General features: G+C 69.1%; 49 protein-coding genes and 1 tRNA gene (2 of these 50 only partly in view). 33 read left to right on the top strand and 17 right to left on the bottom strand.

The window, feature by feature from the left end; translation table 11 throughout:
* The 3 genes from ACV7NL_RS08665 to ACV7NL_RS08655 all read left to right on the top strand — a co-directional run.
* Positions 1 to 394 carry the 3' portion of a TadE/TadG family type IV pilus assembly protein gene (locus ACV7NL_RS08665; RefSeq protein ID WP_463355420.1) on the top strand. It extends 197 nt beyond the left edge of the window, so only the last 394 of its 591 coding nucleotides appear in the window; its start codon lies beyond the left edge, outside the window; it ends in the stop codon at positions 392 to 394.
* A gap of 77 nt (positions 395 to 471) precedes the next feature.
* A complete protein-coding gene (locus ACV7NL_RS08660; protein ID WP_247635582.1) occupies positions 472 to 981 on the top strand; it encodes a TadE/TadG family type IV pilus assembly protein in 510 nt (169 codons plus the stop codon).
* A gap of 218 nt (positions 982 to 1199) precedes the next feature.
* Positions 1200 to 2084: a transporter gene (locus ACV7NL_RS08655; protein ID WP_244478295.1), complete on the top strand. Its 885-nt coding sequence runs from the start codon at positions 1200 to 1202 to the stop codon at positions 2082 to 2084.
* Between the two features lie 131 nt (positions 2085 to 2215).
* Here ACV7NL_RS08655 and ACV7NL_RS08650 read toward each other — a convergent pair whose 3' ends face one another.
* A complete protein-coding gene (locus ACV7NL_RS08650; RefSeq protein ID WP_463355419.1) occupies positions 2216 to 3388 on the bottom strand; it encodes a M20 aminoacylase family protein in 1173 nt (390 codons plus the stop codon).
* 93 nt (positions 3389 to 3481) lie between these two features.
* Positions 3482 to 3964 carry a Cu(I)-responsive transcriptional regulator gene (cueR, locus tag ACV7NL_RS08645; RefSeq protein ID WP_056179685.1) on the bottom strand — a complete coding sequence of 161 codons (483 nt, stop codon included), beginning with the start codon at positions 3962 to 3964 and terminating at the stop codon, positions 3482 to 3484.
* Positions 3965 to 4168: 204 nt separating this feature from the next.
* On the opposite strand from cueR, the gene ACV7NL_RS08640 reads away from it, so the two are divergent.
* The 6 genes from ACV7NL_RS08640 to ACV7NL_RS08615 all read left to right on the top strand — a co-directional run bounded on the left by ACV7NL_RS08640 (position 4169) and on the right by ACV7NL_RS08615 (position 9060).
* Complete coding sequence (locus ACV7NL_RS08640) at positions 4169 to 4447, top strand: hypothetical protein (RefSeq protein ID WP_056179682.1); 279 nt, start codon at positions 4169 to 4171, stop codon at positions 4445 to 4447.
* An 87-nt stretch (positions 4448 to 4534) separates the two neighbouring features.
* Positions 4535 to 5350 (top strand): transglutaminase-like domain-containing protein, encoded by an 816-nt coding sequence (locus ACV7NL_RS08635; protein WP_056179679.1) that lies wholly within the window; start codon positions 4535 to 4537, stop codon positions 5348 to 5350.
* Positions 5351 to 5423: 73 nt separating this feature from the next.
* A complete protein-coding gene (locus tag ACV7NL_RS08630) occupies positions 5424 to 5774 on the top strand; it encodes a hypothetical protein (protein ID WP_056179676.1) in 351 nt (116 codons plus the stop codon).
* 453 nt (positions 5775 to 6227) lie between these two features.
* A complete protein-coding gene (locus ACV7NL_RS08625) occupies positions 6228 to 6497 on the top strand; it encodes a DUF6041 domain-containing protein (protein ID WP_463355418.1) in 270 nt (89 codons plus the stop codon).
* A complete protein-coding gene (locus tag ACV7NL_RS08620; protein WP_463355417.1) occupies positions 6494 to 7225 on the top strand; it encodes a DUF1295 domain-containing protein in 732 nt (243 codons plus the stop codon). The genes ACV7NL_RS08625 and ACV7NL_RS08620 overlap by 4 nt, the downstream gene beginning before the upstream one ends.
* An 815-nt stretch (positions 7226 to 8040) precedes the next feature.
* Positions 8041 to 9060: a helix-turn-helix domain-containing protein gene (locus ACV7NL_RS08615; RefSeq protein ID WP_463355416.1), complete on the top strand. Its 1020-nt coding sequence runs from the start codon at positions 8041 to 8043 to the stop codon at positions 9058 to 9060.
* A gap of 224 nt (positions 9061 to 9284) precedes the next feature.
* Here ACV7NL_RS08615 and ACV7NL_RS08610 read toward each other — a convergent pair whose 3' ends face one another.
* From ACV7NL_RS08610 to ACV7NL_RS08600, 3 genes are all read right to left on the bottom strand, one after another.
* Positions 9285 to 10796, bottom strand: coding sequence for a serine hydrolase (locus ACV7NL_RS08610; RefSeq protein WP_463357087.1), 1512 nt, complete (start codon positions 10794 to 10796; stop codon positions 9285 to 9287).
* Between the two features lie 227 nt (positions 10797 to 11023).
* Entirely contained in the window at positions 11024 to 13531 is a 2508-nt protein-coding gene (locus ACV7NL_RS08605) for a PBP1A family penicillin-binding protein (RefSeq protein WP_463355415.1), read from the bottom strand.
* A 98-nt stretch (positions 13532 to 13629) separates the two neighbouring features.
* Complete coding sequence (locus tag ACV7NL_RS08600; RefSeq protein ID WP_463355414.1) at positions 13630 to 14196, bottom strand: HdeD family acid-resistance protein; 567 nt, start codon at positions 14194 to 14196, stop codon at positions 13630 to 13632.
* 285 nt (positions 14197 to 14481) lie between these two features.
* Here ACV7NL_RS08600 and ACV7NL_RS08595 point away from each other — a divergent pair, with 285 nt between their 5' ends.
* Both ACV7NL_RS08595 and ACV7NL_RS08590 read left to right on the top strand, forming a co-directional pair.
* Complete coding sequence (locus ACV7NL_RS08595) at positions 14482 to 15684, top strand: HlyD family secretion protein (protein WP_463355413.1); 1203 nt, start codon at positions 14482 to 14484, stop codon at positions 15682 to 15684.
* The gene (locus tag ACV7NL_RS08590) at positions 15681 to 17279 is read left to right on the top strand and encodes a DHA2 family efflux MFS transporter permease subunit (RefSeq protein WP_056179664.1); all 1599 of its coding nucleotides are present in this window, start codon (positions 15681 to 15683) and stop codon (positions 17277 to 17279) included. The genes ACV7NL_RS08595 and ACV7NL_RS08590 overlap by 4 nt, the downstream gene beginning before the upstream one ends.
* A 357-nt stretch (positions 17280 to 17636) precedes the next feature.
* On the opposite strand, the gene ACV7NL_RS08585 is transcribed toward ACV7NL_RS08590, so the two are convergent.
* Positions 17637 to 18860, bottom strand: a complete 1224-nt coding sequence (locus ACV7NL_RS08585; RefSeq protein ID WP_463355412.1) for a transglycosylase SLT domain-containing protein — start codon at positions 18858 to 18860, stop codon at positions 17637 to 17639.
* Positions 18861 to 19174: 314 nt separating this feature from the next.
* Between ACV7NL_RS08585 and ACV7NL_RS08580 the strand changes: the two genes are divergently transcribed.
* Genes ACV7NL_RS08580 through ACV7NL_RS08530 form a run of 11 tightly spaced genes read left to right on the top strand, consistent with a single transcriptional unit; the run spans position 19175 to position 31097 of the window.
* Positions 19175 to 20365, top strand: a complete 1191-nt coding sequence (locus ACV7NL_RS08580) for an inositol-3-phosphate synthase (RefSeq protein WP_056179656.1) — start codon at positions 19175 to 19177, stop codon at positions 20363 to 20365.
* Positions 20365 to 21288: an HD domain-containing protein gene (locus ACV7NL_RS08575; RefSeq protein WP_463355411.1), complete on the top strand. Its 924-nt coding sequence runs from the start codon at positions 20365 to 20367 to the stop codon at positions 21286 to 21288. The genes ACV7NL_RS08580 and ACV7NL_RS08575 overlap by 1 nt, the downstream gene beginning before the upstream one ends.
* 31 nt (positions 21289 to 21319) lie before the next feature.
* Entirely contained in the window at positions 21320 to 22504 is a 1185-nt protein-coding gene (locus ACV7NL_RS08570) for a class I SAM-dependent methyltransferase (protein WP_463355410.1), read from the top strand.
* Positions 22504 to 23505 (top strand): Gfo/Idh/MocA family protein, encoded by a 1002-nt coding sequence (locus ACV7NL_RS08565; protein WP_463357086.1) that lies wholly within the window; start codon positions 22504 to 22506, stop codon positions 23503 to 23505. The genes ACV7NL_RS08570 and ACV7NL_RS08565 overlap by 1 nt, the downstream gene beginning before the upstream one ends.
* A gap of 19 nt (positions 23506 to 23524) precedes the next feature.
* Positions 23525 to 25114 (top strand): YcaO-like family protein, encoded by a 1590-nt coding sequence (locus ACV7NL_RS08560; RefSeq protein WP_463355409.1) that lies wholly within the window; start codon positions 23525 to 23527, stop codon positions 25112 to 25114.
* The gene (locus ACV7NL_RS08555; RefSeq protein WP_056179642.1) at positions 25111 to 25956 is read left to right on the top strand and encodes a sugar phosphate isomerase/epimerase family protein; all 846 of its coding nucleotides are present in this window, start codon (positions 25111 to 25113) and stop codon (positions 25954 to 25956) included. The genes ACV7NL_RS08560 and ACV7NL_RS08555 overlap by 4 nt, the downstream gene beginning before the upstream one ends.
* Entirely contained in the window at positions 25953 to 27176 is a 1224-nt protein-coding gene (locus ACV7NL_RS08550; protein ID WP_056179638.1) for a glycosyltransferase family 4 protein, read from the top strand. The genes ACV7NL_RS08555 and ACV7NL_RS08550 overlap by 4 nt, the downstream gene beginning before the upstream one ends.
* 4 nt (positions 27177 to 27180) lie before the next feature.
* Positions 27181 to 27945 (top strand): PIG-L deacetylase family protein, encoded by a 765-nt coding sequence (locus tag ACV7NL_RS08545; protein ID WP_463355408.1) that lies wholly within the window; start codon positions 27181 to 27183, stop codon positions 27943 to 27945.
* Positions 27935 to 28642, top strand: coding sequence for a uracil-DNA glycosylase (locus ACV7NL_RS08540; RefSeq protein WP_463355407.1), 708 nt, complete (start codon positions 27935 to 27937; stop codon positions 28640 to 28642). The genes ACV7NL_RS08545 and ACV7NL_RS08540 overlap by 11 nt, the downstream gene beginning before the upstream one ends.
* A gap of 57 nt (positions 28643 to 28699) precedes the next feature.
* On the top strand, positions 28700 to 29788 hold the full coding sequence (locus ACV7NL_RS08535; RefSeq protein WP_463355406.1) for a lysylphosphatidylglycerol synthase domain-containing protein: 1089 nt from the start codon (positions 28700 to 28702) through the stop codon (positions 29786 to 29788).
* 28 nt (positions 29789 to 29816) lie between these two features.
* The gene (locus ACV7NL_RS08530; RefSeq protein WP_056484244.1) at positions 29817 to 31097 is read left to right on the top strand and encodes an ATP-binding protein; all 1281 of its coding nucleotides are present in this window, start codon (positions 29817 to 29819) and stop codon (positions 31095 to 31097) included.
* 4 nt (positions 31098 to 31101) lie between these two features.
* Here ACV7NL_RS08530 and ACV7NL_RS08525 read toward each other — a convergent pair whose 3' ends face one another.
* Positions 31102 to 32595, bottom strand: coding sequence for an AMP nucleosidase (locus ACV7NL_RS08525; protein WP_056179627.1), 1494 nt, complete (start codon positions 32593 to 32595; stop codon positions 31102 to 31104).
* Positions 32596 to 32868: 273 nt separating this feature from the next.
* On the opposite strand from ACV7NL_RS08525, the gene ACV7NL_RS08520 reads away from it, so the two are divergent.
* Positions 32869 to 35259, top strand: a complete 2391-nt coding sequence (locus ACV7NL_RS08520; RefSeq protein WP_463355405.1) for an EAL domain-containing protein — start codon at positions 32869 to 32871, stop codon at positions 35257 to 35259.
* Between the two features lie 118 nt (positions 35260 to 35377).
* Positions 35378 to 35872 (top strand): tRNA (N6-threonylcarbamoyladenosine(37)-N6)-methyltransferase TrmO, encoded by a 495-nt coding sequence (gene tsaA / locus ACV7NL_RS08515; protein ID WP_056484238.1) that lies wholly within the window; start codon positions 35378 to 35380, stop codon positions 35870 to 35872.
* A 28-nt stretch (positions 35873 to 35900) separates the two neighbouring features.
* Here tsaA and ACV7NL_RS08510 read toward each other — a convergent pair whose 3' ends face one another.
* The 3 genes from ACV7NL_RS08510 to ACV7NL_RS08500 are packed head-to-tail and all read right to left on the bottom strand — an operon-like array spanning position 35901 to position 41213.
* Positions 35901 to 39008, bottom strand: a complete 3108-nt coding sequence (locus ACV7NL_RS08510) for an efflux RND transporter permease subunit (RefSeq protein WP_463355404.1) — start codon at positions 39006 to 39008, stop codon at positions 35901 to 35903.
* Between the two features lie 58 nt (positions 39009 to 39066).
* Positions 39067 to 40143: an efflux RND transporter periplasmic adaptor subunit gene (locus ACV7NL_RS08505; protein WP_463355403.1), complete on the bottom strand. Its 1077-nt coding sequence runs from the start codon at positions 40141 to 40143 to the stop codon at positions 39067 to 39069.
* On the bottom strand, positions 40140 to 41213 hold the full coding sequence (locus tag ACV7NL_RS08500) for an efflux RND transporter periplasmic adaptor subunit (RefSeq protein WP_463355402.1): 1074 nt from the start codon (positions 41211 to 41213) through the stop codon (positions 40140 to 40142). Before ACV7NL_RS08500 ends, ACV7NL_RS08505 begins: the two co-directional genes overlap by 4 nt.
* 278 nt (positions 41214 to 41491) lie before the next feature.
* Here ACV7NL_RS08500 and ACV7NL_RS08495 point away from each other — a divergent pair, with 278 nt between their 5' ends.
* Together ACV7NL_RS08495 and ACV7NL_RS08490 are read left to right on the top strand one after the other, a co-directional pair.
* On the top strand, positions 41492 to 42067 hold the full coding sequence (locus tag ACV7NL_RS08495) for a TetR/AcrR family transcriptional regulator (RefSeq protein WP_056179604.1): 576 nt from the start codon (positions 41492 to 41494) through the stop codon (positions 42065 to 42067).
* Positions 42068 to 42607: 540 nt separating this feature from the next.
* Complete coding sequence (locus tag ACV7NL_RS08490) at positions 42608 to 45445, top strand: PAS domain-containing protein (protein WP_463357085.1); 2838 nt, start codon at positions 42608 to 42610, stop codon at positions 45443 to 45445.
* 55 nt (positions 45446 to 45500) lie between these two features.
* Here the strand turns inward: ACV7NL_RS08490 and ACV7NL_RS08485 are convergent, their stop codons facing one another.
* Positions 45501 to 46403, bottom strand: coding sequence for a histone deacetylase family protein (locus tag ACV7NL_RS08485; protein ID WP_463355401.1), 903 nt, complete (start codon positions 46401 to 46403; stop codon positions 45501 to 45503).
* 24 nt (positions 46404 to 46427) lie between these two features.
* Positions 46428 to 47372 (bottom strand): NAD(P)/FAD-dependent oxidoreductase, encoded by a 945-nt coding sequence (locus tag ACV7NL_RS08480; protein ID WP_244478293.1) that lies wholly within the window; start codon positions 47370 to 47372, stop codon positions 46428 to 46430.
* Positions 47373 to 47528: 156 nt separating this feature from the next.
* On the opposite strand from ACV7NL_RS08480, the gene ACV7NL_RS08475 reads away from it, so the two are divergent.
* The 3 genes from ACV7NL_RS08475 to ACV7NL_RS08465 all read left to right on the top strand — a co-directional run bounded on the left by ACV7NL_RS08475 (position 47529) and on the right by ACV7NL_RS08465 (position 51203).
* A complete protein-coding gene (locus tag ACV7NL_RS08475) occupies positions 47529 to 48785 on the top strand; it encodes a ceramide glucosyltransferase (RefSeq protein ID WP_463355400.1) in 1257 nt (418 codons plus the stop codon).
* A gap of 97 nt (positions 48786 to 48882) precedes the next feature.
* Complete coding sequence (gene eat / locus ACV7NL_RS08470; RefSeq protein ID WP_463355399.1) at positions 48883 to 50259, top strand: ethanolamine permease; 1377 nt, start codon at positions 48883 to 48885, stop codon at positions 50257 to 50259.
* Between the two features lie 38 nt (positions 50260 to 50297).
* A complete protein-coding gene (locus tag ACV7NL_RS08465; protein WP_463355398.1) occupies positions 50298 to 51203 on the top strand; it encodes a glutamine amidotransferase-related protein in 906 nt (301 codons plus the stop codon).
* A 27-nt stretch (positions 51204 to 51230) separates the two neighbouring features.
* Here ACV7NL_RS08465 and ACV7NL_RS08460 read toward each other — a convergent pair.
* Positions 51231 to 51315, bottom strand: a tRNA-Leu gene (locus tag ACV7NL_RS08460).
* A 507-nt stretch (positions 51316 to 51822) separates the two neighbouring features.
* On the opposite strand from ACV7NL_RS08460, the gene ACV7NL_RS08455 reads away from it, so the two are divergent.
* Positions 51823 to 52404, top strand: a complete 582-nt coding sequence (locus ACV7NL_RS08455) for a YqaA family protein (protein ID WP_463355397.1) — start codon at positions 51823 to 51825, stop codon at positions 52402 to 52404.
* A gap of 2 nt (positions 52405 to 52406) precedes the next feature.
* A complete protein-coding gene (locus tag ACV7NL_RS08450; RefSeq protein WP_463355396.1) occupies positions 52407 to 52895 on the top strand; it encodes a disulfide bond formation protein B in 489 nt (162 codons plus the stop codon).
* 12 nt (positions 52896 to 52907) lie between these two features.
* Here ACV7NL_RS08450 and ACV7NL_RS08445 read toward each other — a convergent pair whose 3' ends face one another.
* From ACV7NL_RS08445 to cpdR, 4 genes are all read right to left on the bottom strand, one after another.
* A complete protein-coding gene (locus ACV7NL_RS08445) occupies positions 52908 to 53405 on the bottom strand; it encodes a DUF1178 family protein (RefSeq protein ID WP_463355395.1) in 498 nt (165 codons plus the stop codon).
* Positions 53406 to 53442: 37 nt separating this feature from the next.
* The gene (locus ACV7NL_RS08440) at positions 53443 to 54291 is read right to left on the bottom strand and encodes a carbon-nitrogen hydrolase family protein (RefSeq protein WP_463355394.1); all 849 of its coding nucleotides are present in this window, start codon (positions 54289 to 54291) and stop codon (positions 53443 to 53445) included.
* Positions 54288 to 54545 carry a glutaredoxin 3 gene (grxC, locus tag ACV7NL_RS08435; protein ID WP_056179577.1) on the bottom strand — a complete coding sequence of 86 codons (258 nt, stop codon included), beginning with the start codon at positions 54543 to 54545 and terminating at the stop codon, positions 54288 to 54290. The genes ACV7NL_RS08440 and grxC overlap by 4 nt, the downstream gene beginning before the upstream one ends.
* Before the next feature lie 93 nt (positions 54546 to 54638).
* Complete coding sequence (cpdR, locus tag ACV7NL_RS08430; protein WP_003603128.1) at positions 54639 to 54995, bottom strand: cell cycle two-component system response regulator CpdR; 357 nt, start codon at positions 54993 to 54995, stop codon at positions 54639 to 54641.
* A 207-nt stretch (positions 54996 to 55202) separates the two neighbouring features.
* Between cpdR and ACV7NL_RS08425 the strand changes: the two genes are divergently transcribed.
* Both ACV7NL_RS08425 and scpA read left to right on the top strand, forming a co-directional pair.
* Complete coding sequence (locus ACV7NL_RS08425) at positions 55203 to 56111, top strand: N-formylglutamate amidohydrolase (protein ID WP_056179575.1); 909 nt, start codon at positions 55203 to 55205, stop codon at positions 56109 to 56111.
* Positions 56112 to 56276: 165 nt separating this feature from the next.
* Positions 56277 to 57671, top strand: the 5' portion of a protein-coding gene (scpA, locus tag ACV7NL_RS08420; RefSeq protein WP_056484203.1) for a methylmalonyl-CoA mutase. Its footprint extends 771 nt past the window's final position; 1395 of the gene's 2166 nt are visible here — the first part of the coding sequence; it begins with the start codon at positions 56277 to 56279; its stop codon lies off the right edge, out of view.

The following is a 57671-nucleotide window of genomic DNA, read 5'->3' as shown; positions in this document are numbered from 1 at the left end:
CCTCGATCGGGGCGGCCGCGCGGTCTTCACCGGCGTGTACCAGGACGCGGCCGGCACCAAGCCTCCGGTCGACCGCCTCGTGGCCGAGATGTGCCGGGGCCCGGTGCTGTTCGACTGCACCAAGCTGAAGGTCGAGATGACGACCGCGTCGACCTTCAGCGCCACTGCGGCTGCCTCGCCCTACGATTCCACGACCGGAACCGCGTCGTCGACCTTCGGCACGCGCTTCACCTGTCCGCAGGGCAGCGACATCGTGACGATCCGTGCGGCCGTGGTGATCCCGCGCTTCTTCGGCTTCACGGGAATCGTGGCGCTGCCGGTCTCGGCCACCGCCCAGATGATCACCGCGACCACGGTTTTCCGCGCCGAGCCCTATCCGGTGGGAACGTGTTGAGGCTGTGCCGGCGGGGTGGCCGGCGAATTCGCCGGCAGATTCGCCGGCTCGCGGGCGACCGGGCTGGGGTGAGCGCGGTGGAATTCGCCCTGGTCGCCCCCGTGATGATCGTGATCTTCATCGGAACGATCGAGCTGCCGCGGGCCTACGCCACTAAGCAGCGCCTGGTGCGCGCCACCCGCTCGATGGCCGACCTGATCTCGCGGGGCAGCCTGACCAGCGTCACCGACGTCTACGCGGCGGGCCGCGCGGTCATGTATCCCTCGGACGCCAGCGGGTCCGGCATCATCCTGACGGCGGCGGGCGTCTACCAGCTCGCCAACAAGTCCTACGAGGCAAGGGTGTGCTCCAGCGCCGCCGACAAGGCGACCAAGCGGGTCGCCAATGCCATCCTGGGCGAACCGCCGCCCTCCGAGGCGCGTGTCAACGCGCGCTACATGATGGCGGAGATGACCTACCGCTACGTGCCGATCTTCAACCTGTTCCCGGCCCTGAACGACCTGACCTTCTCACAGGTGACCACCTGGCCGGTCCGCTCGGTGACGGGCGCCCCGGTCGTGCTGCCGGGCGGGGCGGCTTGCCCGTAAGACACGAGGCCCCCGACAGCGTGCTGGCCTCAAGGCGTGCTGTGGCGGCAGGGTGACGGTATTTCGCAATCGGGACTCCGCCTAACCCAGGATGGTGGCGGAGCACGAAGAACCGACCAGTTTCATCCCGGCGGGCCGTCGTTTCAGTGCGGCCCGGGAGCAGAGCCATGACGTCATCTCGGACGACCGGATCGCCATCGATCCGGGACGGCTCAACCTTGGGCCTCCGCTTGGTGCCGGCGGGTCTCGCCGCTGTGAGTCTCGCACTTCTGGGTCTCGCGCTGGATTCGTCCAACCGTCAGGCGCGGGCCGCGTCGGCGGCCGAGCCGGGCCAGACCGTCGGGCAGGCCCCCGGCGCGCCACTGCCGGTCGGTCTCTACTTCATCGACACGTCGAGCTTCGGCGTACGCGACATCGCGCCCCGATCGACCGATTCAAACATCAACCTGCCATCCTTCGTCTGGGCGACGCCGGCCGACGTGGCGGGCGGACGGCTGCAGCTGATCGTACTCCAGCCGATCGCCGTCTCGAGCACCGGTGGCGCGCCCTACCAGAGCGGCTTCGGCCAGACCCTCCTGGCCGCGCAGGTGGCGTGGAAGCTCGGGAGCAACCTCAACTTCAGCTACCTGCTCGGCGCCTATCTTCCGAGCCAGACCAAGATCGTGATTCAGAACCCGGTCCTGCACCAGCGCTTCGCGATCACCTACAACGGCGACGGCTGGAACCTGACGGCGAACTTCCTCTACGGCACCTATTTCGACACCACATCGCGCACGGGGGCGTACTACCCCGACTTCCTCAACCTCGATCTCACGGCGACGAAGAAGTTCGGCAAGTGGGAAGTCGGGCCGGTGGCGTTCGGCGCCACCGACCTGCCGACGCGCAATCCCGGCTATGCCCGCCAGGGCCAGTTCGCCGTGGGCGGTCTCGTCGGCTACAATTTCGGACCGGTGAACCTGCAGGCCTACGTCACCCGCGAGGTCGTCGAGCGGAACTACCGCGGCCTGGAGACGCGCGGATGGTTGCGTGCCACCGTGCCGATCTATCAGGAGAACGCCGAGGCGGCCTCCGCAGCGCCGCCGGCGATGATCCGCAAGTTCTAGGATTGGACAGGCCTGGGGCGAGGCTTTGCGGGGGAGCGGATTGACCGCCCTCCCCCTGCGGAAGTCTGCGCCCGCGATACGCCCGGCTGGCGCCAGGATCTGTAAGGACTTTGCCCGACTGGCGCCCGAGGCTAGTCCCGGATCGGCAGCCCGGTCTCGATCACCCGCGCCCACAACGAGGCGCCATAGGGCGCGGCGGCGTCGTTGAAGTCGTAATCCGGGTGGTGCAGGCCGGCGCTGTCGCCGTTGCCGAGGAAGATGTAGGCGCCGGGGCGGTGGGCGAGCATGTAGGAGAAATCCTCCGCCGCCATCAGGGGCGCCACCGCCCGGTCGATCCCGGCCTCGCCGACCAGCCCGGCCGCCACGTCGGCGATGAAATCGGTCTCGGCCGGATGGTTCTCGGTGACGGGATAGCCGCTGTTGAAGTCGATCGTCCCTCGCGCCCCGAAGGCGGCCGGGACATGGGCGACGATCGCGCCGATGCGGTCCTGCATCAGCGCGCGGACCGGCTTCGACAGCGCCCGCATGGTGCCCCGCAGGGTCACGTCCTGCGGCAGGACGTTGAAGGCCTCCCCCGCCTCCAGGGCGCAGACCGAGACGACGGCGCTCTCCAGGGGATCGACGCTGCGCGACACCACCGATTGCAGGGCGGTGATGACGTGGCTCGCCACCAGCACGCTGTCGATCGCGTTGTGGGGCTGGGCCGCGTGGCCGCCCCGCCCCGTGATGGTGATGGTGAAGCGGTCGGTGGAAGCCATGATCGGCCCCGGCCGGATGGCGAAGGTGCCGAGAGCGAGGCCGGGGATGTTGTGCATGCCGTAGACGCTCTCGACGCCGAACCGCTCCATCAGCCCGTCGCGGACCATGGCCTCGCCGCCGCCGCCGCCCTCCTCCGCCGGCTGGAAGATCAGCACCGCGGTGCCGTCGAAGTCGCGGGTCTCGGCGAGGTATCGGGCGGCCCCGAGCAGCATCGCCGTGTGCCCGTCGTGACCGCAGGCATGCATCTTTCCCGGGACCGTCGAGCGGTAGGGCAGATCGCGCGCCTCGTGGATCGGCAGGGCGTCCATGTCGGCGCGCAGGCCGATGGCGCGGTTCGATCCGTGCGCCCGCCCCCGGATGAGGCCGACGACGCCCGTGCGGCCGATGCCGGTGACGACCGCGTCGCAGCCGAAGGCCCGCAGCTTCTCGGCCACGACGCCCGCCGTGCGGTGGACGTCGTATTGCAGCTCCGGATGGGCGTGGAGATCGTGGCGCCAGGCGGCGATCTCATCCGCGAAGGCGGCGATCCGGTCGAGGACGGGCATGGACAGCGACTTTCGCGAGGCGACGGCTCTCAGGACGGACTGCATCCGGAACGGGACGTCATCGATCCAGCAAACAAGAGGCCAGAGACGCGGTCAACGCGTCCGGTGCCCGGATGGCGCCCCTTCGGCGCGATGATCCCCCCGCGCCAGTGTCGCGCCGGGGGAGTCGTGGGGTCCGGCCGCGAGGTCGTCGAGGATCGGGCAATCCGGCCGCGCGTCGCCGCCGCAATGGGCGGCGAGATCCTCCAGGGTGCGGGCCATGCCCGCGAGGGCGTCGATCCGGCGGCGCAGGTCGGCGACATGGGCAAGGGCGAGCTGACGCACCTGCGCGCTGGCCCGGGAGCGGTCGTGCCACAGGCCGAGCAGGGCCCGGATGTCGTCGATGGCGAAGCCGAGGTCGCGGGCCCGGCGCACGAAGCGCAGGGCATGCAGATCGGCCGGCGCGTAGAGTCGGTAGCCGCTGGCCGTGCGCTCGGTCGGCGCCAGCAGCCCGATCTCCTCGTAATAGCGGATCATCTTGGCGGAGACGCCGGTGGCGCGGGCCGCCTCGCCGATGGTGATCGCCTCCGCGCTCATTCCCAAAACTCCAGTGGGGGGACGGAACGCCCGCCTGCGCCCTCATCGGCCCGAGGCGTCGAAAGAGGGGCAAGCCCCGCGATGCGAACGCGCGAGGTTTTCCGCCCGTTTCCCGATGCGCTCTGCTAGAGTAGCGTATTCGGCTCATGAGAGGGGGACCCGTACGGGACCCTCCGGTGAACTCGCCCTTCGAGAGGAACACCCATGACCCGCGACAAGCCCACGGTCGACGCGCCCGCGCTGGAATACTCGCACCTGACCGGGCGCGCGACCCAGGCGGGCATCACCGTGACGGTGAACGTCTATCGCTCCGCTCACAGCGAGGATCCCTGGACCCTGGAGGTCATCGATCCGGCCGGCTGGTCGACGGTCTGGAGCGAACCCTTCGCCTCCGACGAAGACGCCCTCGACGCCTTCATGGAGGCCGTCGAGGATGCGGGCGGCATGTGCGATTTCCTGGAGCCGCCGCCCACCCTGCACTGACGCTCCCGCGCCGACGCGCCTGTGCGCGTCGCGCCGGCCGCGCGGCAGGACGGCAACCCGGCACGCCCCCATTCCAGGAGAGACCCGATGCGCATCCTCGTCGGCTGCGAGATGACCTACCTGTTTCCCCAGCCCACCCCGGTCATCGCCACGCTCAACGTCCACGCGTCGCGGGTCTCCGACCTCGAGCGGCCGGACCATCTCGTCACCAGCCCGTCGGTGCCCCTGGAGGGATACCGCGACAGCTTCGGCAACTGGTGCCAGCGCATGACCGCTCCGGCGGGCACGTTCACGCTGAAGACCGAGACCGTCGTGCGCGACGGCGGCAAGGGCGACACGCTCAAGCCGGACGCCAAGGAGACGCCGATCGGACAGCTGCCCACGGACAGCCTCCTGTTCCTCCTCGGCAGCCGCTACTGCGAGACCGACCGCCTGTCGCAGATCGCCTGGGACCTGTTCGGCCACCTGCCGCCCGGCTGGAGCCGCGTGCAGGCCATCTGCGACTACGTGCATGACCGGATCACCTTCGGCTACGAGCACGCCCGCGCGACGCGGACCGCCTTCGAGGTGTTCGAGGAGCAGCGCGGCGTCTGCCGCGACTACGCCCACCTCGCCATCGCGTTCTGCCGCTGCCTCAACATCCCGACCCGCTACTGCAACGGCTATGTCAGCGACATCGGCCTGCCGCTGCCGCACGCGCCGGGCGACTTCGCGGCCTGGATGGAAGTGTTCCTCGACGGGGGCTGGCACACCTTCGACCCGCGCAACAACGCCTCGCGGATCGGACGCATCCTCATCGCCTATGGCCGGGATGCCGCCGACGTGCCGCTGACCCTGACCTTCGGCGCCAACACCCTGACGAAGTTCGTGGTCACGACCGAAGAGGCTCCGGCCGCGGCCTGACATCCACCGCGCGCCGCCCTTCATCCGGCGGGCGCCTCACCCTCCCTGTCCGACAGCAGAAAGACTTTTCGACGTGGCTAAACCCGACCTTCTCGCCGAGAACTTCTCCATCCCCGACCTGAAGGGCCGCCGGCCGGACCGCGTCGAGTATCTCCGCGGCATCTACCTCAACATGGTCCCCGATCAGGCCAAGAACCCGACCCTGCGGGTGCGCCTGAGCCGGCTCGGACCGGACGCCCAGCCGGCCTACCGCATCGAATGCGACGACGCCGACGGCAACACCGTGGTGCTGGGCTGGTACCAGGGCGACAAGCACAAGCCGCTGACGAAGAAGCTTCAGGAGAGCGAGGAATCGACCTGGAGCCGGGCCACCACGAGCTACATCGAGCTGCGCACCCTCCACAACCGCGAGATCGGCGTCTGAGACCCGCTCGCGGGAGCAGAGCGATCGGATAGCCGAGCGCCCGCGCGGCGCTTTTGAATCCGCCATCCCGCAAGGGGTCGGCGGATCGGGCCCGAGCCCTGTACCTGCTCTTGGGTCCGAGATCAGAGCACGGCGGGCCGCGACAGACCCGGATGAGCACGACGTCTCGCTATAGCCCTCCAAATCCTGATGAGGGCGGGCATCCTGTCCGATCCGATTACGACCGGCGATCATGCGTTCGGAACGCGGCCGCTCCACGGCCCGAACGCTGAGCGGCCGCGTCGGGGGAGGTCGATCCGCTTATCTAGCGCGCATGTTTTCACCCCGTGGTACGCGGTGATCCAGACCGGCGAGTCACTTACAGCACCGCCTTCGGAGCTTATGCGGAACGGGCCGTGGTAGGGACTTCGCAAATCCGGCAACCCGCCCGGCCGATCTTCGGCGGCCTGTACCTTGCAGCCGGATTGCGAAGTTCTGTCCCGGGATCGAGGACGTCGGCGGCGTTCTGCGCGAAGCGGACCGATTATCGGCGCGCTCTTCCTCGGCTGGAGTGGATGCCTGCCAGCCAGCCGTGACGTCAGGGCCGCCGCCTGGAGCCCGTTGCCGGTCCTCGCTATGTTCGTCACCGTCCTGACCGCAGCCCGGCCAAAGATCGTACGGATCGATGCGCCTTTCCTGGCGACCGCGCTCTTCCTCTTGCGTCCGGAAAGAAGCCGCCCGTGACACTCTCCCTGTGGCTTCAACTGGTGCTTGTCGTGGAGGGCTTCGCCGTGGTCGGTGTCCTGGTCGCACTGGCGCAAGCCGGTACGCGCTGGGTCTTCACGCTCGGTTTTCTTGTGATGCTCCCCGTCGCCATGCTGATCGCCCGGCATGGCAGCGGACCCACATGGCGCGGATATCTCGTCGTCGCTGTGGTGGCGATCTATGTCGCGCGGATGAGCTACGTGCTGATCGCGTGGTTCGGAAATACCGGCGCAGCCAAGCTGGGAACCATGCCGGTCGCGACCCGCGTCGCGCTGCCGCTCGTGCTGACGAACACCTGCGGCTGGCTCTACTGCGCGCCGTTCTTCTGGGCGGCGTCTCGCCCGGATACCTTTGCAGGATGGGACGGGCTGGCCCTGGCGCTCTACACCGCCGGCACGGTTTTGCACTTCGGCGCCGATTGGCAGAAGTGGCGGTTCCGGCAAGACCCGGCCAACCGCGGACATCTGCTGGAGCGTGGGCTGTGGGGTATGAGCCGCCACCCCAACTATCTCGGCGACATGTTGGTCTTTTTGTCCTTCGCGGCCTTGTCGGCCTCGCCCTTCGGGCTTCTCGCGCCGCTCGCCAATATCCTGCAATATGCCTTCGACGCGATACCGAAGAACGAGGCGATGAACGCCCGACGCTACGGAGAAGCCTGGCGGGACTATACCCGCCGCGTGAAGATGATCATTCCTTACGTCGTGTGAGGCCAACGGGGAGCAGAGGAACGATTGCGGACGGGGCAGCAGAGGAGATGTCGTCGACAGGTTCGGTCTGCTGGGCACTCGTCTTCCGCTCGTTTCCGGGTCTACGCCCTTGCGGCGGCCCGGCATCTCAACCTCGGACACGCGGCGACGGCGTTGGGCGTCAGCCAGTTGATCGTCAGCCAGCGGATCAACGAGATCGAGACGGTACATCTCCTTGCGATCCGACATGATCGTAGATGCCTTTGCCGCGCGCTGCTCAGAAGCGGAGGCCGAGCAGTCCGCAAACCTTGGCGGTGTGAGCCGGCGGACTCTGCCGAACGACCCGTGATTCAGACGGAGGAGCGTTAGATCAGGCCAAATCATGAAGGCTCGACACCCGGGGTAGATCAACCGTGATGGTGTTGAACCCTTCTCTCACCGTGTCGAACATCCGCTCAGTCGGCGGGCAGGTTCGCGTGGCGAATGCGGGTCGACTCACGGGCTCAGACCATGACCCATCATGTAGCCCGGGCACCATGTCGGTCGAGCCGTTGCCGCCAACACAAGTGCGTTCGTTCCGGACGGCGCCGACGACGCGGTCCGCCGGGAGGTCCAAACGGGAACGGGCAGCCTGGACTCTACCCCAAGCTGTCCTGCCGCTGGCGACCCGGTGTCGCCACGGATGCCGGCTTGCGATGTCGCGCAACGCAGCCTCTCGACTTGCGTGCGACGGCTTCGCGGTCATCGGACCGGACACAAGCATTTGTCTTGCCCGGCCAACGACATCATGCTCCCATTCTTCGCCAAACGGGTCGGATAGCGAAGGATTTGGCTCGTTGGGTGCAGACGACACCACGGCCGAGGCTGGCCTGCCGCACTTCTTCCTGACGACGTCCGGCTTGCCGCCCGGAGAGGCCTTCGAGCGATGGCGCACGCTCCTGGCGCCGATGTACGCGGTCAGTCCGACCACGCCATCCGCCCCACTGCCGTTCGGCAGCAACATCGCGTACCCGATCGACGACCTCGTCGCGCATCGCACGCTGCTCTCGACCCAGCGGCTCCAGCGTGATCGCCGACGTGTCGAGGCCGGTCCCGACCACTACATCGTCCAACTCTACCGATCCGGACGCTTCCAGGGCACGGTCGCCGGCAAACCGATCTCGGCCTCGCGTGGCACCGTCACCCTCATCGGCCGCCGTCACCTGCTCGACGGCCTGCTCGACCGGGCCGATGCGATCGGCATCGCCGTTCCCTGCACCCGCCTTCACGGGCTGCCGCTCGAAAAGCACGACCTGCTGTTCGATCCGGTCCGCAATCGGCTGCTGGCGGCGCGCATTCTCGACATCTATCGCCGATTGCCGACCACACGCGCCGCCGAAGCCCCGGCTCTGGCCGATGAGTTCGTGACCTTCCTGCACCGCCTCCTCGATCGCTCGCATGCCACGGACGTGCTGGACGGCCGCGATCTCGATGGCGGCCTGATGGCGCTGGCCAGGATGATCGTACAAGCGAACCTGTCGCGCCCCGATCTGTCGCCCGAATTCATCGCGGGGCAGATGCTGGTCTCGCGGTCCACGCTCTACCGGCTGTTCGAGCCGGAGGGAGGCGTGATGCAGTTCGTAAGAGGCGAGCGCCTGCGGGCGGTGCGCGACGCACTCGCCGATCCCATGGAACGGCGCACCATCGGCCGATTGGCGGAGGTCTACGCCTTCAGCAGCGTATCGCTGCTCAGTCGCAGCTTCCGCAACCGGTACGGCGCCCCGCCCCAGGCTTGGCGTGGCGAGCGTCAGGCCGTCCGGCGGATCAGCGGTCAGGGAACGGTGCAACACGTCTGGAAGTGGCTACGCGAAACCTGATGCCGTCATTCGAGGGTGTGCCGCACGTTCGGTGCGTTGCGACGGCGTGCGTATCCCGCACGCTGTGAGTGGCGTCCGCGGGAAAGCACCGGCAGCGCGGGATGACGTCGACGAAAAGCGTTTATCGCCCGGAAGTCGACTGTCGGACATTCGCCCGAAACAGCCATTCATCGAACAAAACCAGGCATCAAAAAACCCAAGACGAACCAAGCGCCCAGCGATCCCTAATCCGGTACGCGCGCGAGGGTGCCGAGGCCGTTGCTGTCGAGGGCGTCCACCGTCACCGCGTCGGCTTGGCCGCCGCGTCCGATCGCGAAGCGGATCGCCGAGGGGCGGTCGGGCATCTCCGCATCCGGGAAACTGGCGAAGCGGTCGCGGTCGACGTGGCGGAGCGGATAGGTCCGTCCGGGCTGAGGCCCGAGCGTCAGGGTCAGGGCGCCGTCCACGGCAGCCACGACGGCCTCGCCGGCATAGGCGTTGGCGTAGCGGCCCATATAGGCGGCGAGCGGGAGAGACCCGGTGGCATCCGCCGGCGCGGCGTTGGCGGCTTTGGCGGCGGCGAGGCTCGGCGCGAACAGGCCGCCGTAGGCGGCGCCCCATTCCTGCAGCCAGGACCGGGAGACCTGCCCGTCGAAGACGAGATCGGCGAAGCTGTCGGCGAGGCCTTCGGGCACGCCGGACGGAAACCCGTTGGTCAGCACCACGAGGCCGAGTTTCGCGCCCGGATGGATCGCCACCAGCGTCTGGGCGCCGACGCTGAACGCGCCGGCATGACCCCAGACGGTGCCGTGACGGCCATACTCGACATTCCAACCGAGCCCGTAAAACGAGGCGCCGCCGGTGACGGGATTCGGGCCGCGCGCCATCAAGGGCTTGTGCATCTCGGCCAGGGCAGCGGACGGGATGCGCTGGCGCCCCTCGAACTGTCCCGCATTGACGACGAGGCGCAGCCATCGCGCCAGGTCACGGGCGCTCGAACTGACACCGCCGGCGGGTGCCTGCGCATCCGGATCGCGGGTGAGGCGGGCCACCCAGACGTCAGCGACCCGGACGTGCAGGGCCGCCCGGTCGGGGCGCGCCAGGAAGTCCCGGTGCACCATGCTGGTCGCATTCATGCTGAGCGGATCGAAGAGGTGTTCGCGCGCCACGATTTCCCAGGGCTTGCCGGTCGGGCGCGCGGCCGCGACGGCACCCTCGGTGAAGCCGAAATTGCTGTAGGCGTAGCCCGCGCGGAAGCTCGACGACGGCCGGACCAGTCGCAGCCGGGGCAGGATCGCATCGCGGTTGAAGCCGAGATCCTCGAGATCGTCGCCCGCGCTGCCCGGCAGGCCGCTGCGGTGATTCAGGAAATCGCGCACCGTGACGGCGGCGGTCGGGTAGGGCTCGGAGAGCCGGAACGCGGGATCGAGATCGGCCACGCGCGCATCCCAATCGACGAGCCCGGCCCCCACCAGGGCGGCCACCACCGTCGCGGTCACCGCCTTCGACAGGGAGGCGACCTGAAAGACCGTGTCGGGACCGACTGGCTCGGGCCGGCCCGTTTGCCTGAGCCCGAAGCCCTCGACAAATAGCGTCTCGTCGCCGAGCACGACCGCGATCGCCACGCCCGGCACCTCGCCCGCCGCGACGGCCCGCTGCGCCAGCGCGGCGAGGGCGGGCAGCTTCGCCACGACCTGCTCGCGGGTCGGCGCCCGCATCCCCGGGAGAGCCTGCGCCAGAGCGCCACCGGGCGCCATCAGGATCGCGGCGAGCACGAGACCGGTGGGCAAGAGGCGGGCAGGCAAGAGGCGGGCAAACAGGAGGCGGGCAGCGACGTGGAGCCGGGTGAGGCACACCATGGACAGACCAGTTCGATTCCGGTGAAGTCCGGCGCCGAGACTGGATACCAGGTGTCTCGATAAGTCTATCGGCGAATCGAACGGTCTATCGGTCTTCCGCGCCATCTCCCGATGGACGAAGCGCGCTATCGGCGACTCCACAGGCCGGCCCGCTCGGAGCGGGCCTGCTCCTCGGCCGCCAGGAGGTCGGCGGGGGCGTCCTCGGTGGCGCGGGCGCCGCCGGCCGTGAGGATCAGGGAGGCGAGGTCGTCGCCGTCGATCTGGCAGCGGAGCTGTTCGCCGGGGCCCTCGGCGGCGGGCATGCAGGTGACCTCGCGGCGGCGCAGGTAGCGGGCGAGCTGCCGCGCCAGGGCGCCGCCCTCCCCCTCGACGCCTGCGAGCCGGACGGTGCGGCCCCGGAACGCCAGGGTTCCGGTGTCGATCACCTCGGGCACGCCGCGCACGGTGGCGGCGGTCCCCGGGGAGGCGTTGGGCTGGGACGAGACTTCGCGGGCGGGCAGCGGCTCGGCGCGGGCCGCTTCCCCCCGGGCGATGGAGGGACGCTTGCGACCCTTGGCCAGTTGCGCGGTCGCCCGCTGCACGAAATCACGGAAGAGGCTGGCGGGCAGGTCGCCGCCGCCGACCCGGTTCATCGAACTGTTGTCGTCGTTGCCGACCCAGATGCCCACGATGAGGTCAGGCGTCATGCCGATGAACCAGGCATCGCGGTAATCCTGCGTCGTGCCGGTCTTGCCTCCGACCGGCAGGCCGGAGACCCGCGCCGCCTTGCCGGTGCCGCCATCGACCACGGCCTGGAGCGAATCGAGCATCATCGCCCGGCTCTCGGTGGGGATCGCGGTGCCGCCCTTGGTCTCGGCCCGCAGGTATAGCGGCTGCGGCTGGACGCCCCGGATGGCATGGACGCCGTGCGCGTCCACCGGCACGGTGCCGGCCAGCACGCCCGCATAGGCCCGGGTCATCTCCAGCAGCGTCACCTCGGCAGAGCCGAGCGCCAGGCTCGGCACGTTGGGCAATTCGGAGGTCACGCCCATCCGGTGCGCGGTGGCGATGACGGCCGGGATGCCGACCTCGTCGGCGAGCTGCGCCGCCACGGTGTTGATCGATTGCGCGAAGGCGCTGCGCAGGGGCATCGCCCCCTTGAACCGGCCGGTGGCATTCTGCGGCTCCCAATCGCCGATCTGGATCGGCCGGTCGACCAGCACCGTGTCGGGATTGAAGCCGGTCTCGTAGGCGGTGAGGTAGACGAACAGCTTGAACAGGGAGCCGGCCTGGCGCTTGGCCTGGGTGGCGCGATTGAACTGGCTGTCCTCGTAATCGCGACCGCCCACCATGGCGAGGATCGCGCCCTCCTTGTTGAGGACCACCATGGCGGCCTGGCTCGCCTTCTTCTTGGCGCCCTCGGCATCGAGGCGGCGGGCGACGACGCCCTCGGCCAGGCTTTGCAGATCAAGGTTGAGGGTGGTGCGGACCGTGACGTCGCCCGGCGCGTCGGCGAGCTTCTTGGCTTCGGCCGAGACCATGTCGAGGAAGTAGTTGGTGCCGGGCGGCGTCTCGGGGGGCGTGCGCAGGGTGATGGTCTGGGCGCGCGCCTTGTCGGCCTCGGCGGCCGTGATGGCGCCGGTCTCGACCATGGTCTGCAGAACCACGTCTGCGCGCTCCTTGGCGCCCCCGAAGTTCCGCGTCGGCGCCAGTTGCGAGGGTGCGCGCACGAGGCCGGCCAGCATCGCGGCCTCGGGCAGCGTCAGGGCCTTGGCGCCCTTGCCGAAATAACGCCGGGCGGCGGCGTCGACGCCATAGGCGCCCGCTCCGAAATAGGCCGTGTTGAGGTAGCCGAGGAGGATCTCGTCCTTCGACATCGTGGCTTCGAGCCGCAGGGCGAGGAACGCCTCCTGGATCTTGCGGCGCAGGCTCTTCTCCTGATTCAGGGAGGTGAGCCGGGCATATTGCTGGGTGATGGTGGAGCCGCCCTCGCGCACGCCGCCGCCGATGGCGTTGCGGTAGAGGGCGCGCAGGAAGCCGCGCGGATCGATGCCCCAGTGCGAGCGGAAGCGCCGGTCCTCGATGGCGATGATCGCCTGCCCGAGATGGGCCGGCATCTCGGCGGCGGTGAGCTTCTGGCCCTGGAACACCCCGCGCGTGGCGAAGACCCGTCCGTCATCGGCCTCGACGGTGATCGCCCGCTGCCCGGTCTCCGGCACGACGCCGCCGAGCGGCGGCAGGGTGGCGAAGCTGTAGAGGACGAGCCCGGCCAGGAACACCAGCGGCAGCAGCACGACGGCGAGCGCGGCCGCGACCCAGGGCCGGCGCCGCAGGCGACCGGCCAGGGAGGCGGCCGTGCCGGTCGCGACGGGGGCAGGAGCCGGATCGGTCGACGGCATCGCGGCGGGCGGGCGCGCCCGGATGCGGTGGGCGAACCCTTTCCAGGCGGGGCCGGCGACCTGTGCCGCGCCGGCCGCACGGCGACCGGCGCCCCGCGCGGCGCCCAGGGCCAGCACGCCGAGTTGTCGACCGAGAACCTTGGCCGCGGCCGCGGCCTCGCGGGCGGCCGCCCGGGTATCCTCGGGGGGCGCCGGCGTCGTCCGGGGCGGGTCCGCCCTCTCGTGGCTCGGGCGTTCCGGGTCGAGAGAGGTCATCGGGGGCCATGATCACGGACAAACGACGCGCGACGGCTCGGCGCCGCACGGTCTCGGCCCCGGTTCTAGACCATGTCCCGCGGCCAAGGCTACGCCGTTCAGGACCGCCCGAGGGGCGCCGGACGACCGGCTTCGGCGTGACGTCCGCGCAGGCGCAGACCGAGGATGACCAGCAACACGCCGAAAGCGACCGTGTAGGACCCGATCCACCAGGCCAGCACCAGCGCGGACATGCCGGGATTGATCAGCAGCGCGATCCCGAACAGGATCGACACCACCCCGCCGAGCACCAGGAACCAGCGCCCGTAATGGGCATGCAGGCGGAACCCGGCCGCGACCATCAGGCCGCCGGTGACGAGAGCCCAGAACGCCACGAGGTAGACGAAGGCCCAGACGGCGGCGGCCGGCACCATCACGGCGGCGATGCCGACGACGATGTCGAGGAGCCCTTCCACCAGCAGGAAGCCCCAGCGCTCGTGCCGCTGCGCCGCCCGCACCGAGGCGACGATGCCCACGATGCCGTCAACCAGCATGTAGGCGGCGAAGAACAGCACCAGCGACAGCACGAACGCACCCGGCGCCACGAAGGCGACGAGGCCGAACAGGACGGCGACGACCCCGCGCAGGGCGACCAGCCACCAGTTGCGGGCGAGCACCGTGCTCATCGCGTCGAGCCTCGGGGTGCCCCCCGGGCTGGCTCTGCCGGGAGAAGACAGGGGGAGAACCGGTCGCCATACGAACCTCCTACAGGTTGCAGGCGGAGCGTCCGCCTCGCCCGTGAACGCATCCGGAAATCGGGACGTTCCGTGCGGATCAAGACCAAAACGTCGAATGTCCGGAGGCGCCCGGGAACAATCCGGAGCGCTACTTCTTGTTGTCGCCGAGGTGGGAGTTAAGGGCTGCGCGGTCGGGAACCGGGCGGCCCATGGATGCGTGCGGACGGTCAGCCGATGCTTCAGGACCAGCAGACCGGGCGGCGCCAGCCGGCACGGGACAGCGCGACGCAGCCTTCGGATCCTGAAGGCAAGGCGCCCGGGGAATCCGGGGCGGACGAGGCGAAATCGTCGCCCGATGGTGCGAGCGCCGAAGACGAGGCCGCCCACGGCAGGAACTCCGAGACGAAGCCGAACATCCTGCGCCGGCATCCATTCTGGGCGCTCGGAATCGCGGTGGCTTTCGTGGCCCTCGCGGTCGGAGTCTATCTGTACTGGCTGACCGCCCTGCACCCTTACGAATCCACCGACGACGCCTTCGTGGATGCGCGGCAATTCTCGATCGCCCCGAAGGTCGCCGGCTACATCGTCGACGTGCCGGTCACCGACAACCAGCACGTCGAGGCCGGCGCCGTGCTGTTCCAGATCGACAGGCGCGACTACGACGTGGCTCTGGCGCAGGCGCAGGCCCAGGTCGCCTCGGCCGAGGCCTCGATCCGCAACTTCGAGGCGCAGATCGAAGGCCAGAAGGCTCAGGTCGACGCGGCGCAGGCGGAGGTGACCCAGGCGGAGGCATCCCTGAAATTCGCCCGCGAGGACGCGGCCCGGTATCGCGACCTCGCCGAGAAGGGCGCCGGGACGATCCAGCGCTCGCAATCCTCGTCCTCCACCTTGGAGCAGCAGCAGGCCGCCGACGATCGCGCCAAAGCAGCTCTGACGGCGGCGCGCACGCAGGTAGGCGCCCTCTCCGCCCAGAAGGCGGGCGCCGAAGCCAGTCTGGCCACCAGCAAGGCCCAACTGGCCCAGGCCGAGCTCAATCTCGGCTACACCACCGTCACGGCCGCGCAGGCGGGCCGGGTGGTCCAGCTTTCCGGCGCCAAGGGTCAGTTCGCCCAGGCCGGACAGACGCTCTCGACCTTCGTGCCCGACGACATCTGGGTGATCGCGAACTACAAGGAGACGCAGATCACCGACATGCGGCCGGGTCAGCACGCCGACATCGAAATCGACGCCTATCCCGATCGCAAGATCACCGGCCACGTCGATTCGGTGCAGCCTGGCTCCGGCACCGCCTTCAGCCTGCTTCCCGCCCAGAACGCCACCGGCAACTACGTCAAGGTGGTCCAACGCATCCCGGTGAAGATCGTCGTGGACCAGTGGCCGACCGACGTCTCGATCGGGCCGGGCATGTCGATCGTGCCGCGCGTGCATGTGAGATGAGCGCCGCGGACAGCGGCGCGTCGGCGAAGGCCCCGGGTGGCCACAATCCCTGGGCCATCGCCCTCGTGGTCTCGCTGGCGACCTTCATGGAGGTGCTCGACACCACCATCGCCAACGTCGCCTTGCGCTACATTTCCGGCGGCCTCGCGGTGGGACCGGACGAGGCGGCGTGGGTGGTGACGAGCTACCTCGTCGCCAACGCCATCGTGTTGACGGCTTCGAGCTTCCTGGCCAAGCGCTATGGCCGCAAGGCCTTCTTCATGTGGAGCATCGCGCTCTTCACCGTCGCCTCCGTGCTGTGCGGCTTCGCCTGGAACCTCGAATCGCTCCTGGTCTTCCGGGTGCTCCAGGGTCTCGGCGGCGGCGGCATGGCGCCGCTGGCCCAGTCGATTCTGGCCGATTCGTTCCCGCCGGCGAAGCGGGGCCAGGCCTTCGCGCTCTACGGCCTCGCTGTCGTGGTGGCGCCCGTGATCGGCCCGACGCTCGGCGGCTGGCTCTCCGACAACGTCTCCTGGCACTGGTGCTTCCTGATCAACGGCCCGATCGGCCTCATGGCGCTGGGGCTGATGCACATGCTGCTCGAGGACCCGCCGGGAGCGGTGGAGGAGCGCAAGCGCCTGCGCCGCGAGGGCGTGCGCTTCGACCTGATCGGGTTCCTCCTCGTCGCCACCTTCCTGGGCGCGCTCGAGGTCGTCCTGGACGAGGGTCAGCGCAAGGACTGGTTCGGCTCGAACTTCATCGTGGTGTTCGCGGTGATCTGCGCCGTCGCCTTCGTGGCGATGATCCCGTGGGAGCTGACCCGCAAGAACCCGGTGGTCGACCTTCGCCTCCTCGGCAGCCGCCAGTTCGGCTCGTGCTTCCTGGTGATGATGGCCACCGGCGCCATCCTGATCGCGACGACGCAGTTCGTGCCGCAGCTGGTGCAGGAATATTTCGGCTACACCGCGACGCTGGCTGGGCTCGTGCTGGCGCCGGGCGGCCTCGTCACCGTGCTGATGATGCTGGTGGTCGGCCGCATTTCCGGCAAGGTGCAGCCGAAATACCTCATCGCGATCGGCGCCGCGATCGTCTCGGCCGCGATGTACGATCTGACCCGCCTGTACGGCGATACCAGCTTCTGGTTCTTCGCCTGGTCGCGCATCTATATCGGTATCGGCCTGCCGCTGATCTTCATCTCGATCACGGCCGCATCCTACGACGGCATCGCCAAGTCGCAGACCGATCAGGCCTCGGCCCTGATCAACGTCGCCCGCAACGTCGGCGGCTCGATGGGCGTGAGCCTGGCCCAGAACGTGCTCGCCTACCGGCAGCAATTCCACCAGAGCCGTCTCGGCGAGAGCATCTCCAGCGCCAACCCCAACTACCAGGAGGCCCTGCGCACCGCGACGCAGTACTTCCAGACCCATGGGGCCAGCGGCGTCGAGGCGCAGAACCAGGCCATGGCCTGGATCGGCCAGCAATTGCAGACCCAGGTCGCCTATTGGGGCTACATCGACGTGTTCTGGTCGCTCTGCCTCGTCTCCGGGGCGGCGGTGCCGCTCGCGATGATCCTGCGCAACGTCAAGCTCGGCGGCGAGACGCCGGCCGGGCATTGAGCACGGACATGCGCGGCGATTGACGACGACTGCGCATCAGGGCGCCCTCTCCCGCACAGCAGGGGGATCGCAGATGGCACCGCACCGTCATTCCGGGGCGCCGCAGGCGAGCCCGACCCCGAAGGGGCGCGCCAGCGGCGTGCAATCCAGATCCGCCGACGGCGCAAGGTCTTGCGCCACCTGTGCTTCTGGAACCCGTGATCCGCCGCGCGGCCCCAGGATGACGGCGTGCCGCAAGGGGGTTTCCGACAAGCGAAACGGCCTCTGCAAATGCCCTGCTTCGACGGGAGGGAGACCCGCGATTGATCCTGCCGGACCGGTGCTCAGTTAGGCGGACACGCACCGGGTGAACACGCCTCACTCGGCGGGCGCCAGTGCCTCGGTGACGTGGACGCGCTTGCCGGCCTCCGCCGGCGCCGGGTCGGTGTCGATCTCGGTCAGTGTCACTTCGGCCTTCGCCTCCGGGGCCGCGAGGGCGCCGACGCCTTCGTAGCGGTCGAGGCGGCGATCGATCATTCCGCCGATTTTTTCCCGGACCTCCGCGACGGTGAGGCTGCGGCGACCCTTGCCGGCCTTCTCGGTGAACAGGCTGCGGTTCGCCTTGGCGGCCGCCTTGAACACCTGCTTGGCGACCTGGTCGGGCTTCTCGGCGGTGAGCGCGAGGAAGCGGCCGGCGCTGGCCGTCCCGAGAAAATGCGCGAAGTACAGTTCCGCCGTCGACAGGTCGCGGCCGATGCGCTGCTCGATCCGGCCCTTGTCGCGGTTGATCAGTTCGCCCGCCATGAGGGCCGCGATGTAGGGGTCCTGGCGCAGGCGCAGCACGCGGGTGCGGGTGGCCTCGTCGGGAATCGTGATCGCGCTGCCGCGCCCCTTCACGGCCGCCGCCTCGTCGGCGAGCCCGTGCCGGGCGCCATAGGTGCGGATGAGTTCGAGCCAGGTGCCCGACAGGAACTGGAACAGGCCTTCGGCGGAGGAGGTCGACGCCTTGACCGTGGTGGAGAAGCTCGACTCCTTGTCGGCGAGCGCCATCAAGTAGGCCGGATCGACGCCGGTCTCGGTCGCGGCACGCAGAATCGTGTCGACGATCTCGCGCCGCACAGCCATGTCGCCGAAGCGCAGGTGCTCCGCCCCACTGGCATCCCGGCTCGGAGCCAGGGCGGCCAGATCGCTCTCGATCAGCGTCAGAGTGGCAGGCTCCTGCTCGATAACGGGAACCCCCGCCCAATCGGATGCGTTGGAGGTGTCGCGAGCAAGATCCGAAACAAGATCCAGGTCCGGTGTGGTCGGGATCGGCGCAGCGCTTTCACGGGCCAGGCCCTGCGCCGTCAGGGCGCGCTCGTCGATCCGGTCGTGGGCAGCGGCTGCCGGTGCCAGGGCATTCTGCGGAAGGGCTGCGCCCAGAATGGCGCCCGCCAGGAGCGTGGCGAGGGTTCGGCGGCCGAGAGCGGCGAAGTTCCGGCGCGCACGGCGCTCGGTCCGGGGCAGCCACGCCACGGTATCGTCTGCATTGAAGGTCTCGTTGGGCACGAGACAGCTCACGTCGTCGGCGCAGAGCGCCGGCTCCGGGAAAACCCCCATCATTGGTCCTTGTTCGTACCGCTGCCTTCGTGGGCGCGGCTTCGTTGTCATTCAGCGAGAGGACGTCTCGCCGGTCGCTGTGACCAGAATGGGACAGCTCCGTGATTCAACGATGGCAGCCTTAACGTTGAGTTAAGCCATTGTATTTACGGATTTTTAACGGTTCGTTCGGCCGTCGTTCAGTCGTACCGCGTCAAAAAGGCGTCCTGGCCAGGGTTGGAACGCAACCCCGGAAGCCCAGTTAGTGAGGGCTGAGCGGAATGGCCCCCGGGTTGGGAATGGCTCCCGTTCGACCTGAAGAAGGAAGCCGTTTTCCAATGAGCATGCAGACCGGTCGCCGTGTCGGCGTTGCGTTCGTTGGCATGGGTGGCGCTGTCGCCACCACCGCCATCGCAGGCATCGAGATGATCAAATCCGGATCGAACCGCCTCGACGGCCTGCCCCTGGCGGGCGTCTCCGTCGCTGGAATGGCCGATTACAAGGATCTCGTGTTCGGCGGGTGGGACCTGAACGACGACGACCTCGGCTCCGCGGCCACCGGCCACGGCGTCCTCTCCGCCCAGGACATCGAGAACGGTGCCCAGGTCCTGAAGGGCATCAAGCCCTGGCCGGCCGTCGGTAGCGCCAAGTTCTGCAAGAACATCGAGGGTGCCAACCGCATCGTCGCCAAGGACCACCGTGAGGCGGTCTCGGTGATCGCCAACGATCTTCGCCGCTTCAAGGCCGAGAGCAACCTCGACGAGGTCGTGGTCATCAACCTCGCCTCCACCGAGCGTTGGCCCGACCTGTCCGATCCGACCCTGAACTCCACCGCCGCCTTCGAGAAGGGCCTCGACAGCAGCGACGAGTCGATCAGCCCGGCGATGCTCTACGCCTATGCGGCGATCAAGAGCGGCGTGCCCTACGCCAACTTCACCCCGAGCGTGGCGGCGGATGTGCCGGCCCTGCTCGAACTCGCCAAGGATCTCAACGTCCCCGTGGCGGGCAAGGACGGCAAGACCGGCCAGACCATGATGAAAACGGTGCTGGCCCCGGCCCTGAAGGCCCGCGCCCTGCACGTCGATGGCTGGTTCTCGACCAACATCCTCGGCAATCGCGACGGTCTCGCGCTGAACGACAAGGACTCGCTCCAGTCGAAGCTGAACACCAAGGGCACGGTGCTCGACTCGATCCTCGGCTACCCGGTCGAGGACCATCTGGTCCACATCCACTATTACCGCCCGCGCGGTGACGACAAGGAAGCCTGGGACAACATCGACGTCACCGGCTTCCTGGGTCAGCGGATGCAGATCAAGGTCAACTTCCTCTGCAAGGACTCGATCCTGGCGGCCCCTCTCGTCATCGAGATCGCCCGCGTTCTCGATCTCGCCAAGAAGCGCGGCGACGGTGGCCCGCAGGAGCAGCTTTCGAGCTTCTTCAAGGCGCCCATGGTGAAGAACGGCCACGGCCCCGAGCATGATTTCGGCAAGCAGCAGACCATGCTGCTCGATTGGCTCGGCGCTCACTGATGACCGCTCAGACGGAGGGCGCCGGTCCCGCGGCCCCGCTGGCGCTGCGCGCCCTCCTCGTCGAGGTCAACGACCTCAAGCGCGTGCATTCGGCCGGGCGCACCGGCTCGATCGCCGAGCGCCTGTTCGCCCAGGGCTGGGGCGCCCTCACGGGGGGCGCCCCGCCCGAGGCGGTCGCCCTCGACATCACCGCCAAGGCGCTTGCGGCCGCCCGCCTCTGCGATCTCGACGCGGCCTTCCTGGCCTCGGCTGGTCTCGACGAGGCGGCAGTGGCGGAGGTGCTGGTATCCGGCCTCGATGCGGTCGCCGACAGCGTCGATCCGGTCCTGCGGGACCGCCTCCGGGCGGCCCTGCGCCAGCCGGCCACGTTCGTACAGGGTCCCCTGCCCGGCTTCGTCGCCGCCCTGGCCCATCAGCCCCGGGCCGGCGTAACCTGCCCGGGCAAGCCGCGCATCCTGCTCGAGCCACCCGAGAACCACGCCGAGCATTGCCTGATGGTCGCGGTCTACGGCGTCGTCCTCAGCCCGTTCTACCGGGCCGACCCGACGCAGGTGTTCCTCGCCGCCATGGCGCATCATTTCCACAACGCCGCGATGCCGGATGCCGGTTTCACCGGCGAGATGCTGCTCGGCGACCACCTGCTGCCGATCATGGCCCGGACCACGCAATGGGCGCTGGACGAGCTTGACCCGGCCCTGCGGGAGACGATGGAGCGGGCGCGGGCCATCCTGCCGGACGATGCCACCGCCGAAGGCCGCGCCTTCCACGCTGCCGACTGCATCGACCGCGTGTTGCAGATTGCCCAGCATCTGCAGGCCGCGAGCCTGACCATGGGCACCGTCTTGGACGACATGGAACTCGTCCATGCGGGGCCGGTGAAAGGCTTCCACGATCGGGTCCTCGCGGACATGCGGATCCCGTGATCAGACCTCGCGACCGTACGGGCGCTTCAGCATGATCCCGTTCGACCTCCGCTCGCCGGACAGCGGCGAGCCCCTCAAGGCCGACACGCCGCACTCGCTGCGCGAGGCCCAGAGCGGCGCGCGCTGGCCGGTGATCGACGGCATTCCCTATCTCAGGACCAACCGCGCCGATCTCGTCGCCCAGACCTTGAAGCTGCTCGATGCCGGTGACGTGAACCTAGCCCTCGAAGGTCTGCTCGCCGACCAGGACGATTGGTGGACCGGCCCACCGGCCGATCCGCTCGATCTGCATGAGCTGATCCGCGAGCGCGACACCCGTTCGCTGCGCGATGCGGTGCGCCTGCTCGGCTGGGGCCGGGTCGGCGACTACTTCCTGCATCGCTGGACCGACCCGACGTTTCTGGCCGGTCTGACGCTCCTCGAAGCACATTGGAACGACCCGATCTGCGTGTTCGAGTTCGCCTGCGGCATCGGCCACTACCTGCGCGAATTCCAGACCCGGGGCGTCAAGGTCGCGGGGGCCGACGTCGTGTTCGCCAAGCTCTGGGTCGCCCGGCACTGGGTGGTCGGCAAGTCGGCCCAGCTCGTCTGTTTCGACGCCCATTCTCCGCACTGGCCGATCCCGGGCGCGCCGATCGACCTCGTGGTCTGCAACGACGCCTTCTACTTCCTCGACCGCAAGGCCGAGGTGCTGGAATGCCTGCGCCAGAACGCCGGCGACGACGGCTGGCTGGCGTTCAGCCACATTCACAACAGCGACCGCCCCGGCTTCTCCGCCGGCCGCGCCGTCTCGGCCGCCGAGATCGACGACCTGTTCCCCGACGGTCTCGTCTACGACGACGACGAACTGACCCGCGCCCTGGTGGAGCGGCGCGCGCCGCATCCGCGCAGCCCACACGACCTCACCGGCTGCGAGGCCTTCTCGGTGGTGGCCGGCCCCGGCATGCGCCCGGCGCCGCGCGCGGTGATCGACGGCATCGCCATGCCGCGCCCCGGCCGGTCGCTGCACCTGAACCCGCTCTACGGTTCGGAGTCCGGGGATCGCCACGCCATCCGGTGGCCGTCCGAGCGCTACGAGGCCGAGTACGCGGCGCGCGCCACCTACCCGAAAGGCTTCGACGGACCCGAGGCCATCGACTGGCAGGGCGGATCCGAGGCGCCGGAGAGCACCGAGGTGCGCGACCGGACCTATGTCGACCTGCCGGAGCGCTGGTGATGGAGCCCGTCCGCTGGGGCATCGTCGGCTACGGCTGGGTCGCGCGCGACTACATGGCGCCCGGTATCCGGGCCGCCGGCCATCGCCTCGTCGCCGTCGCCGATCCGGGCGAGGCGTCGCGCGCGGCGGCCGAGGCCGAGGGGGCACGGGCCTATGCCGATCTCGCCGACCTGGTGAACGACCCCGAGATCGAGGCGGTCTACGTCGCGACGCCGAACCACCTCCACCGCGACGCGATCGAGGCGCTTGCCGGTTCCGGCAAGGCCATCCTGTGCGAGAAGCCGATGGCGGCCTCGCTCGGCGATGCCGAAGCCATGGTGGAGGCTCTGCGCGGCAGGGACACCTTCTACGGCACCGCCTTCGACCAGCGCCACCACCCGGCCCACCGCACCATGCGCGAGGCCATCCGGGCGGGCCGCCTCGGCACGGTGACGGCGATCCGCATCGTCTATGCCTGCTGGCTGCCGCGCGCCTGGACCTCCTTCACGGGCCAGGACAATTGGCGCATCGACCCGGCCAAGGCCGGCGGCGGCGCCCTGATGGATCTCGCTCCGCACGGCCTCGACCTCGTGGACTTCCTCCTCGACGAGTCGATCCACGATCTCGCCGCCCTGACCCAGGCGCGGGCACAGGATTATGCCGTCGACGACGGCGCGCTGCTGATCGGGCGCACGCCCTCGGGCGTGCTGGCCAACCTCCATGTCGCCTATAACTGTCCGGACGCCCTGCCGCGCCGGCGCCTCGAAGTCACCGGCACGAACGGTCTGCTCACCGCCGTCGATACGATGGGACAGGTGGCGGGCGGGACGCTGTTGTTCACCGACGGGTCAACCGGCACATCCGACACTCTGCCCTTCGACGGGGCGGCGTCGCCCTTCCTGGAACAGGTGAAGGCCTTCGGATCGGCGCTGCGCCGGCCGCAGGAGCGCGAGGCCTACAGTGCGGCGCGCGACCTTCACACCATGCGATTGCTGGCCCGCGCCTACGCCGCGTCGGCCTGAACAACGGAAACGCACCACCGTGAACGAGCAGGACCAGGACGACCGCGCCCGCCACAGCCGGATCAAGGCGCCGCGCGCCTACACCTATGGCGGTCCCCGCCGGATCGAGGGCCTGCCGAGCGCCCTGCCCGAGCCGGTGCGGGCCTATCTCGACATCCTGCCGGAGGGCCGCATCGTCGGCTTCCCCCTGGCGCCCCTCGACCGGACCGGTATCCCGGTCTGGTTCGTGTCGCTGTTCCTGGACGACCCGTTCTTCGTCGGCGCGATGCCGAGCGGCATCGGCTACGGCGCCACCGACGACGAGGCGATCATTGGCGCGGTGGCGGAAATCGCCGAGAACCTGATGCCGTCGCTGGCCGTGATGCCACGCAAGAAGGAGCGGGCCAGCTACGACGACCTCGTGCGGGTCTACGGCGCCGGTGCCGTCGCCGATCCCCTCACCCTGTGCCTGCCCGCCGGCAGCCCGGTCGGACGCGGGACCACGCTCGAGTGGACGGCGAGTCTGCGCGCCCGCACCGGCGAAACGGTGCTGATGCCGCTCGACATCGCCGCCACCGATTATTTCGAGCTGTCGGAGGGCTACAAGCCCTTCACCAACCTGATCACCAACGGGCTCGGCGCCGGTCCGGACGTCGATTTCGCCCTCGGGCACGGACTGCTCGAATTGCTCCAGCGCGACGGCAACGGCCTGCTGTTCCGCGCCCTCGACCAGGGCGTGGTGCTCGACCTGTCGGACGGGCTCGGACCCGAGACGCGGGGGATGCTCGACCGGCTTGAGTCGCTCGGGATCAAGGCCCTGCCGAAATTCGCCACCGACCAGTTCGGCCTGACCAACCTGTACGTCGTCGGCTACGACCGGAATCTCGCCGATACGCCGGTGCCGATCGCGCTCTCGGCCTGCGGCGAGGCCTGCGACCCGGACCGCGAGCGGGCGTTGCGCAAGGCACTTCTCGAATTTCAGGCCGCCCGCGTGCGCAAGGCCTTCGGCCACGGGCCGCTGGCCTTCGCCGAGCAGGTGACGCCGCCGGGCTACGTCAAGGCCTTCATCGACAAGGCCCTGCCGAGCCTCGACCTGGAGGAGAGCCGCGCCCTCAAGGCGATGCTCGAATGGATCGTGCAGCCGCCGGAAGGCATCGCCGCCACCTTACGCGACACCGTCTATTCCGAGCGTGCGACCAAGCGCTTTACCGATCTGCCGACCACGGAAGCGCCGGACGGGCATGCGCGTGGCCGCATCGCCCGCGAGCGCCTGGAACAGGCCGGCTTCGACGTGCTCTACGTCGATTGCTCGCCGCCGGGCGGTCGCGTCGGCGTGGTCAAGGCGATCGTGCCGGGGCTCGAGGTCGAGACCATGAGCTATCACCGCATCGGCGAGCGCAATACGCAGAAGCTCATCGAGCGCGACCATCCGCTGATCCGCTTCGGCGAAGCCACCGACACCCTCAAGCCCGTGCGCCTCACCCCGGAGGCCATCGAGCGCTTCGGCGGGCAGCCGCTGTTCGACACCGGGCTCGCCGACCGCATCGTCGGCTCGCATTACCCGCTCTACCGCGAGCCGGAATCGCACCACGCGCCCTTCCGGCTGGCCCAGCAGGGACGCGCCGCATGAGCCTGCGCTTTGCCTACAACACCAACGGCACCGCCAATCATCGCCTCGACGACGCGATCGATCTCATCGCGGAAGCCGGTTACCAGGGCGTGGCGCTGACCCTCGACATCCACCACCTCGACCCTTTCGCGGAGAACTGGGTGCAGGAGGCACAGCGGGTGTCGAGCCGGCTGCAGCGCCTCGGCCTCGGTTCGGTGATCGAGACCGGCGCCCGCTTCCTCCTCGACCCCCGCGCCAAGCACGAGCCGACCCTGGTCAGCGGCGATGCCGCGGACCGTGCCCGGCGCATCGGCTTCCTCAAGCGCGCCATCGACATCGGGGCCATCCTGCATTCCGAGGCCGTCTCGTTCTGGGCAGGCGTTCCGAAGCCCGGCATCGATCGGGCGGACGCGGAAGGCTGGCTGCGCGAGGGTCTGGCCGAGGTGGTCGCCTACGCCGCCGAGCAGAACGTGGTCGCCTGCCTGGAGCCCGAGCCCGGCATGCTGATCGAGACCCTCGATGATTACGCCGCCCTCGACGTGCCGGGCTTGAGGCTCGCCCTGGACACCGGTCACTGCCTCGTGACCGGCGAGCGCGACCCGGCCGTCGCCGTGAGCGAATTCGCCGACCGCATCGGCACCGTGGCGATCGAGGACATGGCCCGGGGCATCCACATCCACCTGCCCTTCGGCGAGGGCGACATGGATGTCCCCTCCGTGCTCGCCGCCCTCGACGCGATCCACTTCGAAAAACTCGTCTGCGTCGAGCTCTCCCGCGAGAGCCACCGGGCCGACCTGATGGTGCCGGCCTCCCTCCAGTATCTGCGCGACTGCCGCAATCCGAACCCGGGAGCCTCTGCGTGAGGATCTGCTTCGTCTCGCGCCGTTACTTCCCGGCGATCTCCGGCATGAGCGTCTACGCGCAGAATCTTTTGCGCGAGTTGGTCGAGGCCGGCCACGACGTCACGATGATCTCGCAATATCGCGGCGACGCCTTCGGTACGCGCGTGTATGGCGGCGGCCCGCCCCCCGCCGTTCCCGGCGTGACCGTGATCGGCCTGGAACAGCTCGGCGAGCAGGAGAGCGGCGATTTCGAGCGCGACATCGACACGATGGTGGCGACCATCGAGGCCGAGCACGCCAAGGCGCCGTTCGACATCCTGCACGCGCAGTACGGCTACCCGACCGGATGGGCGACGCTGCTGGCCTCGCGAAACATCGGCGTGCCCAACGTGGTCTCGATCCAGGGCGGCGACGGCCACTGGGTGGGCTCCTGCTGCGAGACCCACCGGGTCGCGATGTGCGAAGTGCTCGCCCACGCCAACGCCCTCCTGATCGGCGGCGCCTCCTTCGTCGGCGAGGTCTGCGACCGACTGGGCTCGGACCCGGCCCGCTTCACCATCGTGCCGGGGGCCGTCGACACCGCGCGTTTCACGCCCGGACCCGGCGGCCATGACGGCCCGGTCCGGTTGTTCTACCACGGCCGGGTCGACCGCCGGAAAGGCGTCCTCGACCTCATCGACGCCCTCGCCCTGCTGCGCGACCGGGCCATTCCGTTCGAGGCCGTCATCTCGGGCATCGGGCCGGACGTCGATTCGTCGAAAGCCCGCGCCGCCGAACTGAACTTCTCGGAGACGGCCATCCGGTTCACCGGCTACGCCGATTACGACACGGTGCCGGAGCTCTACCGGGCGGCGGACGTGTTCGTCTCCCCGACCTATGCGGAAGGATTCTCCAACACGATCCTGGAAGCGATGGCGGCCGGGCTCGCGGTGGTGTCGACCCACTCGGTCGGCGTCTCGGATTGCCTCCGCGACGGCGAGAACGGCCTCATGGTCCAGCCCGGTGACGTGCCGGCCCTGGCCGAAGCCCTGGGTCGGATCATCGAGGACGCCCCCCTGCGCCGGCGCCTCGCCGAAGACGGGCTCGCCGAGTGCCGCCGGGTCTATTCCTGGCGCGCGGTCGGGCGGCAGATCATGGACGCGTACGCGCGCGTGGTGAACGAGCGCCCGGCGACCGATTTCCCGACGACGCTGCCGCACGACCCGTCCTGCCGCTTCCGCGCCGAACCGCACCTGCTCTGAGCCGATGCCGACCGCGCTCGCCCTGTCGCCGCATCTCGACGACGCCGCCTTCTCCTGCGGTGGGCTGCTCCATGGCCTTGGCCAAGCGGGCTGGCGCGTGGAGACCGTGACGGTGTTCACCGCCTCGGTGGGGAACCCGACCGGCTTCGCCCTCGCCTGCCAGACGGACAAGGGTCTCGGACCCGAGATCGACTACATGGACCTGCGCCGGGCCGAAGATGCGGCGGCCATCGCCGCCCTTTCGCTGGCTCCCCCGCGCCATTGGCCCTTCCGGGAGGCCCCGCATCGCGGCTACGACTCGGCGCCCGAGCTGTTTCGCGACGTGCGGGGCGATGACGGGATCGTGCCCGACCTGACCCGAGCCATTCGCACCTTGATCGCCGAGATGGCGCCGGATCTCATCCTGGCGCCCCAGGCGATCGGTGGCCATGTCGATCACGTCCAGGTGGTTCGCGCCCTCGACGCGGCCGAGCCGGTCGCACCGATCCTGTGGTGGCGCGATTTCCCCTATACGATCCGTGACCAGACCCCGAAGGAACCCCTGCGGGCGCGCTTTGCCGGCCTGCCGGAAGTGGAAGCTCGGTCCGGCCCCGAGGGCCGCGCGGCCAAGGGCGCGGCCTGCGCCGCCTACGCGACGCAGCTCGGCTTCCAGTTCGGCGGCCCGGAAGGCCTGGCCCGGCGCCTGGAGCAGGAAGGCGGCCTGGAACGCTTTCGCCTGGAGGGCGATCTGCCGGCAACGCTCGGGCGCCTCGTCGCCAATGTCGTCTGAGGCACCGGACCATCCGAAGTCCCTGCGGGACCCGGCCGTTCTCGCGGCTCGAAGGACGCTTCTCGCACGTCCGCATATCGCCCCGATCCGGGCTCTGGCCGAGCGGATCGCACGGGAGCGGAGCGCGGAGGTTCCGGACCCGGACCCCCTCGACGGCGGCGTCGAGGCCCGGTTGCTGCTCCTGCTGGAGACGCCGGGGCCGGCGATCCGCGGCACGGGCCTGGTTTCGCGCGACAATCCCACCGGCACCGCCGCCAACCTGTTCCGCTTCCTCGCCGAGGCCGGTCTGCCCCGGCGCGACACCCTGATCTGGAACACGATTCCGTGGGTGATCCACGCACCCGGAGCGCTGAACCGGTGCCCGCGCCGCTCGGAGATCCGGCAGGCTGCGCCGTACCTAGCTCCCCTTTTGGACTGCCTTCCGCGCCTGCGCGTCGTCGTGCTCTCCGGGCGGGTCGCGGGCCTCATGCACGGGGACCTCGCCGCCCTGCGGCCCGACCTGACGGTGGTGGCGATTCCCCATCCGAGCCCGACCTATGTCTGCACCGCGCCGAGCGTCACCGCGCGCATCCGGGCCGGACTGGCCGAGGCACGGGCCTGCATCGCCGGTGGGCATTGCGCCTCTCTCGCTGGCAATTGCCCGCCGATGCCCCTAAATGCGGGCAACGGGCCGTGGTCCGGCACAAGCTCGGGATGACCCATGCCGCCGACGAGGCCGAGCGAGGGAAGCCCAGCGGAGGCGGACGCCGACACGATGAACTTTGCGAGACAGCAGAAGCAGATCGAGACGGCCGAGGCGCTCGCGCCCGAGGCCTCGCCGATCGACGGGGTGTCGGCCGAGGCGCCGAAGGGTGGCCTGCGCGGCCGCTACGCCTGGCTCGGTACCATCGCCAGCCTCGCCATCCTCGCAGGCTCGCTGTTCGTCCTGTGGAAGCTCGTCCAGACGGTGACCTGGGCTGAGATGCACGCGGCCTTCACCGGCGCATCGGGGGAACAGCTCAGCCTCGCTTTCCTGTTCGTTGCCATCAGCTACCTCTTCCTGACCTGCTACGACGCCCTGGCGCTGCGGCAGCTCAAGCTCAAGGTGCCGTACCGAACCACGGCCCTGGCCTCGTTCACCAGCTACGCGGTCAGCTTCACCCTCGGCTTCCCGCTCCTGACGGCCGGGACGATCCGCTACTGGATCTACTCCAGCAAGGGGCTGGGGGCCGCCAAGATCGCCGCCCTCACGGTGATCGCCGGCTTCACCTTCTGGCTCGGCATGGGCGTCGTCCTCGGCCTCAGCCTGATCGCGGAGGCAGGCCAGCTCGCCGCCCTCACCTTCACCAGCATCGCGCTGAACCAGGGCGTCGGTTTCGGGGCGCTCGTCGCCGTGGTGGCCTACCTGCTCTGGGTCTCGATGAAGCGTCGCCACGTGCGGGTGAAGAGCTGGCGCCTGGAACTGCCCGGCGCTTCGGTCTCCCTGAGCCAGATGGTGGTGGGGATCGGCGATGTCTGCGCGGCGGCCGCCACCCTCTACGTGCTGCTGCCGGCGGGCACCTCCATCGGCTTCACCACCTTCGTGGCGATCTACGTCCTGGCGGCGATGCTCGGGATCGCGTCGAACGCGCCCGGCGGCATCGGGGTGTTCGAGGCGACGGTCCTGCTGGCGCTGTCGAGCCTGCCGCGCGACCAGGTGCTGGGGTCGCTGCTGCTGTTCCGGGTCTGCTACTATCTCGTGCCCTTCGTCATCGCGCTGGCCATGCTCACCGTGTTCGAGATCGTGAAGCGGTCGCGCGACGCCAAGGCGAGCCGCGAGATCAAGAGCGCACGCGAGACGGCCACGCGCGATCTCGGGGCCTGACGCAGGTCCATCGTTCCGGAGGGTCTGAATGGCACGCGGCATGCGCCGATCGGCCTGGAGTGCCGCGGCCCTGACGGCGATCGGGATCGGCCTCGTCTCCTTCGCGCGCGGAACCCTGGACTGGCCGATGGTCGCCGCCTCCCTCGCCGCGGCGGGGCTCGCAGGGTTCATCGGCAGTCTCGGCCGCGCCCCGATCATCCGGGCGCCTGAGAGTATCGCCGCCTCGCGGCATTCGGTGGCGGAGGCGCTGCTCGCCAACATCCCCGATCCCGTCATCCTGGTCGACCGCCGCGCGGTGGTGATCGAGGTCAATCCGGCCGCCCGAGCCCTGTTGCCGGCCCTGAAGCTGCGCCACCCGCTCTCCTTCGCCTTGCGCGCGCCCGACGTCCTCGACGGCATCGAGGAGGTTCTGCGCAACGGCGCCTCGCTCAAGACGCTCTACACCACCCGCGTACCGACCGAGCGCGCCTTCGAGGTGCAGATCGGTGCCCTGCCGATGCCCGACGGGGTGGTGGGCGGCCAGCCCAACGTGGTGCTGTTCCTGCGCGACCTGACCTCGGCGCGGCGCCTGGAGGCGATGCGGGTCGATTTCGTCGCCAATGCCAGCCACGAGTTGCGCACGCCGCTGGCCTCGCTGCTCGGCTTCATCGAAACGCTGCAGGGTCCGGCCCGCAACGACCCTCCGGCCCGCGAGCGCTTCCTCGGCATCATGAAGACGCAGGCGCAGCGCATGGCGCGCCTCGTCGACGACCTCCTGTCGCTGTCGCGGATCGAGCTGCGCGAGCACGTGGCGCCGACCCGGCCGGTGGACCTGACCCGGATCGCCCGCGAGATGGTCGACACGCAGGGGCCGTTGGCACGGGACCGCGGCGTCGCGCTGACCATCGAGGCCGAGGGCGCCTTCCCCATCCTGGGCGAGCGCGACGAATTGCTTCGGGTAGTGGAGAACCTGATCGAGAACGCGGTGAAGTACGGCGGCGGGGGCGGTCGCGTGGCGGTCGCGCTCCGGCGCCACACCGATCCGGCGAGCGGCCGGGCCAACGTCGAGCTCAGCGTCCGCGACCAGGGCCGGGGCATCGCGGCCGAGCACATCCCCCGCCTGACCGAGCGCTTCTACCGGGTCGATGTCGCCTCGAGCCGCGACCAGGGCGGCACCGGCCTCGGCCTCGCCATCGTCAAGCACATCGTCAACCGCCACCGCGGCCGCCTCGTCATCGAGAGCGTCCCCGACGAGGGCACCACCGTGCGGGCGCTGTTTCCGGATTACCAGCCGGCGGCACTTCCCGACCCGACGATCGAACCGGCCTGAAGCGCTATCGGAACGGCGGCTCGTCGAAGCTGCGCAGCTTGCGCGAATGCAGGCCGTGGCGCTCGGCCCTCAGATTGTCGAGGGCGGCGAGCCCGATGAGCAGGTGCTCGGCCACCGCGCGCTCGTAGAAGGCGTTGGCCGCACCCGGCAGCTTGATCTCGCCATGCAGCGGTTTGTCCGAGACGCACAGAAGCGTGCCGTAGGGAACCCGCAGGCGGTAGCCCTGGGCCGCGATCGTCCCGCTCTCCATGTCGACGCCGATGGCACGGGACAGGTTGATGCGCCGGCGCTCCTGGCTGAAGCGCAGCTCCCAGTTGCGATCGTCGTAGGTGACGACCGTGCCGGTGCGCAGGCGGCGCTTCAGGTCCTCGCTGGTCTCGCCGGTGACCTGAGCGGCCGCCGCCTGGAGGGCGAGTTGCACCTCGGCGAGCGCCGGGACCGGCACGTCGGGCGGCACCAGCTCGTCCAGGATTCGGTCGCGGCGGAGATAGCCATGGGCGAGCACGTAGTCGCCGATGGTCTGCGACTGGCGCAGGCCGCCGCAATGACCGACCATCAGCCAGCAATGCGGGCGCAGGACCGCGAGGTGGTCGGTGATGGTCTTCGCGTTGGAGGGGCCGACACCGATATTCACGAGGGTCGTGCCCTGCTGGCTGCCGTCGGGGCCGCGCGCCACCAGGTGGTAGGCGGGCATCTGGTACTTGTGCCAGGGCGAGGCGGCGATCAGCGCCGCGGGGTCGACCGAGGCGGCTTCCGCGCGCGACACCGAGATGCCGCCCGGCAGGATCAGGCGCTCGAAGCCGTCGTCGCCGCGTGCCAGGCGCTCGAGTCCGTGGCGGATGAAGCCGTCGACGTAGCGATGATAGTTGGTCAGCAGGATCCAGGGCTGCACGTCGCCCCAGTCGCTCCCGGTGTAGTGGACGAGGCGGCGCAGCGAGTAATCGGTCCGGATCGCGTCGAAGAGAGCCAGCGGGCGCGGCGCGTCGGGTACGTCGTGCCAGAGCCCGTCGGCGATCTCGTCGCCTACCACCGAGAGCAGCGGCACCGGGAAGTAGGTGGCCAGATCGCGCGGAGTGACGCCGCTGCGCCCGAGATCGGCGCCCGGCTCGATCACGTAGGGATAGGGGATCTCCTGGGCGCTGAGCCCGACTTCGAGGGTCACGGCGTAGTCGCGCACCAGGGGCCGGAGCTGCTCCAGGAGGTAGCCCCGGAAATGCGCCGGCTGGGTCACGGTGGTGGCGTAGGTGCCGGGAGCCTGGAGCTTCGCCGTGGCGCGGGACACCTGCGGCATCGGCCCGGCGGGCTGGTAGGTCAGGCGCAGCTCGGGGTAGCGGAACTGAAGCCGTTCCGTCGCGTCCGGCGGGGCTCCCCCGTCGAGGTAGCGCGCGAGGGCCGATTGCAGCGCCTCGATCGCTCCCGCGTGCAGCGCCTCCAGGCGGTCCACGGCGGTCTCGGGATCGGAGACGGACTCCATCGGTCGCAACTCGTCGCGGATCACGGTGCCTCCTGGCCAAACCTTCGGTCCCGGCCCGTCTTACACCCGCGTGTGGCGTGAGGCGACCGACCGGGCGGTCGGGATTCCAGGCTGCTGATTTCAGCTGTGTGACATCAATGACAAAGATGTCGTGCGACGGCTGGTTGGTTGCTTGGCAACCATTTCAATAGGCCGACAAGTCCTTTAACATATGAAAGGCATACATTCCCTCTGCCGGAGCGAAAGCCGAGTCTTGGGTCAGGCGAATTCGACGCCAATAGGGGGAAACCGGCTTCGATGCTCACCGTCATTGGTTGCTTCTTCATCGGTAACGACCCCTGGTTGGTCGTGCTGGCAGCAATCATTTGCACCTTGGCCGCCAGCTCTACGATTGCGTTGCTGGTCCATGCGCGCCGGCCGAGGGCCGGATGGCGCAGCGGGTGGGTCGCGATCGCGGCCCTGGCGGGTGGCTCGGGCATCTGGGCGACCCACTTCCTGAGCATGCTGGCCTGCGATCCGGGTTTGGTCACCGGATACACGATTGGCCCGACCGTGCTGTCGCTGGTGCTGGCCGTGCTGGTGACGGGGATCGGTCTCGGAACGGCGGTGTTCTGGGCCGCCCGCGTCGCTCCGCTGGTGGGCGGCGGCATTGTCGGCCTCGGCATCGCGGTGATGCATTACACCGGCATGGCGGGCTACGAGATCGCCGGCCACGTGATCTGGAACGCCCCCCTCGTCGCGGTTTCGATCGCCGTCGGCATCGTGTTCGCCATCGCGGCCCTGTGGATCGGCCTGACCAGCACGCGCACCCGGGGACGGGCCGCCGGTGCCGCCCTTCTCGTCGTCGCCATCTGCGCCCACCACCTGATCGGCATGACGGCCGTCACCCTGGTGCCGGACCCGCGGGTGAGCGTGCCCGAAGAGACCGTGCCGGCCCTTTGGCTCGCCCTTCCGGTCGGCCTCGCCAGCCTGACGATCCTCCTCATGGCCTGCATGGCCCTGATCCTGGACCTTCGCGACCGCCAGAGCGCGGTCTATCGCGGACGCCTGCTGAGCCTTGCCAACGCGGCGGTGGATGGCCTCGTCATCTGTGACAAGGCGGTCATCGTCAGCGCCAACGACAGCTTCGCCACGCTGACCGGCATCCAGGCCCGGGACCTGACGGGCCTGCCCCTGTCGCGCTTCTTCCCGGATCGCGACACCCTTCGCGGCCTCGCCGAGCGGGCCGACGAACCGATCGAGGGCAACCTTCACCGCACGGACGGAACCGTCCTGCCGGTCGAGCTGATCATGCGGCCGATCGCCTACGCGAGCACGCCGCACGTGGCGCTGGCGGTGCGCGACCTGACCATGCGCCGGCGGGCCGAGCGCCAGATCCAATTCCTGGTCAGTCACGACCCGCTGACCGGCCTGCCGAACCGGCAGGCCTTCTATGACCGGCTGGACCAGCATCTGCGGCAGGCCGTTCCGGGCGAGCGCCTCGCGCTCCTCTACATCGATCTCGACGGCTTCAAGGAGATCAACGACCTCGTCGGCAACGCCATCGGCGACGTCACGCTGGTGCGGGTGGGCCAGCTCATCGCCGGTCTTCTCGACGAAACCCAGATGGTCGCGCGCGTGGGCAGCGACGAGTTCGCGGTGGTGACGCCGTGCGCCCACGCGGTCACGGCCGGGCGGCTGGCCGAGGAGATCCGGGCCACGCTCCGGGCCGCCTCGGACCGGGCGCCCCAGGGTGAGCCCGTGCCGGCCGCCACGATCGGCATCGCGGTGTTTCCCGACGATGCGCGCGACCGCAACGATCTGGTGAACGCGGCCGACACCGCGCTCCTCCTGGCCAAGACCGAGGGACGCGGCAGCTACCGCTTCTTCGAATCGTCGGTCGGGCAGGATGTGCGCGACCGCCGCATCCTGGAGAAGCACCTGCGCCGCGCCTTGAGCGAGAACCAGCTCCGCCTGGTCTACCAGCCCCAGATCGAGACCCGGACCGAAGCCGTGTTCGGATTCGAGGTGCTCCTGCGCTGGCACCATCCCGCGCGCGGCCTGATCTCGCCGGCCCTGTTCATCCCCATCGCCGAGGAGAGCGGGTTGATCCGCGAGATCGGCGCCTGGGTCCTGCGCGAAGCCTGCCGGGAGGCCGCGCAATGGGTCGCGCCGCTGACCGTCGCGGTGAACGTGTCCGGCCTGCAGGTCCACGATCCGGCTTTCGCGCCGAGCGTCAAGGCGATCCTGGCCGAGACCGGCCTCGATCCGGCGCGCCTCGAACTCGAGATCACCGAGACGGCCCTGATCCGCGATCCGGTCCGTGCCTCGACCAACCTGCGCCAGCTGAAGGCCCTGGGCCTTCGCATCGCCATGGACGATTTCGGAACCGGGTACTCGTCCCTGTCGAACCTGCGCCTGTTTCCCTTCGACACCATCAAGATCGACGGCTCCTTCATCGCCGCGGTGGATTCGAATCCGCAGGCCGCCGCCATCGTGCGTTCGGTGCTGGGGCTGGGCGCGGGGCTCGGCCTGCCGGTGATTGCGGAGGGTGTCGAGACCGCCGAGGAACTTGCCTTCCTGGGCGCTGAGAACTGCCACGCCGCCCAGGGCTATTTCATCGGGCGCCCCGCCCCGATCAGCGCCTTCGCGCAGCATACGGGGGGATCGCGCGCGGACGCCCACGTCGTCGCCACGGTCGCCGCCTGAAGGAAATCCGCCCCGCGCGTCACCGATCGTCCGGGGACGACTTGCCTTCCGGAGATTTTCCGCTCGAAACCGACGCTCCGCGCCGCGATGCGCAAATCCCGACGAGAAGGCCTGCCGCATGCGCGACGAATCCGGACATCGCCCCGGCGAGACGGCGATCCCGCTGCCTGCGGCCTTCGATGCCGGGCTCTACTTCATCGGCCGCATCCGCACGCCCTGGGCGACGCGTCAGGACTGCCCGAAGAACGGGCTCCAGACCGAGGCGACCTGCACCCTCGCGGTCGACCCGCCCTTCGCGGACGGTCTCCAGAACGTCGAGGGCGCCAGCCACCTCATCGTGCTGTACTGGATGGACGAGGCCGCCCGCGACCTGGCGCTGCAGCGTCCCCGCCATGCGGATGGCAGCCGGGGTACCTTCTCCCTGCGATCGCCCGCGCGCCCGAACCCGATCGCCCTGTCGGTGGTGGAGCTTCTCGGGCGGGACGGCTCGTGCCTGACCGTCCGCGGCCTCGATTGCCGCGACGGCACCCCGCTCCTCGACATCAAGCCCTACTACGCGACGACCGATTCGCGCCCCGGCGCCACGGTGGACCGGGCCGGGACGTCACGGTGAGGCGGAGCACCCGGCGCAGGTCCGGGGATCACCCGGCATGCGCCTCGGGGCCGTGCACCTGCCCGTCGGCCCCGTGGACCCGGCGCGGCGTGCCCTTCGGCGGCGCCTTGATCCGGTACCATCCGACATAGAGGGCGGGCAGGAAGAACAGGGTCAGGAAGGTCGCCGCCAGGATGCCGCCAATCATGGCGTAGGCCATCGGCCCCCAGAACACTTCGCGGGCGATCGGGACGAGGCCGAGGCTGGCCGCCGCCGCGGTCAGCAGGATCGGGCGCATGCGATGGCAGGTGGCATCGACCACCGCATCCCAGGGCGGCAGCCCGTCGCGCTCGTACTCGTCGATCTGGGTCACCAGGATCACCGAGTTGCGCACGATGATGCCGATCAGCGCCAACACGCCCAGGATCGCTACGAAGCCCATGGGCTTATTGAAGGTGAGCAGCGCGAGGGCGACGCCGATCAGCCCGAGGGGCGCCACGCTCGCCACCAGGAAGAGCTTCTGGAAGCTCTGGAGCTGGATCATCAGGAACATCGCCATGGTGAGGAGCATCACCGGCGCCACGGCCGCGATCGGCCCCTGGCCCTTCGCGCTCTCCTCAACGGCCCCGCCCACCGCCAGGATGTAGCCGTCGGGCAAGGTCTTGCGGAACGCCGTGATCTTCTCGTCGAGCTGGCCCACAACGGTGGCGGGCTGGGTGTCGTCGGCGATCGAGGCCCGCACCGTGATGGTGGGCAGGCGGTCGCGGCGCCAGACGATGGGCTGCTCCAGCTCGTAGCCGATGGTGGCGAAGGCGAGGAGCGGCACCACGCTGCCGTTGGCGAGCGGAACCTGCAGGCTCTGGAGCGTATCGAGGGAGTTTCGCTCCACCGCCTGGGCACGGGCCACCACGTTGACGAGGTAGATCGAGTCCCGCACCTGGGTGATCGCGCGGCCGCCGACGATGCCGTTGAGGATGCCGGCGATGTCCTCCGAGGTGACGCCGAGCTGGCGCGCCTTGTCCTGGATGATGTCGACCTTCAGCACCTTGCCGGGCTCGTTCCAGTCGAAGGTCGGCACATCGAGATGCGGGTTCGAGCCGACGATGTTGGCGAGGTCCAGGGCGTAGCCGCGCAGGGTCTGCAGGTCGGGTCCGCCGAGTCGGTACTGCACCGGCCGGCCGACCGGGGGGCCGAGATCGAGGGAGTGGATCAGGAAGTCGGTGCCGACGAATTTTTCCCGCGCCAGCGTGTCGAGCTTGGCCTTCATGCGCTCGCGGGCCTCGATCGACTTCGTCTCGATGACGATCTGGCCGAAGAAGGCGTTGCCGAGCTGCTGGTCGAGGGGCAGGTAGAAGCGCACCGCGCCCTGTCCGACATAGGACGACCAGCGCACGATCTCGGGATCGCCCACCAGGGTCGCCTCGAAGCGGTCCATCTGGCTCTTGGTCTCCGCGATGCTGGCGTTCTGCGGCAGCGTCATGTCGACCAGAAGTTCCGGCCGGTCGGAGGACGGGAAGAACTGCTGCTGCACGAAGCCCATGCCGACGATGGCCGCCGCCAGCATGGCCACGCAGGCCATGACGGTGGTCCAGCGCCAGCGCATGGCGCCCAGCAGCATCCCGGTGAAGATCCGCATCGAACGGCTCGGGGCGTCGTGGTCCTTGTGCTTCATCGTCTTCGGCAGAAGCTTCACACCGATCAGGGGCGCGAACAGGACCGCCACCACCCAGGAGACCAGGAGCGAGGCGGCGATGACCACGAACAGCGAGTAGGTGTACTCGCCCGCCGAGGAGCCGTTGAAACCGATGGGCAGGAAGCCCGCCACGGTGACGAGCGTCCCCGTCAGCATCGGGAAGGCAGTGGAGGTGTAGGCGAAGGTCGCGGCCTTCTTCAGGCTGTCGCCGACTTCCAGGCGGGCGACCATCATCTCGACGGTGATCATGGCGTCGTCGACGAGGAGGCCGAGGGCGATGATCAGCGCGCCGAGCGAGATGCGCTGGAGCGTGACGCCCATCACCTGCATGACCACGAACACGATGGCGAGCACGAGGGGAATCGACAGCGAGACCACGAGGCCGGCGCGCCAGCCGAGGGAGATGAAGCTGACCGCGAGCACGATCACCACGGCTTCGATCAGGGCCTTGGTGAAGCCGCCGACCGCCTCTTCGACGATCTTGGGCTGGTCCGAGACGAGGTGGATGCCGACGCCCACCGGCAATTCGCCCTCGAGCTTGCGCATCCGCTCCTTCAGGTCGTGGCCGAAGGTGAGCAGGTTGCCGGAGGGCTGCATCGCGATGGCGAGGCCGATGGCCGGCTGACCGTTGAAGCGGAACAGGTCGGTCGGCGGATCGGTGAAGCCGCGCGAGATCTCGGCCACGTCGGAGAGGCGGAAGAAGCGGTCGTTCACCCGCAGGTTGACCGCACGCAGGCTCTCCTCGGACACGAACTGGCCACCGACCCGGATCGAGACCCGCTCCGGTCCGGCCTGGATCACGCCGGATGGCGCGATGGCGTTCTGCGACTGCAGGGTCTTGATCACCGAGTTGGTGTCGAGGCCGAGCCCGGCGAGCTTGCGGGTCGAGAAGTCGAGGTAGATCACCTCGTTCTGGGCGCCGAGCAGCTGCATCTTGCCGGCGTTCGGCACCTTCTTCACCTCGGCGCGGACGCGCTCGACGTAGTCGCGAAGCTGGCGCTGGGTCACGCCGTCGGCCGTGAAGGCGTAGACGTTGCCGAACACGTCACCGAACTCGTCGTTGAAGAACGGACCCTGAATACCCTGCGGGAAGGTGCCCTGGATGTCGCCGATGCGCTTACGGACCTGATAGAAGATCGCCGGGATGGTCTTGGGCGGCGTCGTCTCGCGCAGCTGGACGAACACCGTGGCCTGCCCCGGCGTGGTGTAGCTGCGGCTGAAATCGACGGCATCGATCTGCTGCAGCTCCTTCTCGATCCGCTCGGTGACCTGATCGAGCGTGTCGCTGATGGTGGCCCCCGGCCAGCGCGCCTGCACGATCATGGTCTTGATGGCGAAGGGCGGGTCCTCCTCGCGGCCGAGGCGCTCGTAGGCCAGGAAGCCGGCCACCACGGAGATCAGCATCAGGAACCAGACGAAGGAGCGGTGCTCCAGCGCCCATTCGGAAAGGTTGAAGTTCTTCAAGGTCTTGCTCTCGCCTCAACGGGGTGGCGACGGATGACGGATGGCGGTCGAGACCCGATCAGGGCGCCTGGTCGGACAGGCGCACGGCCTGCCCCTCCTTCAGCGAATGGACGCCGGCCAGCACCACGCGGTCTCCGGCCCCGAGGCCCTCGCCGATGCTGACGCGCTCGCCGTCCCGGTGCGTGACGGTGACGGAGCGCTTGAGGACGCTCTTTCCGTCCGGGGCGACGACCCAGACGGCATCACGGCCGCCCTCGGTCAGCACCACCGTGGCGGGCAGGTCCACGTGCGGCGGCTCGGCTCGCGCCAGCATCACCGTGAGGGTCGAGCCGAGACGGAAGGCCGGGGATGGATCGATCAGCGTCATGCGGATGCGCCGCGTGCGCGTGGTCTGGTCGGCGAAGGGTGCGATCTCGCGCACGCGGGCGGTCGCCGTCACATCGGGAGCGCTCTGCAGGGACACGGTGAATTGCGCGTCCGCCGGCATGGTGCCGACCAGTTCCTCCGGGATATCGACCACGGCCTCGCGCTCTTCCGGGCGAGCCAGGGTCGCCACCGCCTGACCCGCGCTGAGAACCTGGCCGACCTCTGCGCTGCGGACCGTGACGACGCCATCGAAATCCGCGTGCAGTTCAGTGTAGCCGATCTGGTCGCGCGCCTTCTGCAGGTTGGCCTCGGCCTGGGCCAGTCGCGCCTGGGCGGTGTCCCGGCTCGCCACGGCGGTATCGAGCTGGGCCTGGGTGACGTTGCCGCCGGCGAGCAGGCGGCGGCGGCGGATCTCCGTCGCGTTGGCGTTCTCCGCCTGCGCCTTGGCATCGGCGAGGTCCGCTTCGGCCCGAGTCAGGGCGAAGCGCGGGACGACCGGATCGAGGGCGGCGATGCGCTGGCCCTTGTGCACGATGTCGCCCACGGTGACGTCGCGGGCGATCATCCGGCCGGCGATCTGGAAGCCGATCTCGGACTGGTAGCGCGGCGCCACGACTCCCGCGAAGGGTCCGAAGACCTGGGCGTCGACGGGCTTGACCACCCGGTACAGCACCGGCCGCACGGGTGGGGGCGCTGCCGGCTCCTCGGCGGCGTGGCAGGCGCCGAGGAGAGCGACGAGCGCGAACGCGCTCCAGAGCGGGCGGGTCATCGCGTCGCCTCGAGGGTCTTCGAAACGGCGACGGTCTGGCCTGGCCGGAGAAGCTGGATCCCCGCGATGACGACCTCCTCGCCGGGCGTGACGCCCTCCTTGAGCGCGATGGTGTTGGGGCCGTAGCGCTCGATCACGACGGGCCTCGGCCGGACGGTCCCGGTCTGGGGATCGCGCACCCAGACCGCCGGGCTGTTCTGCCAGCGATAGAGCGCCGACCACGGCAGGACGATCGCCGGGCGCGGCTGGAACTTGCCGGTGCCGATCACGACGGCCCCGAGGCTCATGGCCTTGGGCGTCTCCTCGAGACCGACCTTGATCCGCACCGTGCCGGAAGCGGCATCGACGCTGGGTGAGATCTCGCGCACGCGACCGACCGCCTTGACGCGCGGGTCGGCCTGCAGCGTCACCTCCACGGTCTTGCTCGCCGGCGGCGCGGCGAGCACCGCTTCGAACACGTTGAAGACGGCGTCGCGCGGCCCGTCCTGCGCCATCACCAGGACGGTCTGGCCCGCCTGGACCACTTGGCCCACCTCGAAGGTGCGACTGAGGACGATGCCGTCCACGCCGGCCTTCAGGTCCGTGTAGGAGTATTGCTCCTCGGCGGTGCCAAGGGCGGCCCGGGCCGAATCGACCGAGGCCTGAGTCGTGCGCAGCTGCTGCTCCGCATCGTCGTAGCTCGGGCGGGTGGTGTAGCCGCTGGCCAGGAGCTGCTCCTGGCGCTTGAAATTCAGCTTGGCCTGGGTCAGCAGCGCATCGGCCGAGGTGAGCGCAGCCTGGGCGTTGTTGAGATTGGCCCGCTGCTCCTGGGGATCGAGCTTGGCCAGGACCCGATCGGCGGTGACGTGGTCGCCGACCTCCACGAGGCGCTTGGCGATCTTGCCGTTGGTGCGGAAGGCGACATTGACCTGCGACTGGGCCTGGATGTCGCCGGTGAAGATCAGGTCCGAGGCGATGGTGGTCGAGCGGGCGATGGTCGTTCGTACGAGGGCCATGGCCGGAGCGGCGTTCTTCGAAGCGCCTGCGGACGACGCCTCGGTGGCGGCCTCAGCGCCGAGCACGGGCGACATCGCGGCAGCTGCGATCGCAAGACCAAGGCCCAGGCCTCCGCGCCAGCGCGGCCAAACGGTCTGCCAACCCACCATTGCGTCCTCGAACCCAGAAAGCCCCTACCTCGCCTCATCCATATCGTCTATCATACCGACCGTCCAGACGGTTTCTTGCAAGAGCAGATCGGCTCCTGGTTTTCGTAACGCCCCGGTATCTCATTGAAGTATTCGATCTTTCTGCCATGTGCGGCTTTGATTTGGTATCATCGCGAAACCTTGGCACCTCTGCCGGATGATCGATGATGAAGGCGCGCACCCGCCGCGAAGACCGACCGCTGGTGATCCTGGATGCCGCCGAGCGTCTGATCCGGCGCATGGGCACCCGCACCCTGACGATCGATGCGGTGGCGGCGGAAGCCTCTCTGAGCAAGGGCGGCGTCCTGCATCACTACGCCTCGAAGGATGCGCTGATCTCGGCGCTGGCGGAGCGCAAGCTGCGCGAAATCCGTGAGAGCGTGACGGCCCACGAGGCCGAACAGGGGCCGGGACCGGCCGCCCTCCCCCTGGCCCTGATCGCCCATGCGCGACAGATCTATGCCGACGAGGATGGATTTCCCCGGGCGCTCCTGCTGGCTTCTGCCGAGAACCCGGAGGCCTTCGCGGGCTTCAACGCCTTCCTGCGGGACCGCCTGGCCCAGATGGAGGACGTGGCCTGCTGCCCGGGCGCCGGGGCGATGCTGACCTTCGCCACCCTCGGCCTCCTCCTCTCTCGCACGCTCGGCTTCCACTGCCTGGAGGGGGCGGAACTGGAGAAACTGTTCGACGCCATGGAGCGCACCGCCAAGAGCCTGCCGAAGATCGAGGCGCGGCCCTGAGCGTCTCAGCTTTGCGAGCGTCCGCTTGCGTACATCGATGAGCGAGAGACGCCGCTGACGGTCCTTCCGTATTGAATCAGACGAAGCCGGCCGATGGCATGCCGCGGAGCAGGCAGGGCAAGAATGATGGCAAGGATAAGGGCCAAGCCTTCACCATGATCGATACTTTCGCAGCGCCGCGCGACCTCCCCCGAATCTACGCGACGCTGTTCCGAAGGCCCGGAATGATTTCGTCTCCGCGAAATCCGTTCTGCCGAGACCCGGAGAAGCGCTGTACGACCCGGATCAACGCAGCTATGCCTTGATCATGCCAGCCGGACCGCCCGATCCGATCGCCCGAAGATCCGAGATGCCCAACGGCTGCGACCGATCCGGGATTTGTGGCGCGTGACCGTCTCCCTGGCGTTTCTCGATGCCGGCGGCGTCACGGGTGCCGAAATCCGCGCACACGACTGGTCGGGGACGAGATTCGGACCGCCGGAGACCTGGCCGGCGTCCTTGCGCAACACGCTGGCGCTCATGCTCGCCTGTCCCCGGCCGATGTTCCTCGCCTGGGGACCCGACCTGCTCTGCTTCTACAACGACTCCTATCGGCCGATCCTCGGCTATCGCCTGTCGCACGCGCTCGGCCGTCCGTTCCGCGAGGTCTGGGGCAGCATCTGGGACGATATCGGTCCGCTGGTGGAGGCCACCCTCGCGGGCGAGCCCCGCACCTTGACCGACATGAAGCTCGATCTCGCCCGCGCAGGACGGGCCGAGGAAAGCTGGTGGTCGTTCACCTACTCCCCCGTCTACGACGATGCCGGGGCGATCAACGGATTGCTCTGCGTCACCGCGGAGACGACCGACCGCGTGCTTGGCGAGGCCGCCCTGCGCGAGAGCGAAGACCATTATCGCCACGCAGTCGAGTTGAACCCGCAGGTGCCCTGGACCTGCGATGCTGCCGGAAACATCACGTCCTACGCGACCCGCTGGCTGACCCTGACGGGACAGGCCCCCGGCGAGCCCCTGGGCGACGGCTGGACCCGGGCGGTGCATCCCGAGGACCTGCCGCGGACCATCGCCGTGTTCGGTGCCTGCATCGCCTCTGGAGACCCGGTGGATGTCGATTACCGCATCCGCCTCGCGTCGGGCGAGCACCGCTGGATGCGGGCCCGCGCCTTTCCGCGCCGGACCGAGGGCGGCGAAATCCTGTGCTGGTACGGCGTGGTCGAGGACATCCACGACCGCAAGCAGGCCGAGACGCGCCTGCGACGGCGCGAGGAGCAGTTACGGCTGGCCACCGAGGCGGCCGAGATCGGCACCTGGGACCTCGATCCGGTCGGCGGTACGCTGGTCTGGTCGGACCGCACCAAGGCGATGTTCGGCTTTCCCTCCGGCGCGTCGGTGACCCTCGACGACTTCTACGCCACCCTGCACCCCGAGGATCTGGCGGCGACCCGAGCGGCCTTCGCCTCCGCCATCGACCCGGCCCTGCGCACGACCTATGACGCCGAGTACCGCACCATCGGGCACGACGATCGGCTGGTGCGCTGGGTGGCCGCGAAGGGCCGGGGCGTGTTCGACGAGACCGGGCGCTGCGTTCGGGCCCTCGGGACGGCCATCGACATCACGGCGCGCAAATCCGCCGAGGGCCACCTGCGCTTCCAGATCGCGCTAGCCGACCGCTTGCGCACGGCGGCGAGGCCGCTGGACATCAAGATGATGGCCTCGGCCAGCCTCGGCGCGCATCTGGGTGTCGGCCGGGTCGGTTACGGCCATCTTCAGAACGAGGGCGAGGTCATCTCGGTCGAGCGCGACTGGTGCGACGGGCGCATGCCCTCGCTCGCCGGCGTGGTCCGGGTGCTCGATGCCTTCGGCCCCGCGCTGGTGGTCGAGTTGCGCCAGGGGCAAACCCTGGTCGTCACCGATTGTCGGACGGACCCGCGGACCGCCGAGCCGGCGTTCCAGGCCACCTGGGACAGCATCGGAACGCGGGCGCTGATCGTGGCTCCGATGATGCGAAGCCTGGAATCCGGCGGCCTGTCCCTCGGCGGCGTGTTCTTCGTGCATTCCGACGCGCCGCGCATCTGGACCGACGCGGAGGTCGGGCTGACCATGGAGGTCGCGGCCCGGACCTGGTCGGCCTACGCGCAGGCGGAGGCCGAGGCGGCCCTGCGCGAGTTGAACGCCACCCTTGAGGAGCGCGTGGCGGGACGCACGGCCGAGCTGGAACAGACCCACGAGGCCTTGCGGCAGGCGCAGAAGATGGAGGCGGTGGGCCAGCTCACCGGGGGCGTCGCGCACGACTTCAACAATCTCCTCACCATCATCCGCTCCTCGGTCGACTTCCTGCGTCGGCCGGATCTGCCGGAGGTGCGCAAGAGCCGCTACCTCGATGCCGTCTCCGAGACCGTGGACCGGGCCGCCAAGCTCACCGGCCAGCTGCTCGCCTTCGCCCGGCGCCAGGCCTTGAAGCCCGAGGTGTTCGACGTTCGGGCGCGCCTCATCGTCATCGCCGACCTTCTGGAAACGGTGACGGGCGCCTGTATCCAGGTCGTCACGGCGCTGCCCGAGGAGACCTGCCACATCCGCGCGGATCTCAGCCAGTTCGAGACCGCGCTGATCAATATGGCGGTCAATGCCCGGGACGCGATGGAAGAGCGGGGCACCCTGACCATCCGCCTGGAATGCCGGGCGCCCATGTCACCCCTGCGCGACCAGGGCGGCCAAGCGGACCGGTTCGCCGCGATCTCGCTCAGCGACACCGGCATCGGGATCCCAGCGGATCATCTCGACCGGATCTTCGAACCGTTCTTCACCACCAAGGGCGTGGGCAAGGGCACCGGGCTCGGGCTGTCGCAGGTCTTCGGCTTCGCCAAGCAGTCGGGCGGCGACATCGCGGTCATCAGTACGGTCGGGGCGGGAACGACCTTCACGCTCTACCTGCCGGAAATCGAGCCCGACCAGGTCCCGCCCACGGCCGCCGGCGTGATCGAGCATCCCACCGTGTCGGGGGACGGCCTGCGCGTCCTTCTCGTGGAGGACAACCTGGAGGTGGGCCGTATCGCCCGCCAGATCCTGGAGGATTTCGGCTATCTGCCGACTTGGCACACCGACGCCGAGAGTGCGCTGGCGGATGTGGAGCGTGAAACCACACCCTTCGACATCGTCGTGTCGGACGTGGTCATGCCCGGCATGGGCGGCGTGGCCCTGGCGCAGGAGTTACGGCGCCGCCGGCCGGATCTGCCGGTGCTGCTCGCCTCGGGATACAGCCACATCCTCGCCCAGGAGGACGCGCACGGCTTCGAGCTTCTGCAGAAACCCTATTCGGCCGAGCAGCTCGGCCGGACGATCAACCGGATCGTCGCACGGCAGGTGGCGCTGTCGGAACCTTAGGCAAGGAACCGCTCCCGCCGCTCGGCCTTGCGCCGGCACGTCGCGCGTCGCGACGTCAGGCTGCCTGCTCGGCCATGGCGGCGAAGACCAGGGCGTGGCGGGCCGCCAGGGCGTCGATGTCCGTGGAATAGCCGCCGCCGATCACCCCGACCAACGGGATGCCGCGGCGGCGGACGGCTCCCACCACGTACCGGTCGCGCGCCAGGAGGCCGGCATCGGTCAGGTCGAGGCGCCCGAGGCGGTCGTCGCGGTGGGGGTCGACGCCGGCATTGTAGAACACGAGGTCGGGGCGGATCGCATCGAGGAGCGGTCCGACATGGGCCTCCAGCACCGCGCGGTATCCGGCATCGTCGACGCCGTCGGGCAGGCCGACGTCCCGGTCGCCGGCGATCTTGCGGGTCGGGTAGTTCTTCTCGGCGTGGATCGAGAGGGTGAAGAGATCGGGGGTGCCGCTGAGGCAATCGGCGGTGCCGTCGCCCTGGTGGACATCGCAATCGATCACCAGGGCGCGAGCGATGGTGCCCTCGGCATGCAGGGTGCGGGCGGCGACCGCCACGTCGTTGAAGATGCAGAAACCGGCCCCGGTCTCGCGTCGGGCATGATGACTGCCGCCGGCCGTGCTTCCGGCGATCCCGTGCGCCAGGGCGAGGCGGGCGGCCAGGAGGGTGCCGCCGACGGACGCGCAGGAGCGGTCGACCACCGAGGCGCCGACCAGAAGGCCGATGCTGCGCTCGATTTCGCGGGACACGTCGAGGGCGAGCACGGCCTCGACGTAGGCGCGATCGTGAGCGGCGGCGAGAAGCGCGGCCCCGGCCGGCTCCGGCCGGACGAAACCATGCGGCGCAAGGCCCTGCTCCACCAGCAGTTCGGCCAGACGCCCGTATTTGCGCATCGGGAAGCGATGCCCCTCCGGCAGGGTCGCCTCGTAGGCCGGGTGGAAGACGATGGGCAGGGTCATGTGGCAGACCTCACGACACGCGCCTCACGCCAGTTCGGCGACGAGGCGGTCGGCCAGGGCCAAGCCGCTGTCGTAGGCGGCCTCGACGCGCGGCCCGAGGCAGCCGTCACCGGCATAGCCCAGGCGCTCGCGCGGGTCGTAGAGGCAGGGTTCGCCGCAGGTTTCCTCGACGAGGGCGTAGCGCCAGCGATGGCCGCGCCCCTGTCCAGCGACCGGCACTCCGAAGAGGACGGACAGGGCCGAGATCAGCCGTGCCGCCGCCGCCTCGGGCGCGTCCTCCAGGTGGGTCCTCGACCAGTCGGGCGTGGCATGGACGGTGAAGGCGGGCTTCCCGCTCGGCCGGCCGGGCTTCGTGCCCTCGCGAAAGATGGCCGCGACCGGTCCTCCCGCGGGTCGCAGGACGTCGCCCGCGAAGGGAAGGTCCTGCGCGCAGGTCAGCATCAGCGACCAGCAGGGTGCGTAGGTCGCCCGCTCGATCGTCGGCAGCACGAATCCGCTCGCGGCGAGGAGGCGCGACGCCTGAGGCCCTGGCAGCGTGAGCACGACGGCCTCGAACACCCGCGGTTCGAGACCCTCGGCCAGAGCCAGGGTCCAGCCGCTCGACACGCGGGACAGGCCCGTGACGGTGCGGCCGACATGAACCTCGAGACCGCCGAGGAGATCGCGCACCGGCGCGGTCATGTCGGGCACGGCCGTGAAACGGTCGGGACCATCCCAGGGCGCCACGAGGCCGCGCCCCGCCCAGGCGGCGAGCCGCGCCCCGAAGGCGGAGCCATGTGCCCGCAGAACCTGGGCGCCGTGATCGAAGCGGAGCCCGGTGTCGCGATCGCGCCGGTTCGCCATGCGGCCGCCGACCTGACGGCCCTTGTCGAACAGGGTGACGGCGAGGCCGGCCTCGATCAGGCGGCGCGCGGCGCTCGCCCCCGCCATCCCGGCTCCCACGATCGCCACATGCGCCGGTCTCGCCACGCCCGCCCCCTCCGTTCCCCCGGGTTGTCATACGACTGAAGCATCGCGGCTGTTAGGGGCGCTGGGACGGTCGGGGACGCGGCGCGATGTCCATCCCGCGATCGGTCGCGTTTCGGGTCTGACCAACGGGAGATGTCGCGGATGTGGGATCAGGCGATGCGGGACTTGTCGGAGCCGAGCGCTGCGGTCGCTCTGGGGTTCTGCGCCGCCCTGACGCTGATCAACCTGGTCGGGATCGCGGTGGCGGCCGTCCGAATCGGGCGGCGCAACGGCGCATCGGTGTTCCCCCAGGGCGCGCCGGTGTCGCTGGTCCGGCCGGTCTGCGGCGTGGAGACCTTCAGCGAGGAATTGCTGACGCGCGGCTTCCGGCTGGTGCATCCGTCCTACGAGCTGATCTTCTGCGTCGCCGATGAAGCCGATCCCATCGTACCGCTGGTGCGTCGGCTCATGGCGGCGCATCCGCAGGTCCGGTCCCGCCTGATCGTCGGCGACGAGCGCATCAGCGACAATCCGAAGCTCAACAACTGCGTGCGCGGCTGGGAGGCGGCCCGCCACGACTGGGTCGTGCTCGCCGATTCGAACGTGGCGATGCCGCCGGACTACCTGCAGCAATTGCAGGCGGCCTGGCGTCCGAACACCGGCCTCGTCTGCTCGACGCCGATCGGAGCGCGGCCCGAGGGCCTGTTCGCCACGGTGGAATGCGCCTTCCTGAACACCCTCCAGGCGCGCTGGCAATATACCGGCGAGGCCCTCGGCCTCGGCTTCGCCCAGGGCAAGAGCATGCTTTGGCACAAGCCCTTCCTGGAGGCACGCGGCGGCATCCGCGCCCTGGCGGCCGAGATCGCCGAGGATGCGGCGGCGACCAAGCTCGTGCGCGCGGCCGGGGCGCGCGTCCATCTCGTGGCCGCTCCGTTCGACCAGCCCCTCGGGCGCCGCACCCTGGCGGAGATCTGGTCGCGGCAGTTGCGATGGGCGCGCCTGCGCCGGGTCACCTTCCCGCTGTTCTTCGCGCCCGAGATCGGCTGCGGCCCGCTCCTGCCCTTCGGCATCGCCCTCGCGGCCGCCCCCTCCCCGGCGCTCGCCGGAAGCCTGCTCGCGCTGACCGGGCTCTGGTATGCGGCCGAAATGGCGCTGGCCGCCCGGGCGAAGTGGGTCCGGGGCCCCGGTCTCCTCCTGGGCTTCATCATCCGCGATGCCCTGATCCCGTTCGTGTGGACCAGCGCCTGGCTACGCGGCGCGGTTCTCTGGCGCGGCAATGCCATGAACATCCGGACGACGATGGACCTCCAAACAACGAGGGACCTCCGAACAACGAGGGACTCGCGGACCACCATGGAGATCGCACCGCCGAACACCGGTGCCGCGACACGCAGCCCCTGGCGTCGCCTGTGGCCCCGGGCCAGCGCAGCCTGACGGTGCCCGCTCCAGCTGCATCGCCCTGCCGGCACGGCGGCAGCGCTCTTGCTTAGGCTCCGCGGTCCGCACCGGGCGGACAAAAGGGGCCAGGGCGATGCAGACCGAAACCAGCGGGCTCCATAAGGGCCTCAACGCCTTCCATCTCTGGGGCATCGCCGTCGGACTCGTGATCTCGGGCGAGTATTTCGGCTGGAGCTACGGCTGGGCTTCCGCCGGAACCCTCGGCTTCCTCATCACCACGATCGCGGTTGCGGCGATGTACGTCGCCTTCATCTTCAGCTTCACCGAACTCACCACCGCGATCCCGCAGGCCGGCGGCCCCTTCGCCTACAGCCGGCGCGCCTTCGGCCCGGTCGGTGGCTGCATCGCCGGCTACGCGACGCTGATCGAGTTCGTCTTCGCGCCCCCCGCCATCGCGCTCGCCATCGGCGCCTATCTCAACGTGCAGTTCCCCGGCCTCGACCCCAAGCACGCGGCGCTCGGCGCCTACCTGATCTTCATGACCCTCAACATCGTCGGCGTGCAGATCGCCGCGACCTTCGAGCTGTTCGTCACGATCCTGGCGGTGGCCGAACTCCTGGTCTTCATGGGCGTCGTCGCCCCGGCCTTCTCGTGGTCGAACTTCGCCGCCCACGGCTGGGCCGGCACCGACACCTTCGGCCTGCCGGCGATCGGCGGCCTGTTCGCCGCGATCCCGTTCGCGATCTGGTTCTTTCTCGCCATCGAGGGGGTGGCGATGGCGGCCGAGGAGGCCAAGGACCCGAAGCGGACCATCCCGATCGCCTACATCACCGGTGTGCTGACCCTGACGGCCCTGGCCTTCGGTGTGATGATCTTCGCTGGCGGCTCGGGCGACTGGCGGGCTTTGAGCAATCTCAACGACCCCCTGCCCCAAGCGATGAAGACGGTGGTCGGCGAATCGAGCGGCTGGCTCCACATGCTGGTCTGGCTCGGCCTGTTCGGCCTCGTCGCCTCGTTCCACGGCATCATCATGGGCTACTCGCGGCAGATCTTCGCCCTGGCCCGCGCGGGCTTCCTGCCCCGCGGCCTCGCCCGGGTGCACCCGCGCTTCCGCACGCCCCACATCGCCACCCTCGCGGGGGGCGTGGTCGGCATTGCGGCCATCTACAGCGACAACCTGGTAACCATCGCGGGCCAGTCGCTCACCGCCAGCATCGTCACCATGGCGGTGTTCGGCGCCCTGGTGATGTACGGGATGAGCATGGCGAGCCTGTTCCGCCTCCGCCGGGCCGAACCGGACCTCGCCCGCCCCTACCGCGCCCCGCTCTATCCCGCCGCGCCCGCCTTCGCGCTGGCGATGGCGGCGGTCTGCTTCGTCGCCCTGGTGATCTACAATCCGGCGATCTTCGCGATCTTCCTCGGCGTGATGGTCCTGGCCGTGCTCGCCTCGAAGTGGCTGGCGACCCCAGACGCGACGGTGGGTGGGCCGGTTTACGATCCGGTGTTGTGAGGGCGTCTCGCGACGTTCGATGCGCTGGACAACATGCCATGAAGATCGCGATCCTCGAAGCCGGCGCACCGCCGGAGCGGCTGTCCGACCGCTTTCCGGGCTACGGCCGGATGGCGGCCGATCTGCTCGGGCCGGCGTATGACTGCACCGTCTTCCGCGTGAACCAGGATGTCTGGCCCGCCGATACCGGCGCCTACGATGCCACCCTTGTCACCGGCTCACCGGCGGGGGTTTCCGACTCCCTGCCCTGGATCGCGACGCTCATTGCGTACCTGCGCCGCCTCGATCCGGACAAACCGCTGGTCGGGCTCTGCTTCGGCCATCAGGTCATGGCGGAGGCCTTCGGCGGGCGTGTCGAGAGGTCGCCGAAGGGTTGGGGCCTCGGCTTGCACGCCTACGACATCTATCACGCGGCGGCCTGGATGGACGGTGAGGGGCGCATCGCCGCGCCGGCCATTCATCAGGACCAAGTGGCCGCTGCGCCACCAGCGAGCCGGACATTGGCCGGCAACGCCTTCACGCCCCACGGCATCATCGCCTATGCCGACCGGCGCGCCCTTTCCTTCCAGTTTCACCCGGAGTTCGCGGTCGCCTATGCCCGCGCCCTCATTGCTGACCATCGCCCGGACGACCTCGACGAAACCCTTCGGGCCCAGGCCCTCGCCTCCCTCGACGCGCCCGGCGATGGTGCGCGGATCGGAGAATGGATTCAGCGTTTCCTCACGGATCGTACCGGCGCGGACCAGGTGAATTCCGGTGATTCCCTCTCGCCCTCTAAGCACGCGCTGGACGAAGAGTGGACGACCCTGCACGAACACGGCAACTCGAGCGAATCGAGGATGCTCACCCGGCCGCCGATCACCTCACCCGAGGGGAGGACTGCCTTCCGATCCTGCACGGGCAGCGCGCCGACTTACCGCGGGTCCAAGACCGGCGGGCCATGAACTGGGCGACCGGTGGGATCGAACGAGTGGTGCGGGCGGTCGGAATCGAACCGACACTCCTTGCGGAACCGGATTTTGAGTCCGGCGCGTCTACCAGTTCCACCACGCCCGCAACGCTCGCGTCATGGCACACCTTCTTGGTTTCGGCCAGTGGCGATTTCTTGCCAGCAGGGTGATCGCATATGACGTTTCACGCCGCCGGCGCCTCCACCCAGCATCGCATCATCCCGAAACCGCGCAGCGAAACCTACGATCCAGAAAGACAGGTGGTGCAGAGCCTTCCAAGGTCGGCGGCTGTGGATTTCGGGTTCGCCTGCGGCGCCCCGGAATGACACCGGTGTCCCTATGCGGTCAGCCTGTCTCGCAGGCCGCTGCTTGCCAGGCGTTTCCTGCCAGGCGTTTCCTGCCAGGCGTTTCCTGCGAAGCGTTTCTTGCGAGGCATATCCTGCGAAGCGTTTCTCTGAAGCCGCTCACCCTGCGGCGGACCGCCTGATCCTCGGCGGGCTCGGGTTCCCCAGTGAACCAATTTCTCCGCGTTGCGGTGCGCGCGCGCTCGCCAGCGGCGGCGCCGTGTGATCAAAGGACGCCGCCCGCCACCTCCAGCCTTTCCGGACCCCTCATGATCCGTCGCCTCTACGAGTGGATCCTCGCGCTCGCGGGCAAGCCCTCGGCACCCTACGCCCTCGGAGCCGTGGCCTTCGCCGAAAGCTCGTTCTTTCCGGTTCCGCCCGATGTGATGCTGGTGCCGATGGCGGTTAGCCGACCCGACCGCGTCTGGTTCTACGCCCTGATCACCACCTTCGCCTCCGTGGTCGGCGGTCTCGTCGGATACGCCATCGGCGCCCTGCTGTTCGACTCGGTCGGACAATGGGTGTTCCGGGTCTATGGCCTCGCCGACAAGGCGGCGACCTTCCAGGCCTCCTATGCCGAGTACGGGCACTGGGTGATCTTGCTGAAGGGCCTGACGCCGATCCCGTTCAAGCTCGTGACCATCACGTCAGGCTTCGCCCATTACGATCTGTTCTGGTTCGTGATCCTGTCGCTCCTGACGCGCGGCGCCCGATTCTTCATCCTGGCGGGACTTCTGGGCCGCTACGGCGTTCAGATCCGGGGGGTGCTCGACCGGCACCTCAACGTGGTGGCGGCGATCGCGATCGCGGTGATCATCCTCGGATTCGTGATGTTCAAGGTGCTTCTGTAGACATGGACGACACCTCGCTCCTGCGCTTGCGCCGCGCCGCCCTGTTGGTTCTCGTCGGGTCGGTGCTGACCCTGGCCGGCGCCTGGTACTTCCAGTGGTGGCTCGGCTACGTGCCGTGCAAGCTGTGCCTGACGGAGCGGATTCCCTATTACGCGGCCATCCCGCTCGCGCTTCTCGGACTGTTCCTGCCGGCCTGGGGAGCGCGCCTCGTGCTCGGGTTGGCAGCTCTCGGGTTGCTCTACGGGGCGGGCCTCAGCGTGTACCATGCGGGCGCGGAGTGGAACCTGTGGGCCGGCCCCACCGATTGCGGGGGTGGTGCCGGCGCCAATCCGGCCGCAGTCGGTGATTTCCTCAATGCCCTGCAGATCACGCGGGTGGCCGATTGCTCGACGGCGGCCTGGCGCCTGTTCGGCATCTCGCTCGCAGGCTGGAATGCCCTGATCGCCTTCGCGCTCGCCTCGGTGTCCGGAACGGCCGCGCTGAAGCGCTGATGCGCTGAGGCCTCAGTGCCGGTCGTCGGATCCCGGCGGGAGCGGGAGGACCGCGATGCCCTCGTCGAGGAGGGAGCGGGCCTCGTCCAGACTGGCCTCGCCGTAGATCGCACGGGTCTCCGCCTCACCATAATGTTGGCGTCGGGCCTCCTCGGGGAAGCGACGACCAACATCGTCGGCGTTTCGGGTCGCCTGCTCGCGTAGGGCTTGCATCATCGCGCGCAGGCGCTGCTCCGGTTCGGTCATCGCCAATTGGGGCGCTGTCTGGGGCGCCACGGACGGCAAGGTCTCGGCCGGCGCGACCGCGACCTCGGCGGAGGACGGAACGGTCCGTCCCCCGCGATCCGTCCGGGCGACGGAGGGGGCCATCATGCTCTTCCCGACCCGTGCCGATCCGCAGACCGGACAGGACACCAAGCCCCGCGCGACCTGGGCGTCGAACGAATCGCTCGACGGAAACCAGCTCTCGAAGCTGTGGTCGGCCTCGCAGACGAGCGTGTAGCGGATCATCGGGCTTACGGTTTTTGGCCAGTGGCGCGTGACGCGGTCAGGAGGACAGCCCCACCCGCTCGACCGTGAAGGGACGGGCGTGCTGGAGTGCCGGAATGCGGGCACGGGCGTCGGTGACGCGGGACAGGTCGATCTCGGCCAGGATCACGCCGGGCTCGGCCCCATCTGAGTCGGCCAGCACCTTGCCCCATGGATCGACGATCAGGGAATGGCCGTAGGTGTCGCGCCCATCTTCGTGGTGCCCCCCCTGGGCCGCCGAGATCATGAACGAGCCGGTCTCGATGGCGCGCGCCCGGTGCAGCACGTGCCAATGCGCCTCCCCCGTCTGCTGGGTGAAGCAGGCCGGCGCGGTCAGAATGGTGGCCCCCGCCTCGGCCAGCGCCCGGTAGAGCGCCGGAAAGCGGATGTCGTAGCAGATGGCCAGGCCGATCGGTGCCCAGAGCGTGTCGGCCACGACCGCACAGGCGCCGCCCGTATAGGTGGCGGATTCACGCCAGCGCTCACCGTTGGGCAGATCGACGTCGTAGAGATGCAGCTTGTCGTAGGAGGCGGTGATCGCCCCCTCGGCGTCGATCAGGAAGGCTCGGTTGGCGACCTTGTCGCCGTTGCGGATCGCCAGCGATCCGATCTGGATGACGATCCCACGCTCGCGGGCCACCTCGCGCAGGGCGGCCAAGGTCGGGTCGTCGTCCTGAGCGGTGACCTTCTCGAACAGGCTGGTTTTGCTGCGCTCGACCAGGGAGGTCATCTCCGGCGTCTGCACATAATGCGCCCCCGCATCGGCAGCCTCCCGCACCAGCGCCACCGCGGCATCGCGGTTGGCCAGGGGATCGCGGCCCGAGCGCATCTGCACGCAGGCGGCGGTGAAGACGGGCGCGTCGCTCATGCGGCCACCAGCGGATCGAGCTTCCCGGCGCCGTTGAGAGCGTAGAGGTCGTCGCATCCCCCCACATGGGTGTCGCCGACGAAGATCTGCGGCACGCTGGTGCGGCCGCCCGCGCGCTGGACCATGGTTGCGCGCGACCCGGACGTCTTCTCGACGTCGATCTCGGTGAAGGCGATGCCCTTGTCGCGCAGCAGGCTTTTCGCCGCCGAGCAGTACGGGCACCACGCAGTTGTGTAGATCGTGACCGGCTTCATCGTCGAAACGCCCCATCCAATCCCACCAGCATATAGGCGAGCGTGATGGCTCTTCCTACTGCCTGGATTCTCAGGGATGGTCGGCGATGACGCTCAGGCAGCCAGCAGCTTCTCGACCTCGTTGACGAGATCGCGCAGGTGGAACGGCTTCGACAGGACCTTGGCGTCCTTCGGAGCCTTGGAATCCGGGTTCAGGGCCACGGCCGCGAAGCCCGTGATGAACATCACCTTGATGTCCGGGTCGAGTTCGGTGGCGCGCCGCGCCAGCTCGATCCCGTCCATCTCGGGCATCACGATATCGGTGAGGAGAAGCTCGAACGGCTCCTCGCGCAGGCGGTTATAGGCCGACAGCCCGTTGTCGAACGACAGCACGTCGTAGCCGGCGTTCTGCAACGCCTTGGCCAGGAAGCGGCGCATATCGTTGTCGTCTTCCGCCAGGAGGATCTTCATCGAGCGGCGTCCCGTACTCTTGATTCGGTGTGTTCTTTCCACAAAGCACCGGCTTGGTAAACAGAACGTTGCCAAGCCGTCCGGCGCGGGTGTCCAACGGCACCCGAACGGTCGGCTCAGGGTCCGCTCCGCGCTGGACAGGCCAGCCGGCAAAACGCAAAGTGACGCCATGCGTTGTCCCGTCCGCACCGAGGCGCCCGCGCCGCGATGACCGAGCCCTCCCAGACCTCAGACGCGTCCCGCGTGACGGCCTTCGATCCACCTTTCACCGTGGACGAACCGGCGGCGCATACCCTTCCGTTCGTCTTCAACACGCCCCATTCCGGCGCGGTTTACCCGGCCGCCTTCCTCGCCGCCTCCCGTCTCGACAGCCTCGCCCTGCGGCGGTCCGAGGACGCGCATGTGGATCGCCTGTTCGCCCCGGTGGTCGATCTCGGAGCGCCGCTGATGCGCGCGCACTTTCCACGCGCCTTCCTCGACGTGAATCGGGAGCCCTACGAACTCGACCCGCGCATGTTCGACGGACGCCTGCCAGCCTTCGCCAACACCCGCTCCATGCGGGTGGCAGGCGGCCTCGGGACGATTCCGCGGCTCGTGGCCGACGGTCAGGAGATCTATCGCGGGCGTCTGCCCGTGGATGTCGCGGTCGAACGAATCGAGACCCTGTACAAACCCTATCACCGGACCTTGCGCGGGCTGATCCAGCGCACGGCACGGCAGTTCGGGCACGCCATCCTGATCGATTGCCACTCGATGCCGTCGTCGAGCCTCGGGCGCGACGAGGCGGCGCGGGCCGACATCATCCTGGGCGACCGCTTCGGCACGGCCTGCGCGCCGATCCTGATCGAGGCCTTCGAGCACCACTTGCGTGCGCGAGGCTTCCGCGTCCTGCGCAACAAGCCCTATGCGGGCGGCTTCATCACCGAGCATTACGGCGAACCGAACGTCGAGCGCCACGCCCTCCAGATCGAGATCAATCGCGGCCTCTACATGAACGAGGCGACCCTGGCGATCACGCCGGGGTTTTCAGATCTGATCTGGCACCTGCGGTGCGTCGTGGCGGCAGTGGCCGCCGAGGTCCAGGGCCTCGCGCCCTCTCGGATGGCCGCCGAATAGCCTCGGCGCAAAAAGGATTTGCGTCGGAGCCGAAAAGATTTGTCCGGTTCCCGCGCGAAAGTGACGGTTTTGCCGGCCCCATCGGGCCGAACTCCGGTTAGGAGTAGCCCAGACCGGGCGCGCACCTATAATGCAGGCACGCCGCCGCCGCACGAGCCAGAGCCCATGACGTCTCGCATCCCCGACTTCGCGACCGTTTCCTACGCGGCCGATGCTGTTCCGGCCCCGGTGCCGCCCACGGGCGAGCCCTGGATGACGCCCGAGGGCATCCCGGTGAAGGGCGTCTACGGTCCCGAGGACCGCGAGGGCATCGAGTTCCTGAATACCTATCCGGGTGTGGCCCCTTACCTGCGCGGCCCCTATCCGACCATGTACGTGACGCAGCCCTGGACCATTCGTCAGTACGCGGGTTTCTCCACGGCCGAGGATTCGAACGCCTTCTACCGGCGCAACCTCGCCGCCGGGCAGAAGGGCCTGTCGGTGGCCTTCGACCTCGCCACCCACCGGGGCTACGATTCCGACCACCCGCGCGTCTCGGGCGATGTCGGCATGGCGGGCGTGGCCATCGACTCGATCTACGACATGCGGACGCTGTTCTCCGGCATCCCCCTCGACGAGATGACCGTGTCGATGACGATGAACGGCGCGGTGCTGCCGATCCTCGCCCTCTACATCGTCGCGGCCGAGGAGCAGGGCGTGCCGCCCGAGAAGCTCGCCGGCACGATCCAGAACGACATCCTCAAGGAGTTCATGGTCCGCAACACCTACATCTACCCGCCGGCGGGTTCGATGCGGATCATCGGCGACATCTTCGCCTATACGTCGAAGCATATGCCGAAGTTCAACTCGATCTCGATCTCCGGCTACCACATGCAGGAAGCGGGCGCGACGAACGATCTCGAACTCGCCTACACGCTGGCTGACGGCGTCGAGTACATCAAGGCGGGCTTGGCGGCCGGCTTGACCATCGATCAGTTCGCCCCGCGCCTGTCGTTCTTCTGGGCGATCTCGACGAATTTCTTCATGGAGATCGCCAAGATGCGGGCCGCGCGCCTGATCTGGGCCAAGCTCGTGAAGGAGTTCGAGCCGAAGAGCGACAAGTCGCTCCCCTTGCGGACCCACAGCCAGACCTCGGGCTGGTCGCTCACGGCGCAGGACGTGTTCAACAACGTGACCCGCACCTGCATCGAGGCGATGGCGGCGACGCAGGGCGGCACCCAATCCCTGCACACCAACGCGCTCGACGAGGCGCTGGCCCTGCCGACCGACTTCTCCGCCCGCATCGCCCGCAACACCCAGCTCTTCCTGCAGCAGGAGAGCGGCACCACCCGCATCGTCGACCCGTGGGGCGGCTCTTATTACGTCGAGAAGCTGACGCAGGACATCGTCGCCCGCGCCTGGGAGCATCTGCGCGAGGTCGACGAACTCGGCGGCATGGCCAAGGCCATCGAGGCCGGCATCCCGAAGCTGCGTATCGAGGAGGCGGCTGCGCGCGCCCAGGCGCGGATCGATTCCGGTCGCCAGACCATCGTGGGCGTCAACAAGTACAAGCCCGACGAC

Source organism: Methylobacterium sp. Ger2507 (assembly GCF_055231875.1).
Note: the sequence above shows the minus strand (reverse complement) of the source record. Positions and strands in the feature narration are given on the sequence as shown.

Coding starts and splice junctions, on each gene's coding strand:
- ACV7NL_RS08445 (WP_463355395.1), bottom strand. CDS start 53,405: ATGATCCGCTACACGCTCGTCTGCGAGGCCGACCACAGCTTCGAGAGC.
- ACV7NL_RS08465 (WP_463355398.1), top strand. CDS start 50,298: ATGAAGATCGCGATCCTCGAAGCCGGCGCACCGCCGGAGCGGCTGTCC.
- ACV7NL_RS08585 (WP_463355412.1), bottom strand. CDS start 18,860: ATGATGGGGGTTTTCCCGGAGCCGGCGCTCTGCGCCGACGACGTGAGC.
- ACV7NL_RS08570 (WP_463355410.1), top strand. CDS start 21,320: ATGATCCCGTTCGACCTCCGCTCGCCGGACAGCGGCGAGCCCCTCAAG.
- ACV7NL_RS08495 (WP_056179604.1), top strand. CDS start 41,492: ATGATGAAGGCGCGCACCCGCCGCGAAGACCGACCGCTGGTGATCCTG.
- ACV7NL_RS08520 (WP_463355405.1), top strand. CDS start 32,869: ATGCTCACCGTCATTGGTTGCTTCTTCATCGGTAACGACCCCTGGTTG.
- ACV7NL_RS08640 (WP_056179682.1), top strand. CDS start 4,169: ATGACCCGCGACAAGCCCACGGTCGACGCGCCCGCGCTGGAATACTCG.
- ACV7NL_RS08605 (WP_463355415.1), bottom strand. CDS start 13,531: ATGACCTCTCTCGACCCGGAACGCCCGAGCCACGAGAGGGCGGACCCG.
- ACV7NL_RS08535 (WP_463355406.1), top strand. CDS start 28,700: ATGAACTTTGCGAGACAGCAGAAGCAGATCGAGACGGCCGAGGCGCTC.
- grxC (WP_056179577.1), bottom strand. CDS start 54,545: ATGAAGCCGGTCACGATCTACACAACTGCGTGGTGCCCGTACTGCTCG.
- ACV7NL_RS08505 (WP_463355403.1), bottom strand. CDS start 40,143: ATGACCCGCCCGCTCTGGAGCGCGTTCGCGCTCGTCGCTCTCCTCGGC.
- tsaA (WP_056484238.1), top strand. CDS start 35,378: ATGCGCGACGAATCCGGACATCGCCCCGGCGAGACGGCGATCCCGCTG.
- ACV7NL_RS08590 (WP_056179664.1), top strand. CDS start 15,681: ATGAGCGCCGCGGACAGCGGCGCGTCGGCGAAGGCCCCGGGTGGCCAC.
- ACV7NL_RS08600 (WP_463355414.1), bottom strand. CDS start 14,196: ATGAGCACGGTGCTCGCCCGCAACTGGTGGCTGGTCGCCCTGCGCGGG.
- ACV7NL_RS08595 (WP_463355413.1), top strand. CDS start 14,482: ATGCTTCAGGACCAGCAGACCGGGCGGCGCCAGCCGGCACGGGACAGC.
- ACV7NL_RS08650 (WP_463355419.1), bottom strand. CDS start 3,388: ATGCCCGTCCTCGACCGGATCGCCGCCTTCGCGGATGAGATCGCCGCC.
- ACV7NL_RS08540 (WP_463355407.1), top strand. CDS start 27,935: ATGTCGTCTGAGGCACCGGACCATCCGAAGTCCCTGCGGGACCCGGCC.
- ACV7NL_RS08425 (WP_056179575.1), top strand. CDS start 55,203: ATGACCGAGCCCTCCCAGACCTCAGACGCGTCCCGCGTGACGGCCTTC.
- ACV7NL_RS08530 (WP_056484244.1), top strand. CDS start 29,817: ATGGCACGCGGCATGCGCCGATCGGCCTGGAGTGCCGCGGCCCTGACG.
- ACV7NL_RS08545 (WP_463355408.1), top strand. CDS start 27,181: ATGCCGACCGCGCTCGCCCTGTCGCCGCATCTCGACGACGCCGCCTTC.
- ACV7NL_RS08450 (WP_463355396.1), top strand. CDS start 52,407: ATGGACGACACCTCGCTCCTGCGCTTGCGCCGCGCCGCCCTGTTGGTT.
- ACV7NL_RS08635 (WP_056179679.1), top strand. CDS start 4,535: ATGCGCATCCTCGTCGGCTGCGAGATGACCTACCTGTTTCCCCAGCCC.
- cueR (WP_056179685.1), bottom strand. CDS start 3,964: ATGAGCGCGGAGGCGATCACCATCGGCGAGGCGGCCCGCGCCACCGGC.
- ACV7NL_RS08440 (WP_463355394.1), bottom strand. CDS start 54,291: ATGAGCGACGCGCCCGTCTTCACCGCCGCCTGCGTGCAGATGCGCTCG.
- cpdR (WP_003603128.1), bottom strand. CDS start 54,995: ATGAAGATCCTCCTGGCGGAAGACGACAACGATATGCGCCGCTTCCTG.
- ACV7NL_RS08485 (WP_463355401.1), bottom strand. CDS start 46,403: ATGACCCTGCCCATCGTCTTCCACCCGGCCTACGAGGCGACCCTGCCG.
- ACV7NL_RS08455 (WP_463355397.1), top strand. CDS start 51,823: ATGATCCGTCGCCTCTACGAGTGGATCCTCGCGCTCGCGGGCAAGCCC.
- ACV7NL_RS08475 (WP_463355400.1), top strand. CDS start 47,529: ATGCGGGACTTGTCGGAGCCGAGCGCTGCGGTCGCTCTGGGGTTCTGC.
- ACV7NL_RS08565 (WP_463357086.1), top strand. CDS start 22,504: ATGGAGCCCGTCCGCTGGGGCATCGTCGGCTACGGCTGGGTCGCGCGC.
- ACV7NL_RS08610 (WP_463357087.1), bottom strand. CDS start 10,796: ATGGCGCCCGGTGGCGCTCTGGCGCAGGCTCTCCCGGGGATGCGGGCG.
- ACV7NL_RS08490 (WP_463357085.1), top strand. CDS start 42,608: ATGTTCCTCGCCTGGGGACCCGACCTGCTCTGCTTCTACAACGACTCC.
- ACV7NL_RS08555 (WP_056179642.1), top strand. CDS start 25,111: ATGAGCCTGCGCTTTGCCTACAACACCAACGGCACCGCCAATCATCGC.
- ACV7NL_RS08500 (WP_463355402.1), bottom strand. CDS start 41,213: ATGTCGCCCGTGCTCGGCGCTGAGGCCGCCACCGAGGCGTCGTCCGCA.
- ACV7NL_RS08580 (WP_056179656.1), top strand. CDS start 19,175: ATGAGCATGCAGACCGGTCGCCGTGTCGGCGTTGCGTTCGTTGGCATG.
- eat (WP_463355399.1), top strand. CDS start 48,883: ATGCAGACCGAAACCAGCGGGCTCCATAAGGGCCTCAACGCCTTCCAT.
- ACV7NL_RS08575 (WP_463355411.1), top strand. CDS start 20,365: ATGACCGCTCAGACGGAGGGCGCCGGTCCCGCGGCCCCGCTGGCGCTG.